Below are 57,671 nucleotides of genomic sequence, written 5' to 3' on the forward strand. Positions count from 1 at the left end.
GTGCTTTACGTCCTTATCAACCCGAAAATGCGAGGTTAACGATGGCGGAACTGACGACGCAAACCGTAGCCCCCGCGCTGCCGCGCGCGCAGAACCGGGTGCTGAAGAAATTCCTCGGCAATAAAAGCGCGGTGATTGGCGCGCTTGTGGTGGGTTTCTTTGTGCTGGTGGCGCTGCTGGCGCCGTGGATCGCCCCGTTTGATCCGGTTAAAGCCAACTTCCTTGCGGTGCGCAAAGCGCCGTCAGCGATGTACTGGTTCGGCACCGACGAGCTGGGGCGCGACATTTTGTCCCGCATTATCTGGGGAGCGCGAACCTCGCTGATGGCGGGCTGTATGTCGGTGGTTATCGCGGTGGTCATCGGCGTGCCGCTGGGGCTGGTGGCGGGCTACTTCCAGAAGATGTGGGACGGCGTCATCTCGCGCTTTATCGAGGCGCTGCTGGCCTGTCCGTTCCTGATCATGGCGATCGCGCTGGGGGCATTTTTAGGCCCGAGCCTGACCAATGCGATGATCGCCATCGGTCTTTCGGCGATGCCGATCTTCGCCCGCCTGACGCGCGGGCAGGTGATCGCCATTCGCAACGAAGAGTACATCGACGGCGCGCGGGCGATAGGCCTGCCGGATCGCTGGATCATCATTAAATACGTTCTGCCAAACGTGATGTCGCCGATCCTGGTTCAGGCCACGCTGGCCATTGCCTCGGCGATTATTGCCGAAGCCAGCCTGTCGTTTTTAGGGCTGGGGCAGCAGCCGCCCAATCCGTCCTGGGGGTCCATGCTCAATACCGCGAAAGGTTTCCTTGAGCAGGCACCGTGGATGTCCGTTTTCCCCGGCGTGGCGATTTTCCTTGCCGTGCAGGGCTTTAATTTACTTGGCGACGGGCTGCGCGATGCGCTCGATCCGCGCCACGACTAAGGAGTCATGATGACCAAAGCGCTTGATTTTACATCCGGTTACGCTTCACGCCGCCCGCCGATGATGGGCCACAACGCCGTTGCCACTTCGCAGCCGCTGGCGGCGCAGGCGGGAATGAAAATGCTGCAGCTGGGTGGTAATGCCGTCGATGCGGCCATTGCCACCGCCATGGCGCTGACCGTTGTTGAGCCGACCGGCAACGGCATCGGCAGCGACGCCTTTGCCATCGTCTGGGACGGTGAAAAACTTCACGGCCTGAACGCGTCCGGGCGCTCGCCGGCCAGCTGGCATGCGGATCTGTTTGCCGGTAAAAGCGCAGTGCCGGAAATCGGCTGGGACGCGGTGACGGTGCCGGGTGCGGTGTCGGGCTGGGTGGCCCTGGCGGAACGCTTCGGCACGCTGCCGCTGACCACGCTGGCGCAGCCTGCGATTGACTACGCGCGCAACGGCTTCCCGGTCTCGCCGCTGATTGGTCATCTCTGGCAGCGCGGCTATAACAAGCTGAAAGATCAGCCGGGCTTTAGCGCCTGCTTCGCGCCGGAAGGCCGCGCCCCGCGCGTGGGGGAGATCTTCCGTAATCCAGCGCAGGCTCATTCGCTGGAGCTGATTGCCAAAACCAACGGTGAAGCCTTTTACCGTGGTGAGCTGGCGCAGAAAATCGCCGCCTTCGCCCAGGAGCATGGCGCGCACCTGTCAGCGGAAGATCTGGCAAACCATCGCGTGGACTGGGTTGACCTGCTGTCGCGCGACTTCGCGGGCGGCTCGGTACAGGAGCTGCCGCCAAACGGGCAGGGGATCGCCACGCTGATTGCGCTCGGTATTCTGGAGCAGTGCGGCATTGAGAAACATCATCCGGACTCCGTGCAGTCTCTGCACTTATCCATTGAAGCCATGAAGCTGGCGCTGGCGGATCTCGACCGCTACGTGGCGGATGAAGAACATATGGAGTTCGCAGCAAAAGAGCTGCTGAGCGACCACTATCTGAAGTCGCGTGCGGCGCTTATCGATCGCGATAACGCCTCTGACTTTGTGTACGGATCACCGACGCAGAGCGGCACGGTCTACATCAGCACCGCGGACGCCAGCGGGATGATGGTTTCGTTTATCCAGTCCAACTTTATGGGCTTCGGTTCAGGCATTGTGGTGCCGGATACCGGAATCAGCCTGCAAAACCGCGGCTGCGGCTTTGTGCTCGATCCCAAACACCCGAACGCGCTGGCGGGCAGCAAGCGTCCTTTCCACACCATCATTCCGGGCTTTGCGATGGACGGCAGCGGCAAGCCGCTGATGTCCTTCGGCGTGATGGGCGGCCCGATGCAGGCGCAGGGGCATATGCAGATGGCGCTGCGCATCATGCTGCACGGGCAAAACCCGCAGGCGGCCATCGACGCGCCGCGCTGGCGCGTGGTGCAGGGCAGGGAGGTGATTGTTGAATCGACGTTCGATCGCAACACCATTGCCGCGCTGCGCGAGCGCGGGCATCAGATAGTGGTGGAAGATCCGCTCCAGGATTACAACTTCGGCGGTGCGCAGGTGATCTATCGTATGCCGGAAGGGCACTACGTGGCCGCGACGGAGAGCCGCAAGGACGGGCAGGCGTTAGTGAGTTAAAAGAAGCGAGCAACATTGGTAGGCCGGGTAAGGCGTAGCCGCCACCCGGCATTTTTTCACCCAATGCTAAACGGATCCGCATCCTGCCAGGCCGGAAACTTCTCCCGATACTCCTTCAGCGCCGTCAACGACAGCTCCGCATCAATGCGCGTCGCCTGATGCGGTTCGGCGGTGGCAATAATCTCGCCCTGCGGATTCACCACCCGGCTGTCGCCGCGATAGTGGTGGCCGTTGCCGTCCGTCCCCACGCGGTTACAGCCCACCACGTACGCCTGGTTTTCAATCGCGCGAGCCACCAGCAGCGCCTGCCAGTGCAGCGAGCGCGGCGCGGGCCAGTTGGCGACGTACAGCGCCAGGTCGTAATCGTTGCGGTTGCGCGACCATACCGGGAAGCGCAGGTCGTAGCAGACCAGCGGCAGGATGCGCCAGCCGCGCCACTCGAACACCACGCGTTCGTTACCGGCTTCATAATGATGATGTTCATCGGCCATGCGGAACAGGTGGCGTTTATCGTAAAAATGCACCTTTCCTTCCGGCTCAACCAGCAGGAAGCGGTTCACCGGGCCGCGTTCCGTCTGCAGTGCGGCGCTCCCGGCGATCAGCGCGTTGGTTTGCTGCGCTTTGGCATGCATCCAGGCGACCACCTCTTCCTGGGGCATCGACTGTTTCGCCGCTTCCATCGCAAAGCCGGTGGTAAACATCTCCGGCAGGACAATCACATCTCGCCCGGTAATCTCTTCCAGTTGACGATCAAAGTGGCGCAGGTTGGCAGGGCCATCCATCCACACTAAAGGCTGCTGCAAAATCGAAATCTTCAAACCAGGCACGATACAGACTCCTCAAACGACCCCTTTTTGACACTGTAGCACGTCATTACGAGAAAATGTGGCAATAAAAAACCCCGCACCGGGCGGGGTTTGTCAGAGCGAAGCGGGTTATGCCGCTTCAGGTTTGCGGTGCTTCTCCGGCAGCTTTACCGGCTGCGTCGCCAGCTCTTCCGGTTCGAAATCATCCACGTTAATACTGCGCAGACGGCTCTCTTCGGCTTTCACCAGCAGCGCAGCTTCGTCGTTATTGATAATGCCACCGGCCAGCGCCTGTTTCGCCAGTTCGTCCAGACGGGTAAACGGCAGGTTTTTACCCAGCTGTTTGCAGATTTTCTGGTGAATCGGGTCGGCGGCCATCACGTCCAGCAGCGCCTCTTCCAGCAGGCCCACCGGGTTATGCGGCGTTGGTGCCAGATACTGACCGCGGCCAATGCGGGAGCGGGTGGCGCTCGGAACCTGCAGGATCTTCGCCACTTTGTGGTCCAGCTTGTCGGACGGCGCCAGATGATGACGACCGGTCGGGAAGATCACCACGCGCAGAGCGCCAGCCACGAAGCGGTTCGGGAAGTTCGCCAGCAGGTCGTCAATCGCCTGTTCCGCCTGATACATCGCATCCTGCACGCCCCAGTGCACCAGCGGCAGATCCGCTTCCTGACGGCCTTCGTCGTCGTAGCGTTTCAGCACCGCAGAGGCCAGGAAGATCTGGCTCAGCACGTCGCCCAGACGGGCGGAGATACGCTCGCGACGCTTCAGGCTACCGCCCAGCACCGCCATGGAAACATCAGACAGCAGAGCCAGGTTGGCGCTCAGACGGTTCAGATGCTGGTAGTAACGTTTGGTCGCATCGCCGGTTGGCGTCGCGCTGGTCAGGCCGCGCGTCAGGCCCAGCCAGAAGCTCCGCACCTTGTTGCTGCCCACGTGACCGATATGTTTGAACAGCAGTTTGTCGAAGGCGTCCACGTCGTTATTCTGCGCAGCGGCCATCTCTTCCAGCACGTACGGATGGCAGCGAATCGCACCCTGGCCGAAGATCATCATGCTGCGGGTCAGGATGTTGGCCCCTTCCACGGTGATGGCAATCGGGGCGCCCTGATAGCCGCGCGCCAGGAAGTTGCCTTCGCCGAGCATAATACCTTTACCGCCCGCGATATCCATCGCGTCAATGATCGACTGCTGCGCGCGGTGGGTACAGTGGTACTTCACAATCGCGGACAGCACGGCCGGTTTTTCGCCCAGCATGATGCCATAGGTAATCAGGGATGCAGCGGCGTCCATCACGTAGGCGTTGCCCGCGATGCGCGCCAGCGGCTCTTCGATACCTTCCATCTTGCCAATGGAGATTTTGAACTGACGGCGAATGTGGGCATAAGCGCCAATTCCCATCGCGACGGACTTCAGGCCACCGGTTGAGTTCGACGGCAGGGTAATACCGCGACCCACCGACAGACATTCCACCAGCATGCGCCAGCCCTGACCGGCCATTTTCGGGCCGCCGATGATGTAGTCAATCGGCACGAAGATATCCTGGCCGCGGGTCGGGCCGTTCTGGAACGGCACGTTCAGCGGGAAGTGACGACGGCCAATTTCAACGCCCGGCGTCGAGGTTGGGATCAGCGCGCAGGTAATGCCCAGATCCTCTTCACCGCCCAGCAGTTTTTCCGGGTCGGAGAGCTTAAAGGCCAGGCCCAGCACGGTGGCGATAGGCGCCAGGGTGATATAGCGTTTGTTCCAGGTCAGGCGCATGCCCAGCACCTGCTGGCCCTGCCACTCGCCCATACAGACCACGCCGGTATCCGGGATTGCGCCTGCATCGGAGCCTGCTTCCGGGCTGGTCAGCGCGAAGCACGGGATTTCCTGACCGCGCGCCAGTCGCGGCAGATAGTGATCTTTCTGCTCTTCCGTACCATAGTGCTGCAGCAGTTCGCCCGGGCCTAAGGAGTTCGGTACGCCGACGGTAATCGCCAGGATCCCGGAAACACCCGCCAGCTTTTGCAGCACGCGAGCCTGCGCGTAAGCGGAGAACTCAAGACCGCCGTACTCTTTCTTAATGATCATCGCGAAGAAGCGATGCTCTTTCAGGTACGCCCACAGCTCCGGCGGCAGGTCGGCCATTTCGTGGGTGATAGCAAAGTCGTTCGCCATGCGGCACGCTTCTTCCACCGGGCCGTCAATAAAGGCCTGTTCTTCGGCGGTCAGGCGCGGCTGCGGATAGTTGTGCAGCTTTTTCCAGTCCGGGTTACCCTGGAACAGGTCGCCTTCCCACCAGGTGGTGCCCGCATCAATCGCTTCTTTCTCGGTGCGCGACATCGGCGGCATCACTTTGCGGAAGCCTTTAAATACTGGCGCGGAGATCATCGACTTACGCATCGGGGCCAGGTTAAACGGCAGCAGAATGATGGCAAGAGGGACCAAAATCCAGATATTCCAGAGACCTGCGACGCCAAGCGCAGCCGTCCAGGCCAGAAGAATCAGGCTGCTCAGGAATAAACTGACGCGGTGATAGAACAACACACCGAGCAGTACAACGGTTGCGAGAATGCTCAAAATCATCATAAAGAAAAGCTCCCTTGCTTGTAGGAGGTCTGACCACTTGTGATGATATGGTTGTAGTTGATGTGAATTCCTTTAGCAATGTGTTTACAAAATAATTACAACCTGGTTCACATTGTTCGCGTTTTCGCCGGCACAAAAAATCAAAACGCCGGACGATTCGCATGGCTTTAGCTTCTCGCTTTTCCCGCTATCCGGTACACTCCACTGTGTTATTTCATCAATACTGAAGGATTATCCTCATGTACCAGGATCTTATTCGTAACGAACTGAACGAAGCGGCGGAAACGCTGGCGAACTTTCTGAAAGATGATGCCAATATTCACGCTATTCAGCGCGCGGCGGTCCTGCTGGCCGACAGTTTTAAGGCCGGTGGCAAAGTGCTCTCCTGCGGTAACGGCGGTTCCCACTGTGACGCCATGCACTTCGCCGAAGAGCTGACCGGACGCTATCGCGAAAACCGTCCGGGCTACCCGGCGATTGCGATTTCCGACGTGAGCCACATCTCCTGCGTAGGCAACGACTTCGGTTACGACCACATCTTTTCCCGCTACGTTGAGGCAGTAGGCCGTGAAGGCGACGTGCTGCTGGGTATCTCTACCTCCGGTAACTCCGCGAACGTGATCAAAGCGATCGCCGCCGCGCGTGAAAAAGGGATGAAGGTCATCACCCTGACCGGGAAAGATGGCGGTAAGATGGACGGTACGGCGGATATCGAAATTCGCGTTCCGCACTTCGGCTATGCAGATCGCGTTCAGGAAATTCACATCAAAGTGATCCACATCCTGATCCAGCTGATCGAAAAAGAGATGGTTAAGTAAGACTTCGCTGGGGGGCGCCGGTGCCCCCCGCTGTTGTGGAGGTGATGTATGTGCGAACTGCTCGGGATGAGCGCCAATGTGCCAACCGATATCTGCTTTAGCTTCACCGGGCTGGTTCAGCGCGGTGGGGGAACCGGGCCGCATAAAGACGGCTGGGGCATCACCTTCTATGAAGGCAAAGGGTGTCGCACGTTCAAAGATCCACAGCCCAGCTTTAACTCACCGATTGCCAAACTGGTGCAGGACTATCCCATTAAATCTTGTTCGGTGATCGCGCATATTCGCCAGGCAAACCGCGGCGAAGTTGCGCTGGAAAATACCCATCCCTTTACCCGCGAGCTGTGGGGCCGTAACTGGACCTACGCGCACAACGGGCAGCTTACGGGCTATAAATCTCTGGAAACGGGCAACTTCCGTCCGGTGGGCGAAACGGACAGCGAGAAGGCCTTCTGCTGGCTGCTGCATAAGCTGACGGAACGTTATCCGCGCACGCCCGGCAATATGGCCGCCGTATTCAAATACATCGCGACGCTGGCAGCCGAATTGCGTGAAAAAGGCGTGTTTAACATGCTGTTGTCTGACGGGCGCTACGTGATGGCGTTCTGCTCGACGAATCTCTTCTGGATCACGCGCCGCGCGCCGTTTGGCGTCGCTACGCTGCTCGATCAGGATGTGGAGATAGATTTTCAGAAAGAGACCACACCGAACGATGTGGTCACCGTTATTGCAACGCAGCCGCTGACGGGCAACGAAACCTGGCAAAAGATTATGCCAGGCGAGTGGGTGCTATTTTGTCTCGGGGACCGTGTAATTTGAGGCCAGCTGCGGGTGGACGACTTCGTGGCTCAGCGGTTTGCTGACCACGTAACGGCCATCAACGATAGAGACTACCGGAGGCTTGTGGGTCTGCTCAAAGTAGTCATAACCCGGCTTGAGCTGTTTCCAGAAATCGGCGTAGTAAGAGTACTTATGGCGCGCCATATTGGCATCGGTCATGCGGAACGGATAGATGCTGACCTGAACGTTAGGCTGCCCAAAGACCAGTGCGCCGGTTACGAACTGGAAAATCTCATCAATGCCGGAGTCGGTCATCGCGTAGCAGCCGACAGACACGCAGGCACCGTGGATCATCAGGTATTTCCCTTCATAACCGTGAGCACGGTCATAGGCGTTCGGGAAACCGATGTTGATGGCTTTATAGAAGCGGCTATCCGGCTTTAACTGGTTACGCTGAACGTTGTAAAAACCTTCCGGGCTTTTGAAATCGCCCTGACGCTGTTTCGGGCCCAGCCCGCCGGAATAGTTACAAATTTTGTAGCTATCAAGCAGCTGATATGTTTCGCCCATTTTTACAAACAGATCGAGCGTGCGCTCTTCCTTGAAGATTTGAATATAAACCGGGGATCCCATTAACTGCTGTTTATATTCTTTGCTGATCGGCGTGGTGGAGCTGTTGCTGCTGAGCAGCCCGGCAAACGACATGCACGGAATCAGAAGCATCGCAATGAACAATGCGATTTTACGCATACTACAAATTCCTTGATAAAACCTGGACTAACTTGCCAGGACGGCAAAAGAGACCCGAAATCAGATTATTCTGTTAGGTGCGCTCACATTAGCACCGCTATAGATTTTCGCAAGAGCCGGGCGGTGAGTTTACAAATTAGTTTTACTTTATAAACCATCAAAAATGCGCTGGCTCCAGGAACTTTGCGTAATAGCTCGCATTTTGGCGCGCCCGACGGTGGATCCCCTGCCCGAGAGAAGGGGAAAATGTTACACTTTGCGCCCACTGGATTGTTGTTTATGGAAACCTGCTAACCACATGTTTAAAATAAAAAAAGGACTTAATTTGCCGATTGCAGGCGTGCCTGAGCAGCACGTCTCGTGTGGCGCAAGCGTCCGTCATGTCGCAATTTTAGGTGACGATTATCTGGGCATGCGTCCTTCAATGCTGGTGCAGGAGGGCGATCGCGTGATCAAAGGGCAAGCGCTCTTTGAAGACAAAAAAAATCCCGGCGTCATGTTCACGGCCCCCGCCAGCGGCACCGTGGTAGCGATCAACCGCGGCGAGCGTCGCGTGCTGCAGTCGGTGGTAATCCGCATTGAAGGCGATGAACAGCGTGAGTTTGCTCGTTATGATGCGGCAGACCTCGCGACGCTTAGCCGCGAAGATGTGCAGGCTCAGCTGCTCGCATCCGGCCTGTGGACGGCGCTGCGTACGCGTCCTTTCAGCAAATCCCCCGTTCCTGATACCGCCCCGGCTGCCATTTTCGTGACGGCCATCGACACCAACCCGCTCAGCGCAGACCCGCAGCCCATTATCCTGGCGCAGCGTAAAGCCTTTGATGCCGGGCTGACCGTTCTGACTCGCCTGACGCCCGGAAAAGTGCACGTTTGCCAGGCCAGCGGCGGCAAGCTTGGCGGCCATCCGCAGGGGCAGGTTACGTTTAATGAATTTTCCGGCCCGCATCCGGCGGGTCTGGTCGGGACCCATATCCACTTCCTTGAGCCGGTAAGCCTTAAAAAACAGGTCTGGCACCTTAATTATCAGGATGTCATTGCCATCGGTAAACTCTTTACTACGGGTGAACTCTGCGCTGAACGGATTATCGCTATCGGCGGGCCGCAGGCCGCAAACCCGCGTCTGGTTAAGACGCTTCTGGGAGCAGACATTAATGAACTGCTGGCAGGGGAACAGAAAGAGGGTGAAAACCGCCTCATTTCCGGTTCGGTACTCAGCGGCCGCCGCGCTGTCAATGCGCACGCGTACCTGGGACGTTTCCATCTTCAGGTGAGCGTCGTTCTTGAAGGGCGTGAGAAAGAGCTGTTCGGCTGGGTTCTGCCTGGCGCAGAAAAATACTCCGTCACCCGCACCACGCTTGGCCACTTTCTGCGTCATAAGCTCTTTAACTTCTCTACCAGCACAAACGGCGGCGAGCGCGCGATGGTTCCGATTGGCAACTACGAACGTGTAATGCCGCTGGATATTCTGCCTACCGTGCTGCTGCGCGATCTTCTGGCAGGCGATACCGACGGCGCGCAGGCGCTCGGTTGCCTGGAACTGGATGAAGAAGATCTGGCGCTCTGTACCTATGTGTGTCCGGGTAAATACGAATATGGACCCGTATTACGCGAGGTGTTAACCCGCATTGAGCAGGAAGGATAACCATGGGATTAAAGCACCTCTTTGAAAAAATTGAGCCGCACTTTACCGAAGGGAAGCTCAAAAAGTACTACCCGCTGTATGAAGCGACGACGACTATTTTCTACACTCCGGGTCTGGTGACGAAAGGGGCAGCGCACGTTCGCGATGCCATCGACCTGAAACGCATGATGATCCTGGTGTGGTTTGCGGTTTTCCCGGCCATGTTCTGGGGCATGTACAACGTTGGTCTGCAAACCATTCCGGCGCTGCATCATATGTACGACACCCAGCAGCTGGCGCAGGTGATCCAGTCTGACTGGCACTATCGTCTGGCGCAGTCGCTGGGCGTGAGCTTTGCGGCTGATGCAGGCTGGGTCAGCATGATGACGCTGGGGGCCGTCTTCTTCCTGCCGATCTACATGACCGTCTTTATCGTGGGCGGCTTCTGGGAAGTGCTGTTCGCCATCATCCGCAAACACGAGATCAACGAAGGCTTCTTCGTGACCTCCATTCTGTTTGCGCTGATTGTTCCGCCGACTCTGCCGCTCTGGCAGGCGGCGATGGGGATTAGCTTTGGCGTGGTGATTGCCAAAGAGATTTTCGGCGGCACCGGTCGTAACTTCCTCAACCCGGCGCTGGCGGGGCGTGCGTTCCTGTTCTTTGCTTACCCGGCGCAGATTTCGGGCGACCTGGTGTGGACGGCTGCGGACGGTTTCTCCGGCGCGACGCCGCTTTCTCAGTGGGCGGCAGGTGGCGGCGAAACGCTGGTCAACAATGCTACCGGCCAGCCTGTCACCTGGTTTGATGCGTTTCTTGGCAACATTCCGGGCTCCATTGGCGAAGTATCTACCCTGATGATTTTGATCGGCGGGGCCATCATCCTCTTTGGCCGCGTGGCCTCCTGGCGCATCGTCGCGGGCGTTATGCTCGGCATGGTGCTTACCGCCACGCTGTTCAACCTCATTGGTTCAGACACGAACCCGATGTTCTCCATGCCGTGGTACTGGCACCTGGTGCTGGGAGGTTTTGCGTTTGGCATGATGTTCATGGCCACCGATCCCGTCTCGGCTTCCTTTACCGACAGGGGGAAATGGTGTTACGGCGCGCTCATTGGCGTGATGTGTGTACTGATTCGCGTGGTCAACCCGGCCTATCCGGAAGGGATGATGTTGGCCATTCTGTTTGCCAACCTGTTTGCGCCGCTGTTCGACTACCTGGTCGTGCGCGCCAACATTAAGCGGAGGAAGGCGCGTGGCTGAGGTTAAAAATAACGACAGCATCAGCAAAACGCTGCTGGTGGTTTTGGTACTGTGTCTGGTCTGTTCCATCGTGGTTGCCGGTTCCGCCGTAGGGTTGAAACCGCTGCAGCAGGAACAGCGCGCGCTGGATAAACAGCGTAACATCCTGGCCGTTGCCGGGCTGATGCAGGAAGGCATGACGAAGGACGACGTCGCTGCCGTGTTTGCTGAACGCATTACCGCACGGCTGGTGGATTTAAAAACCGGCGAGCTGATGGATAAAGACCCGGCGAAATATAACCAGGCGCTGGCATTAAAGGATCCGCAGATGAGCACCGTGCTTGACGCCTCGCAGGATCCGGCTGGCATTAAGCGCCGCAGCAATGTGGCGGAGATTTACCTCGTTCGTGACGAGCAGAAGCGCATACAGGAAATCGTGTTGCCCATCTACGGCAACGGCTTATGGTCAATGATGTATGCGTTTGTGGCACTGGATACCGATGGCCGCACGGTCAAAGGTATTACTTATTACGATCAGGGCGAAACGCCGGGGCTGGGTGGCGAAGTGGAAAATCCTAACTGGCGTGCGCAGTTTATCGGTAAAAAAGTGCTCAATGATAACGGTCAACCTGCGCTGAAGGTGGTGAAAGGAGGCGCGCGTCCTGGGGATGAATTCGCCGTTGACGGTCTTTCCGGCGCCACACTCACCTCTAACGGGGTGCAGCACAGTTTTGATTTCTGGATGGGTGAACTGGGCTTTGGTCCCTTCCTGAAGAACGTACGTGAAGGAGCGCTGAACAATGGCTGATACGGGTGAACTGAAAGAAGTTAAAAAGGTGCTGATTGGCCCACTTTTAGCCAATAACCCGATAACCCTGCAGGTGCTGGGTGTGTGCTCGGCTCTGGCGGTAACGACCAAGCTGGAAACGGCGGTGGTGATGACGCTGGCGGTAACGCTGGTGACGGCGTTTTCCAGCATGTTTATCTCGATGATCCGCCACCACATCCCCAACAGCGTGAGGATCATCGTGCAGATGGCGATCATCGCCTCGCTGGTGATCGTGGTCGATCAGCTGCTGCGCGCTTTCGCCTACGAAACCTCGAAGCAGCTTTCGGTGTTTGTCGGCCTGATTATCACCAACTGCATCGTGATGGGGCGCGCTGAAGCCTACGCCATGAAAATGCCGCCGCTGGCGAGCTTTATGGACGGTATCGGCAACGGCCTGGGCTACGGCGTGATCCTCCTGACGGTCGGTTTCCTGCGCGAGCTGATTGGCAGCGGCAAGCTGTTTGGCGTTCAGGTGCTGGATACGGTACAGAACGGCGGCTGGTATCTGCCGAACGGCCTGTTCCTGCTGGCCCCAAGCGCATTTTTCATTATCGGTTTGCTGATCTGGCTGATTCGTACGCTGAAGCCTGAGCAGCAGGAAAAGGAGTAACCGACAATGGCTCATTACCTGAGTTTATTTGTGCGCGCGGTGTTTGTTGAAAACATGGCGCTCGCCTTCTTCCTGGGCATGTGTACGTTCCTTGCCGTCTCTAAAAAGGTCTCGACGGCATTTGGCCTGGGCGTGGCGGTCACCGTTGTGCTGGGGCTTTCGGTTCCGATTAACAACCTGGTGTTCAACTTCGTGCTGCGGGACGGCGCGCTGGTGGAAGGCGTCGATCTTAGCTTCCTGAACTTCATCACCTTCATCGGGGTGATTGCGGCGCTGGTACAAATCCTGGAGATGATCCTCGATAAGTATTTCCCGTCGCTGTACAACGCGCTGGGGATCTTCCTGCCGTTGATCGCGGTGAACTGCGCCATCTTCGGTGGCGTCTCGTTTATGGTTCAGCGCGATTACAACTTCAGTGAATCGGTGGTGTACGGCTTCGGTTCCGGTATCGGCTGGATGCTGGCGATTGTCACCATGGCGGGGATCCGTGAAAAAATGAAATATGCCAACGTGCCTGCGGGGCTGCGTGGCTTAGGGATCACCTTTATCACCACCGGCCTGATGGCGTTGGGCTTTATGTCCTTCTCCGGTGTGCAGCTATAAGGGCTAACAGATGGAAATTATTCTTGGCGTGGTGATGTTCACGCTGATAGTACTGGTGCTGTCAGGGCTGATTCTGGCGGCGCGCGCAAAGCTGGTTAATTCCGGGGATGTGATCATTGATATCAATGACGATCCGCAGAACCAGATCCGCACTCCGGCAGGGGACAAGCTGCTTAATACGCTCTCGGGCAACGGGATTTTTGTCTCGTCAGCCTGCGGTGGAGGCGGCTCATGCGGGCAGTGCCGTGTGACGGTGAAAGAGGGGGGCGGTGATATTCTGCCTACTGAACTGTCGCATATTACGAAGCGTGAAGCGAAAGAGGGGTGCCGCCTGGCGTGCCAGGTCGCGGTGCGTCAGAACATGAAGATTGAGCTGCCGGAAGAGATTTTCGGCGTGAAAAAATGGGAGTGCGAGGTTATCTCGAACGATAACAAAGCCACGTTTATTAAAGAGCTTAAGCTGCGTGTCCCTGAAGGGGAGAGCGTCCCGTTCCGTGCAGGCGGGTATATCCAGATTGAGTGTCCGGCGTACACCGTGGCGTATGCGGACTTCGACGTGCCCGATGAGTACCGGGCCGACTGGGATAAATTTAATCTCTTCCGCTTTGTTTCCGAGGTAAAAGAGCCCGCGCTGCGCGCCTATTCCATGGCTAACTACCCGGAAGAGAAGGGCATTATCATGCTCAACGTGCGTATCGCCACGCCGCCGCCAAACGTGCCTGACGCGCCGCCAGGCGTGATGTCGTCGTATATCTGGTCCCTTAAGCCAGGCGACAAGGTGACGATCTCCGGTCCGTTCGGCGAGTTTTTTGCTAAAGATACCGACGCGGAAATGGTCTTTATCGGCGGCGGTGCGGGTATGGCCCCTATGCGCTCGCACATCTTTGACCAGCTCAAGCGTCTCGGCAGCAAGCGTAAAATCAGCTTCTGGTACGGTGCGCGCTCGCTGCGCGAAATGTTCTACGACGATGAGTTTGAACAGCTGGCGCGTGAGAATCCGAACTTTACCTTCCACGTGGCGCTCTCCGATCCGCAGCCGGAAGATAACTGGACGGGCTATACGGGCTTCATTCACAACGTGCTGTATGAAAACTACCTCAAACAGCACCCGGCTCCGGAAGACTGCGAGTTCTATATGTGTGGTCCGCCAATGATGAACGCCGCCGTGATTAAGATGCTCAAAGATCTCGGCGTGGAAGATGAAAACATCCTCCTTGATGATTTCGGAGGCTGATTATGTTGACCTTTCTGGCAACCTTTGCGGTATTTTTGCTGGTGGTGTTCGGTATGTCTTTAGGCTGGATCATCAAGCGTAAAAGCATTCAGGGCAGCTGTGGAGGTATCTCTTCCATCGGAATGGAAAAGGTGTGCGACTGCCCGGAGCCCTGTGATGCCCGTAAAAAACGGATGGCCCGGGATCAGCAGAGGATCATCTAGGAAAAGGCCGCTTCGTGCGGCCTTTATCATTTATTTTGCCCAGCTTTTGGCTTTGGCTGGTGAGTCTACAAGAACCCCTTCGGCACCCAGTGTTTTCGCCTTCTGGTAATCCTCTTCAGAGTTCACGCCGATAAAAATCAGATGGGCATTGCCCTGAGAGCGGAAGCAGTCAACGGCCTCTTTGTCCCACGTTAATGTTGCAGGAGAGACACCTTCGCCTAAGGTGAATTTCTCGACCACTTCTACTTTTCGGTTTAACTCAAGCCCATACCAGTAATCGTCCATTTTTTGTGAAGGAGGCAGACATTCATGGCTCAACGAAATCGTGGCCAGACGCGTGCGGGTTTCGCTGCGCGTGACAAAGCGGGGGATTTCGACAGGCAATGCTTCCATATAGCGATCTTCGGTTGAATAAACGCGAACGCGATTCAGGCTGTTGGTCTCTTTCAGTACGTTAAGCAGCGCGTTGCCCATGGTCGCCGGATCGGCATCCGGAGATTTGATATCAATAAAAAACCGCGTGTCTGGCCAGGCCGCCAGTACCGACTTTAGCGTCGGTACTGGCGTATTCAGCATGTCTTTCGGCAGGCCCTTATCTTTCCACTTCACGCTGGCATCCGCTTTTGCCAGTTCTTCAGCGGTATACTGTGACACCTTTCCCTGCAGATTGGTTAACGCTTTCAGATCGGCAGGTCGATAGAGAACCGGTACGCCATCCCGACTGAGCTGCACGGTAATCCAGACGATATCTGCTTTGTTTTCGAGGGCGAGCTTAATGGCTGGCAGGGTATTTTCAGGTGCATCCGCAGTTCCGCCCCGGTGGGCAACGATCGCAGGGCTAGCAGATGCAGCACTCGCCAGAAACAGTAACGAAATCGAGAGAATTTTCTTCATGAATAATTACGCTCCATTGATTACCTAAGTGTATGTATATAAAGGTTTTATTACGAATGTTTGTAACACGTTTATATGACAACCGTGAGTAAGGAAAATAGCTGACGCATTTTTTGCCTTTTGTTATACTGTATATAAATACATGTGTGGTATGACCGATGCGCAAAATAATCCATGTCGATATGGACTGCTTTTTTGCCGCAGTGGAGATGCGTGACAACCCGGCGCTGCGGGATATTCCCATCGCCATTGGCGGCAGCCGCGTTCAGCGCGGTGTGATCAGCACCGCCAACTATCCTGCACGCAAATTTGGCGTGCGCAGCGCCATGCCGACGGCGATGGCGCTGAAACTGTGTCCGCACCTTACTCTTTTGCCCGGGCGCTTTGACGCCTATAAAGAAGCCTCAAACCATATACGCGAAATCTTCTCCCGCTACACCTCACTGATTGAACCGCTTTCGCTGGACGAAGCCTATCTGGACGTCACCGACAGCCTGCACTGTCACGGCTCCGCTACCCTGATGGCGCAGGAGATCCGCCAGACCATTTTCAACGAGTTGAATCTCACCGCGTCGGCAGGCGTCGCGCCGGTAAAATTTCTCGCCAAAATTGCTTCCGATTTAAATAAACCCAACGGTCAGTACGTCATCACCCCTGAAGAGGTCCCGGCGTTTTTAAAAACGCTGCCGCTTGGCAAAATCCCCGGCGTAGGCAAAGTCTCCGCCGCGAAGCTGGAAAGTATGGGGTTACGCACCTGCGAAGACGTGCAGCGAAGCGACCTGGCTATGCTGCTCAAGCGCTTTGGGAAGTTTGGCCGCGTGCTGTGGGAGCGCAGTCAGGGCATTGACGACCGCGATGTAAACAACGAACGGCTTCGTAAATCGGTCGGGGTTGAGCGCACGCTGAGCGAAGACATCCATGACTGGTCGGAATGCGAAACCATTATTACGGAACAGCTCTATCCGGAGCTGGAGCGACGCCTGATCAAAGTAAAGCCTGATTTACTTATTGCCCGACAGGGCATCAAGCTGAAATTTAACGACTTTCAGCAGACGACGCAGGAGCACGTCTGGCCGCGCCTGAACAAAGAAGATCTTATCGCAACAGCGAAAAAGGCGTGGGAAGAACGACGAGGCGGACGAGGGGTGAGGCTGGTGGGACTGCACGTCACGCTGCTGGATCCGCAGCTGGAGCGTCAGCTGGTTTTGGGATTGTAGATTGCACTCATCGTAGGCCCGGCAAGCGTAGCGCCGCCGGGCAACAGACGACAAATTACTTCGCAGGGATCGCCTTCAGCAGTTCCGTCAACAGCGTCCAGTAATGGCCGACGCTTTCAATATGAACCTGCTCATCCGGCGAGTGTGGACCGGTAATGGTTGGCCCGATGGAAACCATGTCCATGTCCGGATACGGCTTCTTAAACAGACCACATTCCAGACCCGCGTGGATCACCTGGATGTTCGGGGTGCTGTTGAACAGACGCTGATAAGTTTCACGCACCAGCGCCATCACCGGAGAGCTTGCATCCGGCTGCCAGCCAGGGTAGCTGCCTTTGGCGGAGGTTTTCGCGCCCGCCAGCGCACCCAGAGATTCCAGCATGCTTACTACATACTCTTTACCGCTGTCGATCAGGGAGCGGATCAGGCAGATAATTTCCGCGCTGTCGTCGCTCATGGTCACCACGCCCACGTTCAGAGAGGTTTCCACCACGCCTTTCGCCACGTCAGAATTGCGAATCACGCCGTTTGGCGTCGCGTTCAGCAGCTGAACGAAGCTGTCGCGAGATTGCGCGGTCAGGGCGGCTTTATCCGTAGACACGGATTCCAGCACTACGGTCAGGTTCTTCTCTTTCGCCGACAGTTCGTTTTTCAGGATATCCAGGTAGACGCTGGAGAGTTTTTTCAGCTCGTCCGCTTTCGCCGCTGGCACCGCCACGGTGGCAAAGGCTTCGCGTGGGATCGCGTTGCGCAGGGTGCCGCCGTTGAAGTCCACCAGACGCAGGTCCAGCTCGGCCGCGTGGCCCGCCAGGAAGCGTGCCAGCAGTTTGTTGGCGTTGCCGAGACCCAGATGAATGTCGCCGCCAGAGTGGCCGCCTTTCAGCCCTTTCAGCGTCAGCTTGAAGGTCTGGAAGCCAGCAGGGATCGCTTCGCGTGACAGCGGCAGGGTAGAGATGAAATCAATCCCGCCCGCGCAGCCCATGTAGATCTCACCTTCTTCTTCGGAGTCGGTGTTGATCAGGATATCTGCCTGCAGCCAGTTCGCCTGCAGACCGAACGCGCCGTCCATGCCCGCTTCTTCGGTCATGGTCAGCAGCACTTCCAGCGGACCGTGTTCAACGCTGTCGTCAGCCAGCACCGCCAGCGCAGAGGCCATACCGATGCCGTTGTCCGCGCCCAGGGTGGTGCCGCGCGCTTTTACCCAGTCGCCATCGATGTACGGCTGTATTGGGTCTTTAGTGAAGTCGTGAACGGTGTCGTTGTTTTTCTGTGGCACCATGTCCAGGTGCGCCTGCAGTACAACCGGTTTACGGTTTTCCATGCCTGCGGTAGCTGGTTTGCGGATCAGAATGTTGCCAACCTGGTCGCGCTCTGCGTGCAGACCTTTTTCCTTCGCCCAACCCATAATATGTTCGGCAAGCTGTTCTTCATGGTAGGAAGGGTGTGGAATGGAGCAAATTTTGGCAAAAATATCCCACAGCGGCTGCGGAGATAATTGAGACAGTTCAGACACGATAAGTCTCCTTGTCGAGGCGCTGCAAACAGGGTTGCAGGCCACAGGGTTAGCAGGTTAATAGTTACCACAAGACAGGCTTGCGAGATGCAACTGAGAATACCACTTTCTCTGCTGGCTGGTAGCATAAAGCATGTAAAAACTCAGGCAGGGAGCGCTAAACACTGGTTTTTAGTGCGCCAGATCTCTATAATCTCGCGCAACCTATTTCCCCCTCGAACACTTTTTAAGCCGTATAAAAACAGGCTGGGACACTTCACATGAGCGAAAAATACGTCGTCACCTGGGACATGTTGCAGATTCACGCACGCAAACTGGCTGCGCGTCTGATGCCTTCCGAACAGTGGAAAGGCATTATTGCCGTCAGCCGTGGCGGTCTGGTACCGGGGGCGCTGCTGGCACGTGAGCTGGGTATTCGTCATGTCGATACCGTCTGCATCTCCAGCTATGACCATGATAACCAGCGTGAGCTGAAAGTGCTGAAACGCGCTGAAGGCGACGGTGAAGGCTTCATCGTTATCGACGATCTGGTGGACACCGGCGGTACTGCGGTCGCTATTCGCGAAATGTACCCGAAAGCGCACTTCGTGACGATCTTCGCTAAGCCAGCGGGTCGCCCACTGGTTGACGATTACGTCATTGATATCCCACAGGATACCTGGATTGAACAGCCGTGGGATATGGGCGTGGTCTTCGTACCGCCTATTTCAGGCCGTTAATTTCAGTACGTAACTTTACACGCCCGGCTATGCCGGGCGTTGTTCTTTTTATCCCGCCACGCGTTACAATGGGCACTATATGACGTATCCATGGAGGCAACGCAATGACGCAGGCGAATCTCACCGAGACTCTCTTCAAACCCCGTTTCAAACACCCTGAAACGTCGACGCTGGTCCGTCGGTTTAATCCGGGAACCATGCCTGCCGTCCAGTCTGCGTTAGACGGTAAAAACGTGCCCCACTGGTATCGCATGATTAACCGCCTGATGTGGATCTGGCGCGGTATCGATCCCCGTGAAATCCTCGACGTGCAGGCGCGTATCGTAATGAGCGAGTCGGAGCGTACCGACAGCGAGCTCTACGACACGGTGGTGGGCTACCGGGGCGGGAACTGGATCTACGAATGGTCTAAACAGGCGATGCTCTGGCAGCAAAAAGCCAGCCAGGAAGAGGATGCCACGCGAAGCGGCAAGCACTGGCTGCATGCGGCCAACCTCTACGCCATCGCCGCCTATCCGCATTTGAAAGGGGATGAGCTGGCCGAGCAGGCTCAGGCGCTGGCGAATCGTGCCTATGAGGAAGCTGCTCAACGCCTGCCGGGTCAGATGCGCGAGCTTGAGTTCGCCGTTCCGGGCGGTGCGCCCGTCACCGGGTTCCTGCACATGCCTGAAGGCGACGGCCCGTTCCCGACCGTGCTAATGTGCGGCGGGCTGGATTCCCTGCAAATCGACTATTACAGCCTGTATGAGCGCTACTTCGCACCGAAAGGGATCGCGATGCTGACGCTCGATATGCCTTCTATTGGATTCTCATCGAAGTGGAAGTTAACGCAGGATTCGAGCCTGCTGCACCAGCATGCGCTTAAAGCGCTGGAAAATGTTCCGTGGGTTGACCACACCCGCGTCGCGGCGTTCGGCTTCCGTTTTGGTGCCAACGTTGCGGTGCGTCTGGCTTACCTTGAATCTTCACGTCTGAAGGCCGTCGCCTGCCTGGGCCCGGTGGTTCACGCCCTGCTCAGCGATCCTGCCCGTCAGGGCAGCGTGCCGGAGATGTATCTGGACGTCCTTGCCAGTCGCCTTGGCATGCATGATGCCTCAGACGAAGCGCTGCGCGTCGAACTCAATCGCTACTCGTTAAAAACGCAAGGGTTGCTGGGACGCCGCTGCCCGACGCCGATGCTGTCCGGTTTCTGGAAAAACGATCCGTTCAGCCCGGAGGAAGAGTCACGCTTAATCACTTCGTCATCTGCGGATGGCAAATTGCTTGAGGTGCCGTTCAGCCCGGTGTATCAGAATTTTGACAAAGCCTTGAAAGAGATCACGCGCTGGATCGCCCAGAGAGTGTGTTAATAGATTGCTAAATTTCGCTGGTTTGGTAAAACAGTGGCTTCACAAAAGGAGATCGCAATGACGTTACCGAGTGGACACCCGAAAAGTAGGCTGATTAAGAAATTTATGGCTCTCGGCCCGTATATTCGAGAAGAGCAGTGTGAAGAGAATCGCTTTTTTTTCGACTGCCTGGCTGTTTGCGTCAACGTGAAGCCTGCACCCGAAAAACGTGAATTCTGGGGCTGGTGGATGGAAATGGAAGCAGAGGAGAAACGTTTTACGTATAGCTACCAGTTTGGCCTGTTTAATAAAGACGGCAACTGGCAGGCGACCACCATTAAAGATCAGGAAGTGATCGATCGCCTGGAATATACCCTGAAAGAGTTCCACGACAAAGCGAGCGCACTGCTGGCCACCCTGGACCTTAAGTTCGAGCCAGCGGATGATTTTTCCAGCGAAGCGGTGAAGCTGACCGCGTAATGGTTTTCTCCCTCTCCCTGTGGGAGAGGGCCGGGGTGAGGGCATCAGACCGCATTTATCTCGGGCAAAAAAATCCCGGCTTATATGCCGGGATTTTCTTATCTGGATAATCTTAGAACTGATATGTCACACCCAGAGCAACGATATCATCGCTGCTCACGCCCAGCTTATTATCGTCGTCAATCTGGTTGATTTTATAATCAACAAACGCGGACATGTTTTTGTTAAAGTAATACGTGGCGCCCACGTCAATATATTTCACGATATCTTCGTCGCCAATGCCTTCGATATCCTTACCTTTGGACTGTACATAACCCACGGATGGGCGAAGACCAAAGTCAAACTGATATTGTGCAACCACTTCGAAGTTTTGCGCTTTATTTGCAAAACCACCGGAGATAGGGGCCATATTGCGGGTTTCAGAATAAATAGTGGCCAGGTAAATATCGTTCGCGTCGTATTTCAGACCGGTTGCCCAGCCCTCGGCTTTTTTACCTTCACCGCGCGCCTGCAGGTTCTGCGCGTTGGTGCGATCGGAGCTGGCATAAGCACCAATGACGGAGAAATCGCTGCCGCCGAAGTCATAGGCCAGAGACGTACCAAAGCCGTCACCGTTCTGCTTTTTCACGTCGCGGTTTTCGTTTTTGCCCTGGTACTGCAGGGTCATATCAAGACCGTCTACCATGCCAAAGAAGTCGGTATTGCGGTAGGTGGCCAGTCCGGAGGCACGTTTCGTCATGAAGTTGTCGGTCTGTGCCAGGCCGTCACCGCCGAACTCAGGGAACATATCGGTGTATGCCGCGACGTCATAAAGCGCGCCCAGGTTACGGCCGTAATCCAGTGAACCAAAGTCTTTCAGTTTAATACCGGCGAACGCCAGACGTGTTTTCTGCGAGGAGTCGCTTTCAGCTTTGTTTCCTGCGAATTCAGCTTCCCAACGGCCATAGCCCGTCAGCTGATCGTTAATCTGGGTTTCGCCTTTAAAACCGAAACGAACGTAAGTCTGGTCACCATCTTTGGTGTCATCATCACTGATATAGTGCATAGCTTTCACTTTGCCGTACACGTCCAGTTTATTACCGTTTTTATTATAAACTTCTGCTGCGTGAACAGATGCGGAAGCCACCACGCCCATAACCACTAATGCCAGAGTGCTCTTTTTCATTTTCGATCCTGTCTTATAAACGCGCTTTAAAAATTCGCTGGACGATAAGCTGATGCTTAAGTCCCGTGAAAAAACAGGAAGGGTTTTATCGTTCTGGAATGAAACTTTTATGACAAACTAAGAATAATTTTAAAAAACTGTGATTTATTATTACGGTAATAAATTTGTCAAATTCTGCCGCTACGCTTCCTGATCCCGCGCAACAAAGTGCCTGGTGATGCACTAAGGCAGTTGGCAACCGGGCTGACTCCTGTTAAAACGTTCGTTCGACATTACTTTCCCTTATCGTTGAACGGCAGAGAATCATGAGTGACAGCCAGACGCTGGTGGTAAAACTCGGTACCAGTGTGTTAACAGGCGGATCGCGCCGCCTAAATCGCGCCCACATTGTTGAGCTTGTACGTCAATGCGCTCAGCTGCATGCCGCAGGGCACCGTATTGTGATTGTGACCTCCGGGGCGATTGCCGCCGGGCGTGAACACCTGGGTTATCCCGAACTCCCCGCGACGATCGCCTCTAAACAGCTGCTGGCCGCCGTGGGACAAAGCCGACTCATTCAACTCTGGGAACAGCTGTTCTCTATCTACGGTATTCACGTCGGGCAGATGCTGCTGACGCGTGCGGATATGGAAGACCGGGAGCGCTTCCTGAACGCCCGCGATACCCTGCGCGCGCTGCTGGACAACAATATTGTTCCCGTTATCAACGAAAACGATGCCGTTGCCACCGCTGAAATAAAAGTGGGCGATAACGATAACCTCTCTGCGCTGGCCGCCATCCTGGCCGGTGCCGATAAACTCCTGCTTCTGACCGATCAGCAGGGGCTGTTCACCGCCGACCCGCGCTCCAACCCGGAAGCCGAGCTGATTACCGATGTTCATGGTATCGACGATGCGCTGCGCGCCATCGCCGGTGACAGCGTGTCCGGCCTCGGAACGGGCGGGATGGGGACCAAGCTGCAGGCCGCCGACGTGGCGTGCCGCGCCGGTATCGACACCATCATTGCCGCGGGCAGCCGCCCTGGCGTGATTGGCGACGTGATGGAAGGCATTTCCGTTGGCACCCGCTTCCACGCCCAGGAATCCCCGCTGGAAAACCGCAAGCGCTGGATCTTTGGCGCGCCGCCTGCCGGTGAACTCACCGTTGATGAAGGGGCAACCGCGGCGATTCTGGAACGAGGGAGTTCATTGCTTCCTAAAGGAATTAAAAGCGTGACAGGCAACTTCTCCCGTGGTGAAGTGATCCGCATCCGTAACCTTGAAGGTCGCGACATCGCGCATGGCGTAAGCCGCTATAACAGCGATGCCCTGCGCCGCATTGCGGGCCACCACTCGCAGCAGATCGACGCTATTCTGGGCTATGAATATGGCCCGGTTGCCGTGCATCGCGATGACATGATTATTCGTTAAGGAGCCAGAACATGCTGGAACAAATGGGCGCAGCCGCGAAGGCCGCCTCTTACAAACTGGCGCTCCTTTCCAGCCGCGAGAAAAACCGCGTGCTGGAAAAAATCGCTGATTATCTGGAAGCACAGTCTCAGGACATTTTGCTTGCCAACGAGCAGGATCTGCTGGAAGCGCGTCGAAACGGCCTGAGCGAAGCGATGCTCGACCGCCTGGCGCTGAACCCGGCGCGTCTTAAAAGTATCGCCGACGATGTTCGTCAGGTTTGTAACCTGGCCGACCCGGTAGGACAGGTGATTGACGGTGGGCTGCTCGACAGCGGTTTGCGTCTGGAGCGTCGCCGCGTGCCGCTCGGCGTCATCGGCGTGATTTATGAAGCCCGTCCAAACGTGACGGTTGACGTCGCTTCCCTGTGCCTGAAAACCGGTAATGCCGCCATTCTGCGCGGTGGGAAAGAGACCTGGCGCACCAACGCCGCGACGGTGAAAGTCATCCAGCAGGCGCTGGAAGAGTGCGGTTTGCCGACGGGGGCCGTGCAGGCGATTGAGAGCCCTGACCGCGCGCTGGTCAACGAGATGCTGCGCATGGACAAATACATCGACATGCTGATCCCACGCGGTGGCGCGGGCCTGCACAAGCTGTGCCGTGAGCAGTCGACCATTCCGGTCATCACGGGCGGCATCGGCGTATGCCATATCGTGGTAGACGACAGCGCCGAAATTGACCCAGCGCTGAAGATTATCGTCAACGCCAAAACCCAGCGTCCAAGCACCTGTAACACCGTGGAAACGCTGCTGGTGCACCAGGGGATTGCGAGTACTTTCCTGCCAGCCCTGAGCAAACAGATGGCGGAGAGCGGGGTGACGCTGCACGCTGATACCAATGCCCTCGCGCTGCTCCAGGGTGGCCCGGCTAGTGTGGTTCCCGTAAAAGCGGAGCAGTACGACGACGAGTTCCTGTCGCTGGATCTGAACGTGAAGGTGGTTGCGGATCTCGACGACGCTATTGCGCACATTCGTGAACACGGCACGCAGCATTCTGACGCGATCCTGACGCGTACGCTGCGCAATGCCGATCGCTTTGTGAATGAAGTGGATTCCTCTGCGGTATATGTGAACGCCTCCACCCGTTTCACGGACGGCGGCCAGTTCGGACTTGGCGCAGAAGTGGCGGTCAGCACGCAGAAACTGCACGCGCGCGGTCCGATGGGCCTTGAAGCGCTGACCACCTATAAGTGGATCGGCTTCGGTGACGATACGATTCGTGCGTAAATAGTTACGGGTGATGCAAAAATAGCCGTTTGATTCAAAAGGGCATTGACGCATCACCCGGTTAGATCTAACCTTTTGCCCCGTGGTTACACTCGTAACCGGCCTCTCAGGGCCGATATAGCTCAGTTGGTAGAGCAGCGCATTCGTAATGCGAAGGTCGTAGGTTCGACTCCTATTATCGGCACTCACACAACAAAATCCTTTAAAAAGCAATGAATTAAGACGATTGTCGCTCTCAAGGTACAGTCTTTTTTTAAGGGATTCTATGACCAACAGTTGCCGCTATGGTTAACAGTGGCTATTCAGGGAAGTTAGCACGTAGCGGCCTGTAGTTGTAAAGCTCGAACAGGTACAAAGCGTGAACAGTCCCCACGAACCGCTATCAACTCGAAGCTGATGACGCTGCTAACGTCTCTAAAACCTCCCGAAACAGATTGATCACACGCATTTAAGCCCGATGTGTGGCCGTATGAGCCACGTAAACAGGTGAATAGTGGTAAACGTACCTGCACACGACATGCAGGCTCTGCCAGCGCTTCGCTCACGCTCCGAAAGGTACACGAGCACCCTGATAAGGTGTGATCCCTCTGACAATCTGATTTGGTCACTGGTGACTTTCGCAAAGCGAAACCAACCAGGTTGGCCTGATGAAGTCGCTACGCTCCGCTTGTTGCTTGTACCACTAACGGGGCTTTATGGATGCTATTGTCTGAAATCTGACACATTGCACAAACATCATGTGGATTGCTGTAAAGTTCATCAGTATGATTGCTTGCACAATCAGCGATTGGGAAAACACTTCTGGAAGATAAGGGACGAGACGGTATGAAAGTGACTGATGAGGCTTTGTTACGTTCAGGGTTTACACCATCGGATTTGCAGAAGATAAAAAACAACGTTGAAAGCTACGGCGGAACCTTGGGGGAAGCGATTCAGGATCTGGCTAATCGATTCAGGGTTGTTTTATGGATAACATCGGCATGTCTGATGGTTTTTATCATTTTAGTGTTGTTTTCTGCGAAAGAAACCGTCGTGGGTGGTGGTATATCAATTCTGATCGCAATAGTCATCGTTGCATTTATTCAGCCGCCAGTCCTTTCTTACAAATCCTGGCGGTTCTGGAGAAAATTCAGAGGTTAATGGTTCGATGTGTCAGTAGAAAGCAGGTCAAATATTACTTTGGCCTTAAGTCCATAACCTACTATTTTCATTGTTAATTTTGGGCGGCTCATCGTATCGACCTTGCGATAGAAATCACGGGGCATCCATTTAAATAGCCTCCATGCTTCGGGTCTTCTGGCTAATCCAAAGATGCTATATACATTTGCAGTTAACGTAATAGCGTTATAAATCGCAAGTCCTGTTTCAGGCTTGAAACCCATAAACTGGGCCGCTTCCATAGTGCCATCAGCCACAAATCCCTCTGTTTTATATTGTTTTCCATATATACCGGGAATGATTTCTTTTGACAGACCGTTAATGCCATCTGTTACAAGGATAGCCCCTGCCAGCATACCTAAAGGTGTCATCGTTGCGACCATCAACGCACCGCCAGCAATTGCCATTCCAGAAACCACAATGTGAATAGCTGAAATCACGTATCCGACGATTTTATTATTTTCCTTAACAAACTCAACCTTCGCGTAAAGCTGTGCGGACTTGGTTTTTAACAGACGCTCTTGTTCAAGCAGATTATCTGTTTCAGCACGAAGATTTTTGATGCATGCAATGCATTCTTCATCGGTTTTAGCTCGTCGTGCTGTTTCAAATTCTTTATCTACAACCTGTTTTATCTCTTCGACAAACTTGATACGTGTTATCCCATCTTGCAAATAGAATGCTGATAGCCGATTTGCAGTTTCGACGAGTTTCCGGGCTTCCAGATTTACCATGGTATCTGACCATGTTCTGTTCCAGCCCCTGTTGAGCAGCGCAATATCCATTAAAGACTCCTTCCCAAAATGTGTCTGGTCATTTTACGTGCAATAAGGTCGAAGATAACAGGAAATACTTTCACAACACGCCCCCGTGGGTGTCCCGTTGCTTTATCCTTCCAGTTTACATTCTCCTGTTCAAATATCCCCGGCTCTGTTGGTGATCTGCTAGACCGTCAGCCCAGGCCCTCGGTGAAAAGCGTTTTTCTTCGCCAAAAATCGCTACGTGATGCCTTCAGCGACACGCCTCACTGCAACAAGCAGTGCAGTTACACAATGCTGCTTTGGGCTGACGCAAGGGAGATAACTTGATGTTTTGAAGTGCATCTGTTTAATAATTGTACAGTCATTTAACATATTGTATCTTATAAGTACTTGGCTTTTTTGGTCAGGTATTGCTTTTCGGCGCGTTGGCGTGAAGCGGGGTATACAACAGCGATTTGATCAACAGAAGGATAGCATTCGGGAGGATTTGAGGTGAGTTTACTTGTTCAAGGATTTTGGATGAGTTTGTCTGGTCACCCCACAACTTCAGGTTTCAGGCCTTTGATTCTGCCAGAGCATTAAACGCCATAAAAGCATACTTTTCTATTCACCAGCAGATACAAAGCCACTACGGCGACGTTACCACAACGGGTAGAAGGTCTACCCTCACCTGGCGAAATTCTCCCGTCCTGGCGGTCATAGATGCGTATCTTTTTCCACACCAGCGCATGCAGTCCCATCAATCCCTTCTACGCTTCACCAGAAGCCCTCAGCGGCGATTTCTAGCACCAGATATACTGGCGTACCGATAATCCATGACTTCCCACAGCGCGATACAGGATTCACCAGAGGGCATCTGTCTTGATGACAGTACGTCGTCTTGCCCTTGAATAGCATTAAGTGTCGCCGCATAAGCAACTTAATCCTCGTCATCATTCTGTAATACCCTACGCAGGATTCGGCTCGATTCCAGTATCGGCAGATCTTCCATTAATAACGCCGATCGCGATGGCAATTTATTAAACAAGCGCTCTGTTTGCGAGGCGAGATAGGCCACCAGAGGATGTGCGTCATGGTCGCCTGAAATCAACTCCACGTTGTATTGCGTGACCGTGCCTTCACCAAAGACCCCCGAGCAGTAGTTGGTCCCTCCCAAGTATCTGAAGTCTTCAATAAAAAAGCTGAACATGCGCATTATTTTGTGAGCATCGCGTTGGTCAGTACGGTTGTCTGCTATCCGAAAAAGTATGGTATTACCTTCAATGTCATATTGATAACGAAGGCGGTGTTGCTTAAATAGCAAGATAAGCAGTAAACGATTTATCCTGCTGAACTGTTCCGTCACCCTGACAACGTTGTTAATCATAGTATCTGACCGCTTTTTCATTTTCGCGTGGCGATGCGCCGCGCTTTTGCCGGGCCGAAGCTGCGGCTTTTCGATTCCCTGAAGGAGCTGAGCATCAATGACCCCATGCTCAATGACGTAATGAATATGCTTAATGGCGGGCTCCAGCGCCTCAATGGAAAACAGCTCGGTATAGCCGTCGCCGGCATCAATGCCCGTTTGATATTTGGCCAAAAGAAAATGCAGCATTTTTTCCAGCTTAAAGACCTCGGACTGCGGTAACGCAATGCGGTAAGAATGGGCATAATCCACATCGCCCCAGACCCGTTTTAGCGACTGAATGCGGTTATAGATATTATTGGCTTTACCCACTTTCATCATCTTTTTGGCCGGGAAAAGCAATAAATAGAGAAAAGAAGGGGTGTCCATAAAGCGCCTGTGAATGCGGTAACGGAAAAAGCAATGATAGAAGTTTTTTCATGCCAGGCGTAGCGCAGCGTTCACAATGCTGAGCGCTTCATGCTTAAGGCCGGTATAGCCCCAAAAGGCTATACCGCCACTCCCTCCTATCGTGCAATTAACGCAAACACGCCCCAGCCAATATATTCCCTTGTGTAAGCCACATGGCGCTTAGGCGCTGCCGTCAGCTCCGCGCGCACCTCCTGTGCAAAATCATCGTCGGGGTTTTGATCCAGCCAGCGGCGCAGGGTCATCCATTTCGCAGCTTCGTATCTGTCCCAGCCTTCCTGATCTGCCAGCACCATTTCGACCAGGTCATAGCCCTGGCGATCGAAAGACGCGACAAGGTCGGGCAGGGTGAGAAAGTCTGCGGTGGAGGAGACGCCGCAAGCCCGAGCCGTCTCCTCCGTTGCGGGAACCTGTCGCCAGTAAGGTTCACCGATGAGCATGATTCCCCCGGGCTTAAGGCTTTGTGCCAGCAGGTCCATTGTCCCGGCGACGCCGCCCGCAATCCATGTGGCGCCAACACAGGCCGCCACGTCGCATTGTTCATCAGCCACGTAGCCTGCCGCGTCGTTATGCACAAAATGGACGCGTTCGCTGACGCCGAGCACCTCTGCGCGCCGCGTTGCCTGCGCGGTAAAGAGCGGGCTCATGTCGATGCCGGTACCGGTAATTCCGTGATCGCGTGCCCAGGTGCAAAGCATCTCTCCCGAACCGCTGCCGAGATCGAGCAGGCGCGCGCCTGGCTTCATGCGTAACACGCGCCCGAGCGTGGCGTACTTTTCTGGCGTGAAGGGGTTATGAATGCGGTGTTCGCTTTCGCTAACAGTAAATATGCGTGGGATATCCATCATCCTCTCCTTAACGATTATCAGGCTGGGCACGGACGTTGTTCAGCCCGGTAGTATTGATGCGGTAGGGCTGACCGTTAACGGATTTGATCAGCTTTTTGGTTTTGAGCTTTTTGAAGACGGCGAGGGTGCAGTCGCTGAGCAATAGCCCTTCGCGGCTGTAGCATTCAACGGCGGTGACGCGGCCGGACGTATCGCGGACGTGCACAATACGGCCACCTTTGGCGAGAACGTGTAAGGTACGCTGTTCCTGACGGGATAAATTCATACTGGAAAACCTGTTTAATCATCATGTGCAAAACGTGCAAACACACAGCGGTGTCCGCATTCGATTTAGGCGCATTGATAATCAGTCCGGCCTGAAAAGGTCGGGGAGCTGATTATCGGATGATTACATTCTCCAGCATCAAAGCCTCGGATTGAGTTGAAAGGTATTTACGGGGTGAATGATAACACCCGGTCATTGTATGTATATACCCAGGGGTGAAAAGTGTGATCCCGGTAAGATCACACTGTACCGTTTTTTATATTTTTATCGATTTCAGCCTGTGGCTTTCCGAACAGATAGCCCTGCACGAGATCGCAGCCCAGCGCCTGAAGCCGTTCAAGCTGCGCTTCGGTTTCCACACCTTCTGCAATGACCCGCATATTGAGGCTCTTCGCCATGCCGGTTATCAGTTTAACGATATTAAGCGCATCGTCTTGGGTGGATATCGGATTCACAAAGGATTTATCAATTTTAATTTTATCAAAATTGAGTTCACTCAGCCTCGAGAGCGAAGAATAACCCGTTCCGAAATCATCAATGGAGATTTTTACCCCCAGCGATCTGAGTTTTTTGAGAATAGTAAGTGGCGTGTTGCTGTCACTGAAGAGCGAAGACTCCGTAACTTCCAGCTCAAGGCGGCTGGCCGGCAAGCCTGTCTCTTTCAGGATGGACTGAACCATTGCAGTAAATGATTTAGTCCCCAGCTGAACAGGTGAGACGTTTACCGAGATTCTGGCCGGAACCGCCCAGGAAGCGGCCTCCCGGCAGGCAAGTTCAAGCACATTTTTGCCAATCTCATTGATCATTCCTGTTTTTTCAGCAACAGAAATAAAGTAATCAGGCGACAAAATCCCCTTTACCGGGTGTATCCAGCGAATAAGCGCTTCATAGCCGTAAATTTCATTGCTGAATGAATCGACAATAGGCTGGTAATAAACAACGAATTCATGGTTGCTGATCGCGAGAGCCATATCATGCTCAAGGGTTCTGCTTTCCTGCAGCTTCTGCAGCATCCACTGACGGAAGACTTTTATCTGCTGTGAGCCCTCTTTTTTGGCTTCGTAGAGGGCCAGATCGGCAAATTTATAGAGATAATCAGAGCGCCGCTCATTATCAGATAAAACGATACCTACACAGGTGGCAATTTTTATCAGCTGGTTATTGATCGTATAGGGCAGACTGATGTGAGCGCTGATCTCTTTGGCGCGCAAAACCGCCGCGTTCTCGGTCAGGCCGCTGGAGAGAAGTGCAAATTCGTCACCGCCCAGGCGGTAAAACGTATCCGTCGCGTTACTCATTGAGGTAAGCCGTCGGGATACCTGATTCAACAGTAAATCGCCGGCGTCATGGCCATAGGTATCGTTGACCTCTTTGAACCGGTCTAGATCAAATAACATCACCGTGACAGGGGTATGGTTTTTATCTGCCTGAAGGGTAATTTTATTGAGATCGTCCCAGAAGAATAGACGGTTTTTCATGCCGGTAAGGGAGTCATGATACACATCATATTCCAGCTTCGAATTCTGTATTTGCAGCGTTTCTTTTGACCGCTGAAGTTCGTCAGCGAGGGTTTTAACCTGCATGTGGGCTTTAAGAATATTTTTATTCTGATAGATCATTAAGAACCCCAGAATAAAGCTTAATATCACCAGAAGTAACGAAAGTACAGAGTAAATATAATATAGGATCTGTATTTTATGGTTGGATTCATTAATTGTGTTAATATCTTTGGTTAATGCGCTTGAAGACAGTTGACTGAGCGGCGCGTCGAGCAGGTGCATATTTGCCAGGTACTTTTTTAATTCTTCATGGCTCATTTTTTCCAGGTTACTGTCCAGATACGCCAGTATTTCTTTCAGGCGTGCAGCGATCTCTTGATGCGTTTTATCGCTCTCAATATAGCGGCCTAAGTCTCCCCCGTTCAGTAACTCGCCCTGGCTGAGCATAATTTCGAGACGCATGCGGGCCTGGTCTATCGTAACGTCATCGGTATCGGTTGCGTATAGACCAAGCCATGATTCAAATCGGTAGTACTCTGATACCAGTTGAGCCACGGACCAGGACTCAGTGTAGTGAGTCAGTTTTTGCAGCTCTTGCTGACGATCGTAAACAAGAAATGCAATATATCCCGTCGTGATAAAAAGAGAAAAAATGATACCAACCAGTATCCTGTTCATTATGTTCTCCTGAACTGCTATTCAATCTTCATTTTGCTAACCTGCCATGCTGAACGCGAGTAATAAATTTGATTATTCAACTCAGGAAGACTGTCATAAGGGTATACAATGAATGATGGACCTTTATCGCGGATACGCATATATTCGCCATTAATCTTTAAGGCAAGAATAGCGTTATACTTCTTAAAATCGCTGAGAGGAATAGCGGTAGCGTAATCGTTAAGGGCAATAACATTAACGACAGAACCCTTTGCTCCAACATAATCCATGAGTTTGTTCATTGGAACCCCCTCAAACTTCGTCCTGCCCGTATACCAGGGAGATGTCGTCTCGAAACTCACCATCCCGAGTTTTTCAAGGCTTGCGAGATCAAACACTGCTTTTCCATCTTCGTTAGTATTTTCTATATTCCCGTAAATCGTCAAAATGGGTTTTCCGGCGGGTTTCGGCAGTTCACCCGCCCAGGCTAAACTCTGAACCAGACAGCACACCAGCATTAGGATTAATCGCATTATGGCCTCCACTTTTGCACAGAAGTATATGAATTATAATTTAGTTATCCTACTAGTTTATGTATTTTGTTGAGACGCTACCGTTTTTGGATATGCGTTGCAGGAAACTGCTTTAAAATCATCGAGTTGAAGTGGTTTGGTGTGAGCGGGTTTGACAGCACTGGGAGTGCTTCTTTTTTTAAGTACGCGACCATTATGTGAATAAAGTCGCTTTCGGCTAAAAAACGATCGTTTTTTATTGACGCGCACGAGGCATCGCACGGGCAGCGTTGCTAACCATAACGTCGGATGCCCCAGACTGCAGGTTACCGGGACAACGACGCCTGGTTATTTTTCGCCAATTTATATGTCGCGCTAATTGTGCCGTTTAATTATCACACTCCGGCGATTTTTTATTCGAGAACGGATAAAAAGGCCATTTTTTTATTTAATTTTTCTGGTTGCCGCTTTTCGTCATGCTGGCAAAAACGCTATCCCGGTAGATCCAGGCATGTACTAATGCAGCAGAAATATGTAATAGCACCACGGCAAAAAGGAGTTTTGCCAGAAGGCTATGCGCATCGTGGCACCAGGCGAAAAGGGTTGGGCTTACTGGCAAAATCGGTGGGAGATTAAATCCCTCGAACATGACGACGGGCAAGCCTGCTGCCGACAGCTGCGCCCAGCCCAAAAATGGCATTGCCAGCATGAGCGCATACAGCAGCCAGTGCGACGCTTTAGCCGCAAGCACTTGCCAGAAGGGTAAATCAGCAGGCAGCCGGGGCGTCTTGCTACGAAGTCGGTTCACCAGACGGAGCAGCGCCAGCAGTAATATGGCAATCCCCAGAGGGCGATGCAGGTCGATAAGCGCAATCCGGTGATGAAGCGTCGTCATCATTGCGGTACCAATAAACAGCATGGCAAGAATCATCGCCGCTATTAGCCAGTGTAGTCCTCTTGCCAGGGCGTTGAAATGCTGCGGCGCTTTTCCATGTTCTTGATTCGGGTTCATTTTACCTCCTGCTTTTCAACAGCTTCGGTGGCTTTGCCGTAACCAATTTCCCGTTCCCGGCGACTAAAGGAGTGTGAATACGCGGCAGAACGCGCGTTTAACACCGGATCGTCAGACACGTTCACACCCGAAGGAACCGTCGAGGGGTCGAAGTTAACGTCGCGGCACGGACCGTCAGCCTGGGCTTCGACGCGCGCCACTTCCAGCGTACCGGCCACGATCTGCCTGCGATCGTTAGGCCACGGCCGGGAAGGGTCATCCACCGGATCGCCCGGCTGGGCGAGTTGCAGAACAAAATCCCAGTAGAGAGGCTTCTGAGCAAGCCTCTGGCTGACGCCCTCGAACATGATGTTGCGATCGGCCTTCTGGCGCTGCTCCTCGCTCAGCGACACAAAAGGATCGTGCGGGCGCATCATCCAGCGTACCGCCTGGCGATTTCCGAGACCGTCCACGAGGTAAAAGGCGTTAATGCTGTAGAACGTTGCGCCGGCAAAGCTCCCGGGGGCGGGCTTTTGTGCCGCCCATTTGAGGTATTTCTCTGCTTCCGGATAGGCTTTTAAGAATGCCGCGAGGCGCTGTGGATCCGGCTTGCCGGTGGCCGGGTCTGGCGCGGTTGCCTGGTGCAGCGCCAGAAATCCTTCAGGGTCCCGGGTCGCAAAGAAGGGTTCGTTGTTCATTGCCATACGCCACTGCTGGTTATCGTCTGTTCTGAACATCAGGGCCATGCTCAGGGTTTTCGTTGAGCTATCCGCCGCGTGGGGGTCGCCAGTGCCGATGGAAAACCGTCCGACAACAGGGGTATGCTGCTGGGAAAAAAGGCGCGCGGTTGACAAAGACGTTGCTGAACCGGTTGGAATGAAGTTTCCCGTAAAACACATTCCTTTGCCGTGTGCCCGGCGAAATCCGGGAGGAAACGGCGTTGGTGTTTCCGAGACTAATGCCTGACTGGTGGTGCGAGAACCGATCCAACCCGCCGTCCACGCAAATGCGGATGCTATCGCGCCCACGATCGCGGCGATGATGGCCAGCGCTCCCCAGGATTTTTTGGATCGTAAATCCACATTAGACATAGACGTTTTTCCAGTGTGAAAGAATAATACCTGTCACGCGCACGAACATCGGCGAGCCACGCATCAATACAGGGATAAAGTTGAGGCGATTATTTTTTTATAATCGCGGTAATATGCCAGAGGATATTTTTATGATGAGGCGATTATAGACGCGCTAAAGAATAATAGACTGAAAAGCCACTATTTTTATAACGTGCGTTTTACGCTCTGAAAAGAGTATATAAGGTAAACTTTATTAAAAAAGAATATCACGAAAAGTTTATAATTTTTGATGCCAGATATTTTCGCGTTCGCCACCCGGCGGGCGGTCTAGCCCGCCTCCAGCATCCCAAAACTCACAATTCGCGAGCGTCCCAGCTCTTTCGCCCGGTACAGTGCCACGTCCGCGGCACGCAGCAGGTTGTCACTTTGAGCATGCTCTGGATAGCTGGCGATACCAATTGACACATCCACCGGCCCAATCTCGGTCAGCCCGTAGCGAAGCGATAGCGCATGCACGCCGTTGTAAATCTTCTGCGCGCAGGCGTGCGCTTCTGCTTCACCGGCCCCGGGAAGCAGAACCAGAAACTCCTCGCCCCCGTAGCGGAATGCCAGCCCGCCGTCGTGCGCGGCCCGCTGAACAATCGTCGCCACGTTTTTGATTACCTGATCGCCAGCCTCGTGACCAAAGCGGTCGTTAATGCTTTTAAAGTGATCGATGTCGATCATCATGCAGCTTAACGGCTCGCCGTTGCGCATGGCCTGCGTCATTTGCGTGTGCAGGGTGTCTTCCAGATGATGACGATTACGCAGGCCAGTAAGCGGGTCAAACAAGGCTTTTTCCAGCAGCGCGTCGCGCAGGCGCTGATTCGCCAGCGCCAGTCCGAGCGCCTCGGCCATCAGTTCCAGATACGCGCGTGCGGGAGCATTTTCCGGGGTGATGTTCTGGAACGAGAGCAACCCAATGGCCTCGCCCTGGGCGATAAGCGGTACGCACAGCGCGCTTTCCGCCTGTGATTCCGGGAGATGATAGCAGGCGACATCCGGTTCACCGTTAACCGGCGGGTGGCTCTGACCGCGACGCACGGCCCAGCACGCATCGGGGTGGAACGTGGCCTCATCATCTGCCGGTGAAAGCCACTGGGCGACGCAGCGCATTTGCCACGGATCGCGGTCAAAAACGTAGAGCCGGCCCGCTATCCCCGGCGCGATATTGGGCGCAAACAGCTCCGCCACGTTGATCACATCGTCAAAGTTTTCACACCCCTGCAGCCGCTGGGTCATGCGCGCCAGCAGCTCGCGGATGGCCCAGTCGGCGTCGCGCTCTTTTTCCAGACGCTGGCGCGCAAGGCCGTTTTCACGAAAGATGCGGATGGCCTGGGCCATATCGCCAATCTCATCAATCTGGTTAAAGTTGGGCGTTTCAACCGCGAAGTCCTGAGAGGCCAGACGGTGAACCACGTCGCTCAGGCGTACCACCGGGCGCAGCACGCGGCGTTTTAATATAAAGCCGAGCACAAACAAGAACAGCAGGGCGGTCAGGCCAACCATCACTTCAGAAGCCGTACGCAGCGCTTTCGATTTTTTCGTCGCCTCCCGCACGGAGGCAATGACACGTTTGTCGAGTATCTGGCGAAAGCGATCGATTTGGGTTTGTGCGCGCTCAAGCTCCTGCTCGTAGGGCATGCCATAGAGCAGGGCAACGGCCTGCGCATCTTCACCCCGGGCCACGCTCGTCAGTGCCGCCTGCTGCTCATCCTGCAGTGCATCAATGATTTTTAAACCATCATGCAGCAGGGCCAGCTCGTCATCTGAAGCGCCGGTGTCCTGCAGTTTGTCCAGCTTCAGCTCGATGCTCTTCAGTTTTTTCTCTGACGCATTGTACTCATCCAGGATTTGCGGATTTTTTTTGATGACATACAGGCGCGCTAAATCGGACTGTATCCAGGCGTCGGTTTCAATATTTTCTGTAAGCTCATCAAAACGCTGGCGTTGTTCAATGGCCTGACGTTCGGCGTTGTCAGCACCGGAGGCCATCAGCATGATAATGCCGGAGGCGATAGTCAGGCAGACCGTGGCACCGTAGGCCCAGTTGGTTATTGTCGCGATTCGCACCTGGAGATCCTTTTACCGCATAAAGAGGATGGCGTTCTTCAAATTATAGAAAACGTATGATTTAAGGCGAAAAAAAAGGCGGCACAGCGCCGCCTGATGTGGTCGTTATCGTCACGTCCCTACAAATCTGGAGAGTTTTTTCCCTCTTCGATGAACTCGGCGTCCAGCTCTTCGGCATTGCCCGCGTGATCGCGGCCGGAGAAGAGGTTCCAGCAGGCGATAAACAGCGCGGCGATGAGCGGCCCAATCACAAAGCCGTTAATGCCGTACAGCTCCATGCCGCCGAGGGTGGAGATCAGAATCAGGTAGTCCGGCATTTTGGTGTCTTTCCCCACCAGCAGCGGGCGCAGGATATTGTCCACCAGCCCGACAATAATCACGAAGAAGCCAACAATAAACAGCCCCTGCCAGAGCTGGTGCGTGGCGAACAGGTAAATGGCGGCTGGCACCCAGACAATCGCCGAGCCGACGGCGGGGACCAGCGAGAGGAACGCCATCAGCGCGCCCCAGAGCACGCTGCCGTCGATGCCCACGATGGCAAACGCGATCCCGCCGAGCGTGCCCTGAACGACGGCCACCACTGCCGTCCCTTTCACCGTCGCCCGGGAGACGCCGACGAACTTGGCGAACAGGTGCTGTTTAACAAAATCAGACAGCGGCAGTGAGTCGAGGATCTGGCGTACCAGATACGGTCCATCCTTCAGCAGGAAGAACAACAGATAAAGCATGATGCCGAAGCTAATCGCAAAGCCAAACGTGCCTTTGCCGATCAGGAACGCGCTGCCTGCCAGATACTGCCCGCCCTGCAGCGCAACGTCGGAGAGTTTTTTCTGGATCTGCGCCGCGTTGGTCAGGTTGTGATCCGCCAGGAAGCCGCTGGCCCAGTCCGGCAAGTGGTTGAAGATGCTCGCCACTACCTCCGGGAATTGGGTGTTGTTCTCCTGAAGCTTCGTGTAAACCACGTTCAACTCAATGGCGAGCGAGGAGAGGATCACCATCAGCGGGATAAAGACGATCAGGCAGATAATGCCAATCGTCAGCAGCGAGGCCAGCCCGTTGCGATCCCCCAGCGCGGCGCGCAATTTGTTTTTTACCGGGTTGAAAATGACGGTCAGAATAGCGGCCCACAGTATCGCGGAGAAGTAGGGCGACAGCACGTCGAAGAAGGCCCAGGTCACAAGGGCGAGAATGAAAATAAAGAAACCTTTGGTCAGTCCGTTAAAGCGCATCAGTCAGTCCTGGTTACTAAGAAACTGTGACGACTATAGAACCGATTGCGAGAATTACCAACCCGGCGGTCAGTTCAGCAATATCGCAGTATGAATTTGCGCTTCACGGATAGCACTTTCGACTGACCGAAGATCGCACGCTCCCGCACCATGCTGTTAGTATCTGCTTGCGGAGGTGCTTATGGCCTGGCGTCCCATTCTTTATGTGATCCTCACAACCCACCCCAGACTCAGCGCGCGGCGTGCCCGTTTACGTCTGGTCATCTAGCTTTTTATTAACAATCGCGGTATAACACCTTCTTTGGATGTTTAGATGTCCATACGTATAGAAGGTAATATGCAAACACAACAAGAAAATGGACAGCTTAAGCGCACCATGAAAACACGCCACCTGATTATGCTCTCGCTGGGCGGCGTGATTGGGACAGGGTTATTCTTCAATACCGGATACATCATTTCCACCACCGGTGCGGCGGGCACGCTGCTGGCGTACCTGATCGGCGCGCTGGTGGTCTGGCTGGTGATGCAGTGTCTGGGCGAGCTCTCCGTGGCGATGCCGGAAACCGGCGCGTTCCACGTCTATGCCGCCCGCTATCTCGGCCCGGCGACGGGCTATACCGTGGCGTGGCTCTACTGGCTCACCTGGACGGTGGCGCTCGGTTCGAGCTTTACCGCCGCCGGGTTCTGCATGCAGTACTGGTTCCCGCAGGTGCCCGTCTGGGCGTGGTGCGTGGTCTTTTGCGTAGTGATTTTCGGCCTTAACGTCATCTCCACGCGCTTCTTTGCCGAAGGGGAATTTTGGTTCTCGCTGGTGAAGGTCATCACCATCATCGCCTTTATCATCCTCGGCGGGGCGGCGGTCTTTGGTTTCATCCCGATGCAGGACGGTTCACCCGCGCCTGGCTTAAGCAACCTCACCGCCGAGGGCTGGTTCCCGCACGGCGGCCTGCCGATCCTGATGACCATGGTGGCGGTGAATTTTGCCTTCTCCGGGACCGAGCTTATCGGCATCGCGGCGGGTGAAACGGAAAATCCGCACAAGGTCATTCCGGTTGCGATCCGCACCACCATCGCGCGGCTGATCATCTTCTTTATCGGCACCGTGTTTGTGCTGGCGGCGCTGATCCCGATGCAGCAGGCGGGCGTGGAAAAAAGCCCGTTCGTGCTGGTGTTTGAAAAGGTCGGTATTCCCTACGCGGCGGATATTTTTAACTTCGTGATCCTGACGGCGATCCTCTCGGCGGCGAACTCCGGGCTGTACGCCTCCGGGCGCATGCTGTGGTCGCTCTCGAATGAGAAAACGCTCCCGCGCTGCTTTGCCCGCGTGAACAAAAACGGCGTGCCGCTGACGGCGCTCTCGGTTTCCATGCTCGGCGGCGTGCTGGCGCTGTTCTCAAGCGTGGTGGCCCCGGACACGGTGTTTGTTGCACTCTCGGCCATTTCTGGCTTTGCGGTGGTGGCGGTGTGGATCAGCATCTGCGCGTCGCACTTCGTTTTCCGTCGCCGTCATCTGCAGTCCGGCCAACCGCTCTCTGCGCTGCAGTACCGTGCGCCGTGGTATCCGCTGGTGCCGGTGCTCGGTTTTATCCTCTGCGTGGTGGCCTGCGTCGGCCTGTGGTTTGACCCCAGCCAGCGCATTGCCCTTTATTGCGGGCTTCCGTTCGTCGCCCTGTGTTATGGTGCCTACTACCTGACCCGAAATATGACATCGCAGGAGCCTGAACATGTCGCAGAATAATCCGCTTACCGCCATCCTTGAAAAACAGCCGTTTGTAGTGCTGGATGGCGCAATGGCAACGGAGCTGGAAGCGCGCGGCTGTAACCTTGCTGACAGCCTCTGGTCGGCCAAAGTGCTGGTGGAAAACCCGGATCTTATCCGTGAAGTGCATCTTGATTACTACCGCGCGGGCGCGCAGGTGGCGATCACCGCCAGCTACCAGGCCACGCCTGCGGGCTTTGCGGCACGCGGTCTGGATGAGGCGCAGTCCCGCGTGCTGATTGGCAAAAGCGTGGAGCTGGCGCGTAAGGCGCGCGAAGCGTACCTGGCCGAAAACCCGCACGCGGGTACGCTGCTGGTAGCGGGCTCCGTTGGGCCGTACGGCGCGTATCTGGCGGATGGCTCAGAGTATCGCGGCGACTACGTGCGCAGTGCAGAAGAATTCACAGAATTCCATCGCCCACGCGTGGAAGCGCTGCTGGACGCGGGTGCAGACCTGCTGGCCTGCGAAACGCTGCCGTCGTTCACGGAAATAAAGGCGCTGGCCGCGTTGCTGACGGCGTATCCCCGCGCGCGGGCGTGGTTCTCCTTCACCCTGCGCGACAGCGAGCACCTGAGCGACGGTACGCCGCTGCGGGAGGTGGTTTCTTCTCTGGAGGACTATCCGCAGGTCGTCGCGCTGGGCATCAACTGTATCGCGCTGGAAAACACCACGGCGGCGCTGAAGCAGTTGCAAAGCCTGACGCCGCTGCCGCTGGTGGTCTACCCGAACTCAGGCGAGCATTATGATGCGGTAACCAAAACCTGGCACCACCACGGCGAAGCGTGCGAGACGCTGGCGGGGTATCTGCCGCAGTGGCTGGCTGCGGGAGCGAAGTTAATCGGCGGATGCTGTCGCACCACGCCGAAGGATATTGCAGAGCTGAACGCGCAGCGCTGAGTTTGTGCCGGGTAAGGCGCAAGCGCCACCCGGCACAAACCAACCGCACAAAATCAACTATCCTTTCCCGCTTTTTTTCTAAAAACGAATCGTCATTAGCGATTCTTTTTTATTCCTTTATCAAAATTCCCGCGCCGGAAATACTGCCCTCATAACAACAGGGGAGCAGGCACTATGGCAATTTCATCGCGAATCACACTTCTCGGCGCGCTGGCGCTGTGGGCATTTCAGGCGCAGGCGGTGGACGTTACCGTCGCGTATCAAACCTCGGCTGAGCCGGCGAAGGTTGCGCAGGCGGACAATACCTTTGCGAAGGAGAGCGGCGCGAAAGTCGACTGGCGCAAGTTCGACAGCGGTGCGTCCGTCGTGCGTGCGTTAGCTTCCGGCGACGTGCAGATTGGCAATATCGGCTCCAGCCCGCTGGCGGTCGCGGCCAGCCAGCAGGTACCGATTGAGGTGTTCCTCCTCGCCTCGCAGCTTGGTAATTCCGAAGCGCTGGTGGTGAAGAAAAACATCACCAAACCGGAAGACCTGATCGGCAAACGCATCGCCGTGCCGTTTATCTCCACCACCCACTACAGCCTGCTGGCGGCGCTCAAACACTGGGGCATCAAGCCGGGGCAGGTGCAAATCATCAATCTTCAGCCGCCGGCGATTATCGCCGCCTGGCAGCGCGGGGATATTGACGGGGCCTACGTGTGGGCACCGGCAGTAAACGAGCTGGAAAAAGACGGCACCGTGCTGACCGACTCCGAAAAAGTGGGCCAGTGGGGCGCGCCAACCCTCGACGTGTGGGTGGTGCGTAAAGACTTCGCCGAGAAACATCCTGAGGTAGTCAAAGCCTTCGCGAAAAGCGCGATTGACGCCCAGCAGCCGTACATCAGCAACCCGGATGAGTGGCTGAAGCAGCCCGCCAATCTGAAAAAACTCTCCCGCCTGAGCGGCGTGCCGGAAGCGGACGTGCCGGGGCTGGTGAAGGGCAATACCTATCTGACCCCCGCGCAGCAGGTGCAGCAGCTAAACGGGCCGGTGAGCAAAGCGATTGTAGATACCGCAACCTTCCTGAAAGAGCAGGGCAAAGTGCCTGCGGTCGCGGCGGATTACAGTCAGTACGTCACCGACCGCTTTGTGAAATAAGGAGTCCGCCATGCTGAACATTACGAACCTGTATGCCGATTACGGTGGTAAACCCGCGCTGGAGGACATCAACCTGACGCTGGGCAGCGGTGAACTACTGGTGGTGCTCGGCCCGTCCGGCTGCGGAAAAACCACGCTGCTGAATCTGATCGCCGGGTTTGTACCGTATCAGCACGGCACCATTCAGCTGGAAGGCAAAAAGGTGGATGGCCCTGGCGCCGAGCGCGGCGTGGTCTTTCAGAACGAAGGATTGCTTCCGTGGCGCAACGTGCAGGAGAACGTAGCGTTTGGGCTACAGCTTGCGGGTGTGAACCGTGAACAGCGGCTGGCAACCGCGCGGGCGATGCTGAAAAAAGTGGGGCTGGAAGGGGCGGAAAAACGCTTTATCTGGCAGCTTTCCGGCGGCCAGCGACAGCGTGTCGGGATTGCCCGCGCGCTGGCAGCGAATCCGCAGCTGTTGCTGCTGGACGAGCCGTTCGGGGCGCTGGACGCCTTTACCCGCGAGCAGATGCAAACCCTGCTGCTGCGCCTGTGGCATGAGACGGGCAAGCAGGTGCTGTTAATTACTCACGATATCGAAGAGGCGGTGTTTATGGCGACCGAGCTGGTGCTGCTCTCGCCGGGGCCGGGGCGCGTGCTGGAGCGGCTGCCGCTGGATTTCGCACGCCGCTACGTCGCGGGAGAACCCGTGCGCAGCATCAAATCCGATCCGCGGTTTATTGAGCAGCGTGAATACGTCTTAAGCCGCGTGTTCGAACAGCGGGAGGCCTTCTCATGAGCATCGTCTTTAGTGAAAAAACGCGCCGCACGCGTCCGGCGCTGCGCTGGCCTTTCTCACGTCAAATTACGCTGAGCGTCGGTACGCTGCTGGTGCTGCTGGCTGCGTGGTGGGCGGTTGCGGCCCAGCAGTGGGTCAGCCCGCTGTTTCTGCCGCCGCCGGGACAGGTGCTGGCGAAACTCATCTCCATCGCCGGGCCGCAGGGCTTTATGGACGCTACGCTCTGGCAGCATCTCGGCGCAAGCCTGACGCGCATTCTGGTGGCGCTGCTGGCGGCGGTGGTTATCGGTATCCCGGTCGGGATCGCGATGGGCCTAAGCCCGACGGTGCGCGGCATCCTTGACCCGCTGATTGAGCTTTACCGCCCGGTGCCTCCGCTGGCCTATTTGCCGCTGATGGTGATCTGGTTCGGTATCGGCGAAACGTCGAAAATTCTGCTGATTTATCTGGCGATTTTCGCGCCGGTTGCCATGTCGGCGCTGGCGGGCGTGAAGAGTGCCCAGCAGGTGCGCATTCGTGCGGCGCAGTCGCTGGGGGCCAGCCGTACGCAAGTGCTGCTGTTCGTCATTCTACCCGGCGCGCTGCCGGAGATTTTAACCGGGCTGCGCATCGGCCTCGGCGTGGGCTGGTCCACGCTGGTGGCGGCAGAGCTGATCGCCGCCACGCGAGGATTAGGGTTTATGGTTCAGTCGGCGGGAGAGTTCCTGGCGACTGACGTGGTGCTGGCAGGGATCGCGGTGATTGCCGCGATCGCCTTCGGATTAGAACTGGGGCTGCGCGCGCTACAGCGCCGCCTGACGCCCTGGCATGGAGAAATACAATGAGTGAACGACTGACCATCACCCCGCTGGGGCCGTATATTGGCGCGCAGGTGTCGGGCCTGGATGTGTCCCGCCCGCTGAGCGATAACCAGTTTGAGCAGCTGTACCACGCGGTGCTGCGCCATCAGGTGGTGTTCCTGCGCGAGCAGGCGATCACCCCGCAGCAGCAGCGCGCGCTGGCGTTGCGTTTTGGCGACCTGCATATTCACCCGGTCTATCCGCATGCGGAAGGGGTGGAGGAGATTATCGTTCTGGATACCCACAACGATAACCCGCCTGACAACGACAACTGGCACACGGACGTCACCTTTATCGAGACGCCGCCCGCCGGGGCGATTCTGGCAGCAAAATTACTGCCAGAGACCGGCGGCGATACGCTGTGGGTGAGCGGGATTGCGGCGTTTGAGGCGCTCTCTGCGCCGTTCCGGACGCTGCTGAGCGGCCTGCGGGCGGAGCACGACTTCAAAAAATCGTTCCCGGAATATAAGTACCGTAAAAGCGAAGAGGAGCATCAGCGCTGGCTGGAAGCGGTGGCGAAGCATCCGCCGCTGCTGCACCCGGTGGTGCGCACCCATCCGGTCACGGGCAAGCAGGCGCTGTTCGTGAACGAAGGATTCACGACGCGCATTGTGGACGTGACGGAAAAAGAGAGCGACGCGCTGTTAGGTTTCCTGTTCGCACATATCACTAAACCGGAGTTTCAGGTGCGCTGGCGCTGGCAGGAGAACGACCTGGCGATCTGGGATAACCGCGTGACGCAGCACTACGCCAACGCGGACTATCTGCCGCAGCGCCGGATTATGCAGCGGGCGACGATTTTGGGCGATAAGCCGTTTTACCGCCCCTGATCCTGTAGTACCCGTAGGCCGGGTAAGCGCAGCGCTACCCGGCGAAAACGGTGCACAATTGCCGGCCAATTAAAGGTGCGCCTCAATATACCGCTGATAGCGGTTCGCCTTCAGGTAGCACAAATCCACCAGCACCAGACCGTCTACGCAATTGTTGAACGCCGGGTCGCTGCCAAAATCAATAAACTGCACGCCGCCGGGCTCGCATAGCTCGGAATACTGTTTATACAGCGGCGGTATGCCGCAGCCCAGATTGCCGAGCAGGGATTTCAGCTTCGTCAAATCGTCCCCGTAATCCACGCCGCCAAACTGTGCCAGCACGTCCGGTAACGACGCCGGATACGGCTGACGTGACGCGGCTAGCGGATGCGTCGCCGGGAACCACAGGCGGTAAAAGGCGACCAGCAGATCCCGTGCCGCAGGCGGTAAGCCGCCGGAGATGGAGACGGGGCCAAACAGGTAGCGATAATGTGGGTAACGCGCCAGGTAAGCCCCGATGCCGGACCATAAATAGTCCAGACCGCGACGCCCCCAGTAGCGCGGCTGAATAAAGCTGCGCCCGAGCTCAATGCCGTGCTCAAGCACGTCCTGCATTTTGTCGTCGTAGTGGAACAGGCTGTAGCTGTACAGACCTTCAACGCCGCGCTTTTCGATCTGCATGGCCGTCGGCATAAAGCGATACGCGCCGACGATCTCCAGATCCTCTTCATCCCAGAGGATCAGGTGCAGATAATCGTCATCGTAGCTGTCGGTGTCCCGGCGTTTACCGCTCCCTTCCTCCACCGCGCGAAACGCAATCTCGCGCAGGCGGCCCAGTTCGCGCAGAAGAGGCGCCTCTTCCTGCCCGTTGCGCTGCCACAGGTAGATGGTTTTACCGTCGCTGGTTTTACCCAGACACTCCGCCTGCGCCAGCTCGCGTTTCAGGGTGGCCCGGTCTTCCGGCCGAGCAATGGCGCACTGGGTTTTGAAGACGCCAGGCAATCCCTTGCCAAGACGCATCACGTGCTGACGGCACTGCTCGGCCATCTCACGTGACGAAAGAGTGGCGCTATGCCAGTGATGCCAGGCGATTTGCTGGCCGATTTTAATCGGCAGCTGGCTGTGGCGGCGGCGGAACATCTGTTGCATTAGCAGCAGCATCGACAAGGTCGGCGACACCAGCGTGCTGGCATAAAAGAGCAGGCTGTTATGCGCCTGAATATGCACCGGCAGCAGCGGGGCGCGCAGCTTGCTGGCGAGTTTGATAAAGCCGGAGTGCCATTTTTTATCGCGAATGCCTTTGCGCGTGGGGCGTGAAACTTCACCCGCCGGGAAGAAGATCAGCACGCCCGCGTTTTGCAGATGCTGCTCCATCTGAACCAGAGACGATTTCGCCGTCCTGCCGCCCATATTGTCCACCGGAATAAACAGCGAACTGAGAGGCTCAAGGTGGGTCAGCATCCGGTTGGTCACGACTTTAACGTCGCGCCGCACGCGGGAGACGGCGTACATCAGCGCCAACCCGTCCAGCGTGCCTGTCGGGTGGTTGGCAATAATAACCAGTGGGCCATGTTCGGGGATTTGTTCGAGATCGCGGGCGGAAACGGTGCAGAGAATATCAAGGTGCTCCAGAACTTGCTCCACCATATCCAGTCCTTTCAGGTGGCGGTGAGCGGCGGCAAACTGCTGGAATTCTTCTTCGTAAAACAGCCTTTTTAACAGACTTTTTTGCCAGGGTGCAGGCCTCGCCTGAGGCCAAAGATCGTCGAGAACGCTATCGAGGCTAAACATGATTACTCCTCCTGCCGTCTTGCGAAGACAGTAGAAGGAGCAGATGTCGGTTGTATTGCAGTTTGGTGAAGATTAGCGGAGGATTTTTTTCTCGGCCAGATCCAGCGCGAAGTAGCTGAAGATCAGATCCGCGCCCGCGCGTTTGATCGCGCCCAGGCTTTCGAGGATCACTTTCTCTTCGTCGATGGCACCGGCCAGCGCGGCGAATTTGATCATCGCGTATTCACCGCTCACCTGGTATGCCCCCAGCGGCAGTTCGGTGCGCTCGCGGATGTCGCGCAGAATATCGAGATAGGCGCCAGCAGGTTTCACCATCAGGCAGTCTGCGCCCTGGGCTTCATCAAGCAGGGATTCACGAATCGCTTCCCGGCGGTTCAGCGGGTTCATCTGGTAGGTCTTACGATCGCCCTTCAGCGCCGTACCCGCTGCTTCACGGAACGGACCGTAGAAGGAGGAGGCAAACTTGGTGGAGTAGGACATGATGGCGGTGTCGGTAAAGCCTGCCGCATCCAGCGCCTGACGGATAGCCTGAACCTGTCCGTCCATCGCCGCAGACGGCGCGATGAAGTCCGCACCCGCAGCGGCAGCCACGACCGCCTGCTTGCCGAGGTTCAGCAGGGTGGCATCGTTGTCCACGCCGTGATCGCACAGCACGCCGCAGTGCCCGTGGGAGGTGTATTCGCAAAAGCAGGTGTCGGACATGACCACCATTTCTGGCACGGTATCTTTGCAGATGCGGGACATGCGGGCCACGAGGCCATCTTCTTTCCACGCATCGCTGCCGGTGGCGTCGGTATGGTGGGAGATGCCGAAGGTCATCACCGAGCGGATCCCCGCGTTGGCAATGCGTTCGATCTCACGCGCCAGGTATTTTTCAGGAATGCGCATCACGCCCGGCATGGCTTCGATGGCTTTGTAGTCATCAATCTCTTCTTCAACAAAAATCGGCAACACCAGATCGTTTAAGCTCAGTGTTGTCTCTTCAAACATGGCGCGCAGTGCGGGTGACTTACGCAGGCGGCGGGGACGTGCAATTAAATCGGTCATGGTATGCCTGATGTTTGTGGAACAAAGAGGGCTAGTGTACCTCAAAGTGGCGACGGGTGTTTTACTAAAGTGGGCATTTTGCTTTTGCGAAATGCAGCAGATGAGTTTGCCAGTTAACAATAATATATAATGCAGGTCAGTATAACGCTGAGAGAAGAATGAGATATTTGTGTTATTTCTATATAGAAATGAATGTATCATTAAAAATGATTTATTATTTTTTATGATATTTCCCTGATTGCTTTGCCCGTGCATTAACATTTTGTTTTTATAATATTTATTTTATGACGCCCTATGCTTTGTGGTATGAGTCTGTTTTTTGTCTGAATGCGGACTTACTGGAAACATTCATTGAACCTTTTCGAAATGAAACTGCATAATTCCCTCCGCAATTAAACATTGCTAATTGATTTACGGACAAACATGCTTACGTCCCTGAGGAGGGATGACCCAATGCAAACATGGAAAAAGAAACTGGTTGTATCTCAACTTGCATTAGCTTGTACGCTGGCTATCGCTTCTCAGGCTAATGCGAAAGATATTTCCGGTACGACATATAATACTTTTGGATATGATAATACCGCATCTACGCCGTGGTATTATGGCTACGCAGATTGGGATTACTCGGATGCCACCCATGATGGTGACATTTATCCGGTCATCAATAAATCAACCGTAAACGGTGTTATTTCGACTTACTATCTGGATGATGGGGTCAATGGTCGTGCAAACGCGTTGAGTATTTCTAACAGCACCATTAACGGCATGATCACGTCAGAGTGTATGACCACGACGTGTGCAGATGGCGTGGATACTGACGGCACCAGTCATACCCAGTACGATCGATTTAGCCTGACCGTTGATAACTCCACCATCAACGATGCCTACGAGCATTACGCGTATGATGTCGTCAATGGCGAGAATACTGAAACGCATTATCTGGACACCTATGGTCTGGGTAACGCAATTACCCTGGACGTTGAATCTGATATCGTTATTCAGAACAACTCCCACGTCGCGGGTATCACGCTGACGCAGGGTTATCAGGAACTGGATAACACACCATACGACGGCGTTGAAGGCGTTGCTAACAGCAGCAATGTCTTTACCGATACGCTGGTGGTGAAAGACTCCGTGCTGACCTCTGGTGCGTACAGCGATCTGGGCACCAACGGGTTCTACGGTCAAACGGCGAAGCCGAGCGACTACGGTGAAACCAACGCCTCGGCTGCGGATGATGCGGCGCTGATCGTTGCGGCCGGCGCGTCTGATAACGCCATGCAGACCACCGCTACCTTCGATCACTCTACCGTAACGGGTGACATTCTTTTCTCCAGCACCTTTGATAACAACTTCTACGAGAATGGCGATCCGGCAACGGATACCACTGAAGATGGTGTCTATAACCCAACCACCAACGGCTGGGACGGTACCGATACACTGGATGTTACGCTGACCAACGGCAGCAAGTGGGTCGGTGCAGCGCAGTCCAGCGTTGAAGCTATCGGCACTGCGCAGATGTATGGCCAGGGCTACAGCAACGTTGACTGGCACGCTCTGTCCCCGAACAGCATCTGGCCTGATTCTACCTTCGACAGCAACGGTCACGTTGCCGGTGAAGAGGTGTACCAAAGCGGCCTGTTCAATGTGGCGCTGGATAACGGTTCCGAGTGGGATACCCGCAAGGTCTCCAACATTGATGCGCTGACGGTGAACAACCAGTCTCAGGTCAATGTTGAAAACTCCGGCCTGCTGGCGGATTCAATCACCCTGACCAATGCTTCAACCATGAATATTGGCGACAGCGGAGCCGTGGCAACCGACAGCCTGTATCTGGACAGCTATAGCCGTGCGGCACTGACTGAAGAGACAGCAGAGCTGTATGCTAACACCATTACCGTAGACAACGGTGCCGAGCTGGCGCTGGGTCTGGGTCAGGTTGATACGCACAATATGGTACTGACCGATGGCGGCGTGCTCAACGTTGCCAGCCGCGATTATGTGCTGAACAGTGATCTGAACAACGCACGCTATATCACTAACGATCGCTACAACGCGGAGTATGACTACGGTGTTGTCGCGCTGAACTCCGACGGCCATCTGGCGGTGAACGGTGACGTTGCCGGTAACTACAAGGTGCGCATCGACGATGCAACCGGCGCTGGTTCAGTTGCCGACTACAAAAACAAAGAGATCATTCGCGTCTACGACAATAACGCAGATACCGCAGCCAGCTTTACTGCTGCAAACAAAGCTGATTTAGGTGCTTACACCTATCAGGCGCAGCAGGAGGGTGACACCGTTGTTCTCCAGCAGAAAGAGCTGACTGACTACGCCAACATGGCGCTGAGCATTCCTTCTGCCAACACCAATATCTGGAATCTCCAGCAGGATACCGTGGGTACGCGTCTGACCAACAGCCGTCATGGCCTGGCAGACAACGGCGGAGCGTGGGTGAGCTATTTCGGCGGCAATTTTGACGCGGATAACGGCACCGTCAGCTACGATCAGGACGTAAGCGGCATTATGGTCGGTCTGGACACGCAGATTGACGGTAATAATGCGAAGTGGATCGTCGGTGGTGCAGCTGGTTTTGCGAAAGGCGATATCAGCGATCGTACGGGTCAGGTCGATCAGGACAGCCAGACTGCGATGATCTACGCGTCTGCGACGTTTGCGAACAACGTCTTCCTCGACAGCTCACTGAACTACACCCGCTTTAACAATGACCTCTCTGCAACCATGAGCAACGGTCAGTATGTTGACGGTGACACCACCTCTGACGCTGTTGGCTTCGGGATGAAGCTGGGCTATGACTGGAAACCAAACCTGTCAGGCTACATCACTCCTTACGCGTCGGTATCTGGCCTGTTCCAGTCAGGCGACGACTACCAGCTGAGCAACGACATGCGTATCGACGGTCAGTCTTACGACAGCATGCGTTATGAACTTGGCCTGGATGCGGGTTATACCTTCAACTACGGCGGCGAACAGGCGCTGACCCCGTACTTCAAGCTGGCTTACGTCTATGACGATGCTGACAATAATGCTGATATCAACTCTGACAGCATTGATAACGGCGTCGAAGGCTCTGCGGTTCGCGTTGGGCTGGGCACCCAGTTCAGCTTCACCAAAAACTTCAGTGCTTACACCGATGCGACTTATCTGGGCGGCGGCGACGTTGACCAGAACTGGGGAGCAAACCTGGGTGTGAAATATACCTGGTAAATAGAAAGCGCGGGGGATATTTTCCCCCGCTTTTTTATATGGTTTAAAAATAATAAAGAACCGACAGATACAGATGCTTTGAGGTATGCATGAACGTTAATGCGAAACCACTTTCTGAATTAAGCCGGCTCGCAAAATGTCTGGAAGTCGCCGGTACCCCCTTTAAGATCGAACCACAGCAATTAATAACAACCGGCAATAATGATGATGAGCCATTTACTTTTGTAATACAGTCTGGTCTTACTGCTATCCATCGTAAATCTGATGAACTTCTGATGGGCATTGCGCAGGCACCTTTTATCTATGGTTTGAATGCATGGATAAATGATAGTTATCTGGAATATTCCATGATGACACACACAACCTGTTCTGGATTTTATTTACCGGTCTCTGCCACGCGTCAACTTATTCAGCAAAATCATCTCTGGCAGGATGCTTTCTGCTGGGTGTCATGGATTAACCATATTCTGGGCAAGCGTGACCTGCAGCTGGTGGGAAATAACTCTTATAGTCAGATCCGGGCGATGTTGATCAATATGGCCGAGTGGGATGACTCGCTGCGCTCAAAAATTGGCGTTATGAATCATATTCAGCGTAGCACACGTATTTCACGTTCGGTCGTTGCAGAAGTCCTGGCTGCGCTGCGTCAGGGGAACTACATCAATATGAGCCGGGGCAAGCTGGTCAGCATCAACCGCTTGCCCACGGAATATTAAGATCAGTTAGACGCAGTAAGCACCTGGGCTTTATTGGCGCTCAGTTCGGCCACCAGGTTATTGATGCCGTCACTCATATTAACGAAGCGCGTGTTCGGAGAACGGGTGACTACCACAAACGCGCCCACGTTGGACTGCGGAATCATTGCCATGTAGGTAATGAATCCACCACCGCCGCCGGTTTTCTGAATGATGCCCGGACGGCCATTTTTCGGCGCCATATAGACCCAGCCCAGGCCGAGCGCATCGGCTTTACCCGGCACGTCCATCCCGATGACGCGATGCAGCTGAGTACGCTGATAGATAAGGGTCTGCATACGATCGGCCTGGCTGCTGCGGGAGTAAAAATCCGAAGAAAGGAACTGCTGCATCCAGCGCATCATGTCGCCAGGGGTGGAATAGACCCCGCCGCTGCCCACGGCCGCCAGCGTGTTGTTACAGGGGCTTGCGCCTTTCTCTGCCACCATCAGGCGTTTGCACTGGTCCGGGGAAGGGGTAAAGGTGGTGTCTTTCATGCCCAGTGGACGCGTGATCTGCTCTTCAAACAGCTGCGGGTAAGGTTTGCCCGCCGCCGTTGAAAGCGCATCCGCCAGCAGATCGAACGCCAGGTTCGAGTAAGAGGCCTGCGAGCCCGGGGCGGATTTCAGCGTGGCGGTGCTCAGGTAGTTCCAGCGCTGTTGGCGCGTTGGCCAGACAAAAACGTCGCGGTGCGCCGCGCCGCCCGGCTGCTCGCGCGGCAGAGCGCTGGTGTGCGTCGCGAGGTTCACCAGGCGAATTGGCGTGCCCTGATACGTCGGCACGCGGGCACCCGGCGGGGCGTATTTGCTGAGCGGATCGTCGAGCTTTACCACGCCCTGGTCGAGCAGCTTCACCAGCATTTCGCTGGTCATCAGCTTGGTTAAGGACGCGACGCGCACAACGGAATCCAGCTGCGGGCGAACGTTATTACCTGGACGCGTTTCACCAAAGCTGCGGAAAACGCGCTGGTTGCCGTCGATGACCACCATTGCCATCCCGGTCGCGCCGCTGCCGTAATAGATAAGGTTCGCGTAGCGATCGGCAATATCGGAAGCCAAAACGGGCGCCGTCAGCGGCTGGGCTGCCTGGGCGGTGGAGAAGCTCACCGCACACAGCGCGGCAAAAGAGAGCAGACAACGTTTCAACGAAAAGCATCCATGAAGTGAATGAGGAAAGTAATGGGTATTTATACTACTAATCGGCACCGTGCAATGCCCCGAATAGCATAACCATAGCGAGAAAAACGTAACCATGGGTAAATATGAAGAATTTCCCTGCGAGCGCTCTCCCATTTTGTGACATCGGGCTTATGATAGGCACCAGTGTTACTCAATCTTGCGGAGAACGGTATGTCTGAAAAGCGTGTGGTAATGGTGGTTGATATGCAGAACGGGGTGTTTGAAACCCCGCGTCATCAGCGCGAGACGTGTGTCTCTCTGATCAACCAGCTTACGCAGGCTGCCGACACGGTGGTTTTTATTCAGCATGCCGAGGCCGGGGGGCTGGAAGAGGGAAGTGACGGGTTTGCGTTGCTGCCTGAACTCCATCAACCTGCTGGCGCGCTGTACGTGACCAAAACTGCCTGCGATGCCTTCTATAACACCGGGCTTGAGGCGCTGTTACGCGAGCAGGGCATTCGCGAGTTTGTCATCTGCGGCTGCGCCACCGATTACTGCGTTGACGCCACGGTCAAGAATGGTGTCAGCCGGGGTTACCACATTACCGTGGCGGAAGATGCCCACACCACCGCCAACCGCCCGGCTGCCGAAGCACAGATCCTGATTCACCACCACAACGACGTCTGGCGAAACTTCATTGCGCCAGCGAACCCTGTCGCGGTGAAACGCACCGAAACAATTCTCGAAAACTGGAAAGCGAACTAATAATCAACCCACGGGTCTGACCTTTTTGCCCGAGCCGGGGTCCGGCTCGGGCAAGGTATTCGTGTGGTAATGTGTTGAGCACAGCAACAACCATAACAACAAGAAGGAAGTATCATGTTTAAATCTTTTTTCCCAAAGCCGGGGCCTTTTTTCCTGTCGGCATTTATTTGGGCACTGATCGCAGTCGTGTTCTGGCTGGCGGGCGGCGGTGCATGGCTGACGCGCATCGTGGGGGCGACAGGCGAGGTGCCGATTAGCGCGGCGCGCTTCTGGTCGTTCAGCTATCTGCTGTTTTATGCCTATTACGCGCTGTGCGTCGGGCTGTTTGCGCTGTTCTGGTTTAATTATTCCCCTCATCGCTGGCAGACGTGGTCCATTCTCGGAACGTCGCTGATTATTTTTGTCACCTGGTTTCTGGTCGAAGTGAGCGTAGCCATTAACGCGTGGTATGCCCCGTTCTACGATCTCATCCAGAAAGCGCTGAGCGCCCCTAACAGGGTGCCAATTGGCGAGCTTTATAATCAGTTAAAAATTTTTATGGGCATTGCGATGATCGCTGTCACCGTGGCGGTGCTGAATAATTTCTTCGTCAGCCATTACGTCTTCCGCTGGCGTACGGCGATGAACGAATTCTACATGACCCACTGGGAGCGTCTGCGCCATATTGAAGGTGCTGCTCAGCGTGTTCAGGAAGACACCATGCGTTTTGCGTCAACGCTTGAGGATATGGGCGTCAGCCTGCTTAATGCCATCCTGAAACTGTTTGCGTTCTTACCGATTCTGGTCGCGCTTTCTCCGCATATTTCAGCATTGCCGATTGTCGGACATTTACCGTACGGCCTGCTCATCCCGGCGCTGATTTGGTCGCTTATGGGCACTGGCCTGCTTGCCGTCGTCGGGATTAAGCTGCCGGGCTTAGAGTTTAAGAATCAGCGTGTTGAAGCGGCCTATCGTAAGGAGCTGGTCTACGGAGAGGACGACCCAACGCGCGCTGCGCCCCCGACGATAAAAGAGCTGTTCCGCAACGTCCGTTTCAACTATTTCCGGCTCTATTTCCACTACATGTATTTCAATATTGCCCGTATTTTCTATCTGCAGGTCGATACTGTTTTTGGACTATTCCTGTTGTTCCCGTCTATTGTTGCGGGAACAATCACGCTGGGCTTACTGACCCAGATTACCAACGTGTTCGATCAGGTCAGAAACTCGTTCCAGTATCTGATCAACTCCTGGACCACGCTGGTGGAGCTGATGTCCATCTACAAACGTCTGCGCAGCTTTGAACATGAGCTGGACGATCGGGATCTGCAGGAAGTCACCAACACATTTAGCTAATACAGGGAGTTGCTATGTCTTTTGCCGTACCGCGTGCGTTACCGCTGTCCTTGCTGGCTGCCCTCGTTCTGGCGGGCTGTGCCGAAAAAGGGGCTGCTCCGCTTAAAAAGGGCGAGAAGCCCGTGGATGTCGCAAGCGTTGTGCGGCAAAAAATGCCCGCCAGCGTGAAGGATCGCAATGCGTGGGCGGATGCGCTGGCAAAAACCTTTGAAAGCCAGAAGATTGCCCCAACCGAGGAGAATATCTGCTCGGTGCTGGCGGTGGCGCAGCAGGAGTCGATGTACCAGTCAGACCCGGTGGTGCCGGGTCTCAACAAAATTGCCTGGAAAGAGATCGACCGCCGCGCGGAATCGATGCATATCCCGGTATTCCTCGTGCATACCGCGCTGAAAATCACTTCGCCAAACGGCAAAAGCTACAGCGAGCGGCTGGACACGGTGAAAACCGAAAAACAGCTCAGCGCCATCTTTGATGATTTCATTAACATGGTGCCGATGGGGCAGAAACTGTTTGGCTCACTGAACCCGGTTCACACCGGCGGCCCGATGCAGGTGAGCATTGCGTTTGCCGAGAAGCATACCGACGGCTATCCGTGGGAAATTGACGGTACGGTGCGTCAGGAGGTCTTCTCCCTGCGCGGCGGGCTATGGTTCGGCACGTATCATCTGCTGAACTATCCGGCGAACTACAGCGAGCCCTTGTACCGCTTTGCAGACTTTAACGCGGGCTGGTATGCCAGCCGTAACGCGGCGTTTCAGAGCGCGGTTAGCCGCGCAAGCGGCGTTAAGCTGGCGCTGGACGGCGATCTTATCGCCTACGGCAGCAGCGAGGCGGGAAGCACCGAGCGGGCGATCCGGAAATTATCGACAACGCTTGATATGAGCAACAGCGATATTCGCCGTCAGCTTGAGAAAGGCGACAGCCTGGCATTTGAGAAAACGGATCTCTACAAGAAAGTGTTTGCGCTTGCCGATAAGAAGAGTGGGAAAACGTTGCCGAGGGCAATTCTGCCGGGGATTCAGCTGGAAAGCCCGAAGATCACGCGTAACCTGACCACCGCATGGTTCGCAAAACGCGTGGACGATCGCCGGGCTCGCTGTATGGGGCTTTAATGGCGACGACGAAAGCGCAGGACGAGCGCGACAACGCCTAAAATCATACACCCCGCGAGGAAGGGAACGAGGCCAAACAGCGTGCTCACGCCAAACCCGATTTCAACCCGCGGGCGTCCATTATCCTGCACCTGCATCAGGTGTTCATAAACGCCCGGCGCGTGCACCAGCATATTAAGCAGCTGGGAGCCAGCCCAGAAGCAGAACAGGACAAACAGGGCATACGCGATATTACCCGCCGTGGAGGTTTTTGGTTTGCCGCCAAAAATCGGTTTCGACAATGTAAAGTCAGCCATGTTGACCTCCCGAAATATCACTCTGTTTTAATACGCGTCTTACGGGGTGAGTTTGACAGGTCATCGCATTTGTCAATATCAGAATCGTGGTAATTTTCGCTCAGGATTTCTCCTGGATTGTTGATTTCTGCAGCATGTCACAATTTGTTAACTTAAATGAAACTGCACCGCATTTCAGAATTTCCGCATCTGCCACAGACCTGGCGGTGAAACTGTGAGAGGATGTCTTTTTTTCCTGCCGGAGTTGTTATGAAGCTCACGTCCAAACTTCGCCGTGACTGGCACTACTACGCCTTTGCTATCGGGCTGATCTTTATTCTTAACGGCGTCGTGGGGCTGTTGGGATTTGAAGCGAAAGGCTGGCAAACCTATGCCGTGGGCCTGGTGACCTGGGTAATCAGTTTCTGGCTGGCAGGGCTGATAATCCGCCGCCGTCCGGAAGAGACGACAGCGGAGGAGACGGCTAAGGGTGCCGATTAGCCGTTAACGGAACTTTTCAGGGCGCTGTCGGCGGCATGACGCTCCAGCGCAAGCTCGATCAGGCGGGTGATCAGCTCAGAGTAGCCAAGCCCGCTGGCCTGCCACAGTTTAGGATACATGCTGATATTGGTGAAACCCGGCAGCGTGTTGATTTCATTGATCACCACCTCGTTCTCCGGCGTCAGGAACACATCCACGCGCGCCATGCCGCTGCAGCCGAGCGTCTGATAGGCCTGAATGGCGATCGCCCGGATCTTATCGTTAATGGCCGGATCGATATCCGCAGGAACAACAACCTGGGCGCCTTTATCATCAATGTATTTGGTGTCGTACGAGTAGAAGTCGCTGTTTAATACCACTTCACCGCAGGTGCTGGCCTGTGGGAAATCGTTGCCCAGCACCGCGCACTCAATTTCGCGGCCTTTGATCCCCTGCTCAACCACCACTTTATGGTCGAACTCGAATGCCAGACGGACGGCTTGCGTGAACTCTGTTTCGGTGGTGACTTTGCTGACGCCCACGGAGGAGCCCTGGTTGGCTGGCTTCACAAACAGCGGCAGACCCAGTTCAGCGCTAATTTGCGCGAAGCTGTGCTTGTCGCGGTTGGCGCGGGTGAGCGTCACGAACGGCGCGATATTCAGCCCGGCATCGCGCAGCAGGCGTTTGGTGACGTCTTTGTCCATGCAGGCGGCGGAGCCCAGCACATCCGAGCCCACGAACGGCAGGTTGGCCATGCGTAACATTCCCTGCAGGGAACCGTCTTCGCCGAGGGTGCCGTGCACGATGGGGAAGACCACGTCGATCTGGGCGAGAGCCTGCGCGTTGCCTGCGTCGATGAGCTGACCCTTCACGACGCCGGGTACGGTGGCGACGCTAATTTCCGAAGGATTAAGGGCGATGTGGGCCGGATCGTGGGCATTCAGCAGATACTGGCTGGCATCGTTAATATGCCACTGGCCCTGTTTATCAATGCCCAACAGCACCACGTCGAAACGGCTTTTATCGATCGCATCGACGATATTTTTAGCCGATTGCAATGAAACCTCGTGCTCCGCTGATTTTCCCCCAAAGACAATACCTACGCGCTGCTTTGCCATCTCACTCTCTTCCAGTCTGACGAAAAGCCAATAACATACCACGATGCCCTGCGGGTTTCGCGGCCTTCTGCCATAATGTTTTGGGGAACAGTGAGGGGGGAGAGTGAAAGGAAAAACGCTGCTGACCATTTTCATCCTTGGGGCAATCGCAACGGCGGGCTATCGCTGGCTGCCGTCTTACTACAACCCTTTCACGCCGCTGAACCTGGACGACCCGCCTGGCCGCATTACCCAGTATAAGCTGCGGCACTTAACGCCCGAAGCCTGCGCGAGCCTGTTAGCGCAGGCTAATCAAAAAAAACTGATCCGCACCCAGGCGGTCGCTGACAGCGGCGGGGAATGCCCGCTGAACAACGTCGTGCGCGTGCGTGACTTTGGCCCGGTGAGCCTGAACGGCAGTTTTCTTGCCAGCTGTCCGCTGGCGCTCAGCTCAGCCCTGTTTGTCAGCCAGCAGGCCCGGCCCCTGACTAAACGCTTTACCGGCAGTGAACTGAGGCGCATTGAGCACCTCGGCAGCTTTGCCTGCCGCAATATCTACCACCGGCCCGATGCGCGGCGCAGCGAGCACGCCACGGCAGAGGCGCTGGATATCGCCGCTTTTCGGCTGGCGAACGGAGAGCGCGTTACGGTACTTAACGGCTGGAAATCGGCAAAAACGCAGCCCTGGCTGAAGGCCCTGCTGGCGGCAAGCTGCGGTTACTACGGAAACGGTCTTGGGCCGGAATATAACGCGGCGCACGCCAGCCATTTTCATATGGGAATGCGCGGCTTTGGTCTCTGCCGCTGAAGCATAATCTTCCGCCAGAAAATGGATGAATTGTGACTTATTTCACAAATATGATGACTGGGAAGATAAAACACCAAAGTCAGCGAGGCCGCATCTCTGGTGCGACGTTAAGGCGCGTAACTTGCTAATCTGACGTCGAATTCGCCTAAAAATGAAGACTAT

At 55.2% G+C, this 57,671-nt stretch carries 53 protein-coding genes and 1 tRNA gene (1 of these 54 only partly in view); 33 read left to right on the forward strand and 21 right to left on the reverse strand.

Features of this window, described 5'->3' with window-relative positions:
* The 3 genes in view from APT89_RS05615 to APT89_RS05625 are tightly spaced (at most 9 nt apart) and all read left to right on the forward strand, a layout consistent with a single transcriptional unit that may run on beyond the window.
* Positions 1-39: the 3' end of an ABC transporter permease gene (locus tag APT89_RS05615; RefSeq protein ID WP_028012068.1), read on the forward strand. It extends 903 nt beyond the left edge of the window; 39 of the gene's 942 nt are visible here — the last part of the coding sequence; the start codon falls outside the window, past its left edge; its stop codon occupies positions 37-39.
* Between the two features lie 2 nt (positions 40-41).
* Entirely contained in the window at positions 42-917 is an 876-nt protein-coding gene (locus APT89_RS05620; RefSeq protein ID WP_041911143.1) for an ABC transporter permease, read from the forward strand.
* Between the two features lie 9 nt (positions 918-926).
* On the forward strand, positions 927-2,528 hold the full coding sequence (locus APT89_RS05625) for a gamma-glutamyltransferase family protein (protein WP_041911142.1): 1,602 nt from the start codon (positions 927-929) through the stop codon (positions 2,526-2,528).
* A 56-nt stretch (positions 2,529-2,584) separates the two neighbouring features.
* Here the strand turns inward: APT89_RS05625 and APT89_RS05630 are convergent, their stop codons facing one another.
* Positions 2,585-3,355, reverse strand: a complete 771-nt coding sequence (locus APT89_RS05630; RefSeq protein ID WP_041911141.1) for an amidohydrolase — start codon at positions 3,353-3,355, stop codon at positions 2,585-2,587.
* Positions 3,356-3,463: 108 nt separating this feature from the next.
* Positions 3,464-5,908: an acyl-CoA dehydrogenase FadE gene (gene fadE / locus APT89_RS05635; RefSeq protein ID WP_028012072.1), complete on the reverse strand. Its 2,445-nt coding sequence runs from the start codon at positions 5,906-5,908 to the stop codon at positions 3,464-3,466.
* Positions 5,909-6,147: 239 nt separating this feature from the next.
* Here fadE and lpcA point away from each other — a divergent pair, with 239 nt between their 5' ends.
* On the forward strand, positions 6,148-6,726 hold the full coding sequence (gene lpcA, locus APT89_RS05640; protein ID WP_003863232.1) for a D-sedoheptulose 7-phosphate isomerase: 579 nt from the start codon (positions 6,148-6,150) through the stop codon (positions 6,724-6,726).
* 48 nt (positions 6,727-6,774) lie between these two features.
* Positions 6,775-7,542, forward strand: a complete 768-nt coding sequence (locus APT89_RS05645) for a class II glutamine amidotransferase (RefSeq protein ID WP_028012073.1) — start codon at positions 6,775-6,777, stop codon at positions 7,540-7,542.
* Here APT89_RS05645 and dpaA read toward each other — a convergent pair.
* The gene (gene dpaA, locus APT89_RS05650; protein WP_041911140.1) at positions 7,513-8,253 is read right to left on the reverse strand and encodes a peptidoglycan meso-diaminopimelic acid protein amidase; all 741 of its coding nucleotides are present in this window, start codon (positions 8,251-8,253) and stop codon (positions 7,513-7,515) included. The two genes, APT89_RS05645 and dpaA, sit on opposite strands and share 30 nt — an antisense overlap.
* Positions 8,254-8,551: 298 nt before the next feature.
* Between dpaA and APT89_RS05655 the strand changes: the two genes are divergently transcribed.
* The 7 genes from APT89_RS05655 to nqrM are packed head-to-tail and all read left to right on the forward strand — an operon-like array spanning position 8,552 to position 14,591.
* Positions 8,552-9,895: a Na(+)-translocating NADH-quinone reductase subunit A gene (locus APT89_RS05655; RefSeq protein ID WP_045630676.1), complete on the forward strand. Its 1,344-nt coding sequence runs from the start codon at positions 8,552-8,554 to the stop codon at positions 9,893-9,895.
* 2 nt (positions 9,896-9,897) lie between these two features.
* A complete protein-coding gene (locus APT89_RS05660; protein ID WP_060571904.1) occupies positions 9,898-11,133 on the forward strand; it encodes an NADH:ubiquinone reductase (Na(+)-transporting) subunit B in 1,236 nt (411 codons plus the stop codon).
* Positions 11,126-11,920, forward strand: a complete 795-nt coding sequence (locus APT89_RS05665; RefSeq protein ID WP_041911137.1) for a Na(+)-translocating NADH-quinone reductase subunit C — start codon at positions 11,126-11,128, stop codon at positions 11,918-11,920. Before APT89_RS05660 ends, APT89_RS05665 begins: the two co-directional genes overlap by 8 nt.
* Positions 11,913-12,551: an NADH:ubiquinone reductase (Na(+)-transporting) subunit D gene (locus APT89_RS05670; protein ID WP_028012078.1), complete on the forward strand. Its 639-nt coding sequence runs from the start codon at positions 11,913-11,915 to the stop codon at positions 12,549-12,551. Before APT89_RS05665 ends, APT89_RS05670 begins: the two co-directional genes overlap by 8 nt.
* Positions 12,552-12,557: 6 nt before the next feature.
* Positions 12,558-13,154, forward strand: coding sequence for an NADH:ubiquinone reductase (Na(+)-transporting) subunit E (gene nqrE / locus APT89_RS05675; RefSeq protein WP_003863217.1), 597 nt, complete (start codon positions 12,558-12,560; stop codon positions 13,152-13,154).
* Between the two features lie 10 nt (positions 13,155-13,164).
* Complete coding sequence (nqrF, locus tag APT89_RS05680; RefSeq protein WP_041911136.1) at positions 13,165-14,388, forward strand: NADH:ubiquinone reductase (Na(+)-transporting) subunit F; 1,224 nt, start codon at positions 13,165-13,167, stop codon at positions 14,386-14,388.
* Positions 14,389-14,390: 2 nt separating this feature from the next.
* Positions 14,391-14,591 carry a (Na+)-NQR maturation NqrM gene (nqrM, locus tag APT89_RS05685; protein ID WP_041911135.1) on the forward strand — a complete coding sequence of 67 codons (201 nt, stop codon included), beginning with the start codon at positions 14,391-14,393 and terminating at the stop codon, positions 14,589-14,591.
* A 30-nt stretch (positions 14,592-14,621) separates the two neighbouring features.
* Here nqrM and APT89_RS05690 read toward each other — a convergent pair whose 3' ends face one another.
* The gene (locus tag APT89_RS05690; RefSeq protein ID WP_060571905.1) at positions 14,622-15,485 is read right to left on the reverse strand and encodes a glycerophosphodiester phosphodiesterase family protein; all 864 of its coding nucleotides are present in this window, start codon (positions 15,483-15,485) and stop codon (positions 14,622-14,624) included.
* A 158-nt stretch (positions 15,486-15,643) separates the two neighbouring features.
* Here APT89_RS05690 and dinB point away from each other — a divergent pair, with 158 nt between their 5' ends.
* Entirely contained in the window at positions 15,644-16,702 is a 1,059-nt protein-coding gene (gene dinB / locus APT89_RS05695) for a DNA polymerase IV (RefSeq protein ID WP_041911133.1), read from the forward strand.
* Positions 16,703-16,757: 55 nt separating this feature from the next.
* Here the strand turns inward: dinB and pepD are convergent, their stop codons facing one another.
* Positions 16,758-18,215, reverse strand: a complete 1,458-nt coding sequence (pepD, locus tag APT89_RS05700; RefSeq protein WP_045630671.1) for a cytosol nonspecific dipeptidase — start codon at positions 18,213-18,215, stop codon at positions 16,758-16,760.
* 260 nt (positions 18,216-18,475) lie between these two features.
* Between pepD and gpt the strand changes: the two genes are divergently transcribed.
* From gpt to crl, 3 genes are all read left to right on the forward strand, one after another.
* On the forward strand, positions 18,476-18,934 hold the full coding sequence (gene gpt / locus APT89_RS05705) for a xanthine phosphoribosyltransferase (RefSeq protein WP_003863205.1): 459 nt from the start codon (positions 18,476-18,478) through the stop codon (positions 18,932-18,934).
* A gap of 104 nt (positions 18,935-19,038) precedes the next feature.
* A complete protein-coding gene (frsA, locus tag APT89_RS05710) occupies positions 19,039-20,283 on the forward strand; it encodes an esterase FrsA (protein ID WP_028012084.1) in 1,245 nt (414 codons plus the stop codon).
* Between the two features lie 57 nt (positions 20,284-20,340).
* Positions 20,341-20,742 carry a sigma factor-binding protein Crl gene (gene crl, locus APT89_RS05715; protein ID WP_008500249.1) on the forward strand — a complete coding sequence of 134 codons (402 nt, stop codon included), beginning with the start codon at positions 20,341-20,343 and terminating at the stop codon, positions 20,740-20,742.
* Positions 20,743-20,854: 112 nt separating this feature from the next.
* Here crl and phoE read toward each other — a convergent pair whose 3' ends face one another.
* Positions 20,855-21,907 (reverse strand): phosphoporin PhoE, encoded by a 1,053-nt coding sequence (gene phoE / locus APT89_RS05720; RefSeq protein WP_028012086.1) that lies wholly within the window; start codon positions 21,905-21,907, stop codon positions 20,855-20,857.
* Positions 21,908-22,212: 305 nt separating this feature from the next.
* Here phoE and proB point away from each other — a divergent pair, with 305 nt between their 5' ends.
* The 4 genes from proB (at position 22,213) to APT89_RS05740 (ending at position 25,721) form a co-directional block, all read left to right on the forward strand.
* Positions 22,213-23,316, forward strand: coding sequence for a glutamate 5-kinase (proB, locus tag APT89_RS05725; protein ID WP_014882684.1), 1,104 nt, complete (start codon positions 22,213-22,215; stop codon positions 23,314-23,316).
* A gap of 11 nt (positions 23,317-23,327) precedes the next feature.
* Positions 23,328-24,581: a glutamate-5-semialdehyde dehydrogenase gene (proA, locus tag APT89_RS05730; RefSeq protein WP_060571906.1), complete on the forward strand. Its 1,254-nt coding sequence runs from the start codon at positions 23,328-23,330 to the stop codon at positions 24,579-24,581.
* 111 nt (positions 24,582-24,692) lie between these two features.
* Positions 24,693-24,765, forward strand: a tRNA-Thr gene (locus APT89_RS05735).
* A 641-nt stretch (positions 24,766-25,406) separates the two neighbouring features.
* On the forward strand, positions 25,407-25,721 hold the full coding sequence (locus APT89_RS05740; protein ID WP_041911130.1) for a hypothetical protein: 315 nt from the start codon (positions 25,407-25,409) through the stop codon (positions 25,719-25,721).
* On the opposite strand, the gene APT89_RS05745 is transcribed toward APT89_RS05740, so the two are convergent.
* The 10 genes from APT89_RS05745 to APT89_RS05790 all read right to left on the reverse strand — a co-directional run bounded on the left by APT89_RS05745 (position 25,718) and on the right by APT89_RS05790 (position 37,499).
* Positions 25,718-26,524 (reverse strand): DUF4225 domain-containing protein, encoded by an 807-nt coding sequence (locus APT89_RS05745; RefSeq protein ID WP_060571907.1) that lies wholly within the window; start codon positions 26,522-26,524, stop codon positions 25,718-25,720. The genes APT89_RS05740 and APT89_RS05745 overlap by 4 nt on opposite strands.
* Before the next feature lie 895 nt (positions 26,525-27,419).
* Positions 27,420-28,274, reverse strand: a complete 855-nt coding sequence (locus APT89_RS05750; protein ID WP_047363906.1) for a GIY-YIG nuclease family protein — start codon at positions 28,272-28,274, stop codon at positions 27,420-27,422.
* Between the two features lie 137 nt (positions 28,275-28,411).
* Entirely contained in the window at positions 28,412-29,158 is a 747-nt protein-coding gene (locus APT89_RS05755) for an SAM-dependent methyltransferase (RefSeq protein ID WP_060571908.1), read from the reverse strand.
* A gap of 10 nt (positions 29,159-29,168) precedes the next feature.
* Positions 29,169-29,426, reverse strand: a complete 258-nt coding sequence (locus APT89_RS05760; protein ID WP_028012097.1) for a YjhX family toxin — start codon at positions 29,424-29,426, stop codon at positions 29,169-29,171.
* A 239-nt stretch (positions 29,427-29,665) separates the two neighbouring features.
* Positions 29,666-31,603: a putative bifunctional diguanylate cyclase/phosphodiesterase gene (locus APT89_RS05765; RefSeq protein ID WP_048957578.1), complete on the reverse strand. Its 1,938-nt coding sequence runs from the start codon at positions 31,601-31,603 to the stop codon at positions 29,666-29,668.
* A gap of 17 nt (positions 31,604-31,620) precedes the next feature.
* Entirely contained in the window at positions 31,621-32,115 is a 495-nt protein-coding gene (locus tag APT89_RS05770) for a molybdopterin-dependent oxidoreductase (RefSeq protein WP_028012099.1), read from the reverse strand.
* Between the two features lie 427 nt (positions 32,116-32,542).
* Complete coding sequence (locus tag APT89_RS05775) at positions 32,543-33,106, reverse strand: cytochrome b (RefSeq protein WP_060571909.1); 564 nt, start codon at positions 33,104-33,106, stop codon at positions 32,543-32,545.
* Complete coding sequence (locus tag APT89_RS05780; protein WP_041911124.1) at positions 33,103-34,176, reverse strand: catalase family peroxidase; 1,074 nt, start codon at positions 34,174-34,176, stop codon at positions 33,103-33,105. Before APT89_RS05780 ends, APT89_RS05775 begins: the two co-directional genes overlap by 4 nt.
* A 309-nt stretch (positions 34,177-34,485) precedes the next feature.
* Entirely contained in the window at positions 34,486-36,270 is a 1,785-nt protein-coding gene (locus APT89_RS05785; RefSeq protein WP_060571910.1) for a diguanylate cyclase, read from the reverse strand.
* A 119-nt stretch (positions 36,271-36,389) separates the two neighbouring features.
* A complete protein-coding gene (locus APT89_RS05790) occupies positions 36,390-37,499 on the reverse strand; it encodes an AI-2E family transporter (RefSeq protein WP_028012104.1) in 1,110 nt (369 codons plus the stop codon).
* A 337-nt stretch (positions 37,500-37,836) separates the two neighbouring features.
* Between APT89_RS05790 and mmuP the strand changes: the two genes are divergently transcribed.
* From mmuP to tauD, 6 genes are all read left to right on the forward strand, one after another.
* Positions 37,837-39,237, forward strand: a complete 1,401-nt coding sequence (gene mmuP, locus APT89_RS05795; protein ID WP_041911121.1) for an S-methylmethionine permease — start codon at positions 37,837-37,839, stop codon at positions 39,235-39,237.
* The gene (gene mmuM, locus APT89_RS05800; RefSeq protein WP_060571911.1) at positions 39,224-40,156 is read left to right on the forward strand and encodes a homocysteine S-methyltransferase; all 933 of its coding nucleotides are present in this window, start codon (positions 39,224-39,226) and stop codon (positions 40,154-40,156) included. The genes mmuP and mmuM overlap by 14 nt, the downstream gene beginning before the upstream one ends.
* Before the next feature lie 174 nt (positions 40,157-40,330).
* Positions 40,331-41,293 carry a taurine ABC transporter substrate-binding protein gene (gene tauA, locus APT89_RS05805; protein WP_060571912.1) on the forward strand — a complete coding sequence of 321 codons (963 nt, stop codon included), beginning with the start codon at positions 40,331-40,333 and terminating at the stop codon, positions 41,291-41,293.
* Between the two features lie 10 nt (positions 41,294-41,303).
* Positions 41,304-42,071 carry a taurine ABC transporter ATP-binding subunit gene (gene tauB / locus APT89_RS05810; RefSeq protein WP_048957570.1) on the forward strand — a complete coding sequence of 256 codons (768 nt, stop codon included), beginning with the start codon at positions 41,304-41,306 and terminating at the stop codon, positions 42,069-42,071.
* Entirely contained in the window at positions 42,068-42,895 is an 828-nt protein-coding gene (gene tauC / locus APT89_RS05815; protein WP_048957569.1) for a taurine ABC transporter permease TauC, read from the forward strand. Before tauB ends, tauC begins: the two co-directional genes overlap by 4 nt.
* Positions 42,892-43,740, forward strand: a complete 849-nt coding sequence (gene tauD / locus APT89_RS05820) for a taurine dioxygenase (RefSeq protein ID WP_028012110.1) — start codon at positions 42,892-42,894, stop codon at positions 43,738-43,740. The genes tauC and tauD overlap by 4 nt, the downstream gene beginning before the upstream one ends.
* A 69-nt stretch (positions 43,741-43,809) precedes the next feature.
* On the opposite strand, the gene APT89_RS05825 is transcribed toward tauD, so the two are convergent.
* Both APT89_RS05825 and hemB read right to left on the reverse strand, forming a co-directional pair.
* Positions 43,810-45,510, reverse strand: a complete 1,701-nt coding sequence (locus tag APT89_RS05825; protein ID WP_060571913.1) for a lysophospholipid acyltransferase family protein — start codon at positions 45,508-45,510, stop codon at positions 43,810-43,812.
* 72 nt (positions 45,511-45,582) lie between these two features.
* Positions 45,583-46,557: a porphobilinogen synthase gene (hemB, locus tag APT89_RS05830; RefSeq protein ID WP_045259875.1), complete on the reverse strand. Its 975-nt coding sequence runs from the start codon at positions 46,555-46,557 to the stop codon at positions 45,583-45,585.
* Between the two features lie 453 nt (positions 46,558-47,010).
* Between hemB and APT89_RS05835 the strand changes: the two genes are divergently transcribed.
* Both APT89_RS05835 and APT89_RS05840 read left to right on the forward strand, forming a co-directional pair.
* The gene (locus tag APT89_RS05835; RefSeq protein WP_060571914.1) at positions 47,011-49,785 is read left to right on the forward strand and encodes an autotransporter outer membrane beta-barrel domain-containing protein; all 2,775 of its coding nucleotides are present in this window, start codon (positions 47,011-47,013) and stop codon (positions 49,783-49,785) included.
* Positions 49,786-49,874: 89 nt separating this feature from the next.
* A complete protein-coding gene (locus APT89_RS05840; RefSeq protein ID WP_028012114.1) occupies positions 49,875-50,501 on the forward strand; it encodes a helix-turn-helix domain-containing protein in 627 nt (208 codons plus the stop codon).
* Between the two features lie 2 nt (positions 50,502-50,503).
* Here APT89_RS05840 and ampH read toward each other — a convergent pair whose 3' ends face one another.
* Complete coding sequence (gene ampH / locus APT89_RS05845) at positions 50,504-51,664, reverse strand: D-alanyl-D-alanine-carboxypeptidase/endopeptidase AmpH (RefSeq protein WP_041911111.1); 1,161 nt, start codon at positions 51,662-51,664, stop codon at positions 50,504-50,506.
* A gap of 204 nt (positions 51,665-51,868) precedes the next feature.
* Here ampH and APT89_RS05850 point away from each other — a divergent pair, with 204 nt between their 5' ends.
* The 3 genes from APT89_RS05850 (at position 51,869) to APT89_RS05860 (ending at position 54,849) form a co-directional block, all read left to right on the forward strand.
* Positions 51,869-52,402, forward strand: coding sequence for an isochorismatase family protein (locus APT89_RS05850; RefSeq protein WP_045630657.1), 534 nt, complete (start codon positions 51,869-51,871; stop codon positions 52,400-52,402).
* 114 nt (positions 52,403-52,516) lie between these two features.
* Positions 52,517-53,737: a peptide antibiotic transporter SbmA gene (gene sbmA / locus APT89_RS05855; protein WP_028012117.1), complete on the forward strand. Its 1,221-nt coding sequence runs from the start codon at positions 52,517-52,519 to the stop codon at positions 53,735-53,737.
* A 14-nt stretch (positions 53,738-53,751) separates the two neighbouring features.
* The gene (locus tag APT89_RS05860) at positions 53,752-54,849 is read left to right on the forward strand and encodes a DUF1615 domain-containing protein (RefSeq protein WP_045259878.1); all 1,098 of its coding nucleotides are present in this window, start codon (positions 53,752-53,754) and stop codon (positions 54,847-54,849) included.
* On the opposite strand, the gene APT89_RS05865 is transcribed toward APT89_RS05860, so the two are convergent.
* Complete coding sequence (locus APT89_RS05865; RefSeq protein WP_014882725.1) at positions 54,846-55,145, reverse strand: DUF2755 family protein; 300 nt, start codon at positions 55,143-55,145, stop codon at positions 54,846-54,848. The two genes, APT89_RS05860 and APT89_RS05865, sit on opposite strands and share 4 nt — an antisense overlap.
* Before the next feature lie 249 nt (positions 55,146-55,394).
* Here APT89_RS05865 and APT89_RS05870 point away from each other — a divergent pair, with 249 nt between their 5' ends.
* Positions 55,395-55,625, forward strand: a complete 231-nt coding sequence (locus APT89_RS05870) for a DUF2754 domain-containing protein (protein ID WP_028012119.1) — start codon at positions 55,395-55,397, stop codon at positions 55,623-55,625.
* Here APT89_RS05870 and ddlA read toward each other — a convergent pair.
* Entirely contained in the window at positions 55,622-56,722 is a 1,101-nt protein-coding gene (gene ddlA, locus APT89_RS05875; protein ID WP_060571915.1) for a D-alanine--D-alanine ligase, read from the reverse strand. The genes APT89_RS05870 and ddlA overlap by 4 nt on opposite strands.
* Before the next feature lie 103 nt (positions 56,723-56,825).
* On the opposite strand from ddlA, the gene APT89_RS05880 reads away from it, so the two are divergent.
* Positions 56,826-57,509 carry an extensin-like domain-containing protein gene (locus APT89_RS05880; protein WP_060571916.1) on the forward strand — a complete coding sequence of 228 codons (684 nt, stop codon included), beginning with the start codon at positions 56,826-56,828 and terminating at the stop codon, positions 57,507-57,509.
* The last annotated feature ends 162 nt before the right edge of the window (positions 57,510-57,671 follow it).

The sequence above is a fragment of the Enterobacter sp. 50588862 genome (assembly GCF_001462935.1).
Lineage (GTDB): Bacteria > Pseudomonadota > Gammaproteobacteria > Enterobacterales > Enterobacteriaceae > Enterobacter > Enterobacter bugandensis.

Excerpts from the sequence above, each read along its gene's own strand:
- APT89_RS05620 (WP_041911143.1), top strand. The coding sequence starts at position 42 with ATGGCGGAACTGACGACGCAAACCGTAGCCCCCGCGCTGCCGCGCGCG.
- APT89_RS05625 (WP_041911142.1), top strand. The coding sequence starts at position 927 with ATGACCAAAGCGCTTGATTTTACATCCGGTTACGCTTCACGCCGCCCG.
- fadE (WP_028012072.1), bottom strand. The coding sequence starts at position 5,908 with ATGATGATTTTGAGCATTCTCGCAACCGTTGTACTGCTCGGTGTGTTG.
- lpcA (WP_003863232.1), top strand. The coding sequence starts at position 6,148 with ATGTACCAGGATCTTATTCGTAACGAACTGAACGAAGCGGCGGAAACG.
- APT89_RS05645 (WP_028012073.1), top strand. The coding sequence starts at position 6,775 with ATGTGCGAACTGCTCGGGATGAGCGCCAATGTGCCAACCGATATCTGC.
- dpaA (WP_041911140.1), bottom strand. The coding sequence starts at position 8,253 with ATGCGTAAAATCGCATTGTTCATTGCGATGCTTCTGATTCCGTGCATG.
- APT89_RS05655 (WP_045630676.1), top strand. The coding sequence starts at position 8,552 with ATGTTTAAAATAAAAAAAGGACTTAATTTGCCGATTGCAGGCGTGCCT.
- APT89_RS05660 (WP_060571904.1), top strand. The coding sequence starts at position 9,898 with ATGGGATTAAAGCACCTCTTTGAAAAAATTGAGCCGCACTTTACCGAA.
- APT89_RS05670 (WP_028012078.1), top strand. The coding sequence starts at position 11,913 with ATGGCTGATACGGGTGAACTGAAAGAAGTTAAAAAGGTGCTGATTGGC.
- nqrE (WP_003863217.1), top strand. The coding sequence starts at position 12,558 with ATGGCTCATTACCTGAGTTTATTTGTGCGCGCGGTGTTTGTTGAAAAC.
- nqrF (WP_041911136.1), top strand. The coding sequence starts at position 13,165 with ATGGAAATTATTCTTGGCGTGGTGATGTTCACGCTGATAGTACTGGTG.
- nqrM (WP_041911135.1), top strand. The coding sequence starts at position 14,391 with ATGTTGACCTTTCTGGCAACCTTTGCGGTATTTTTGCTGGTGGTGTTC.
- APT89_RS05690 (WP_060571905.1), bottom strand. The coding sequence starts at position 15,485 with ATGAAGAAAATTCTCTCGATTTCGTTACTGTTTCTGGCGAGTGCTGCA.
- dinB (WP_041911133.1), top strand. The coding sequence starts at position 15,644 with ATGCGCAAAATAATCCATGTCGATATGGACTGCTTTTTTGCCGCAGTG.
- gpt (WP_003863205.1), top strand. The coding sequence starts at position 18,476 with ATGAGCGAAAAATACGTCGTCACCTGGGACATGTTGCAGATTCACGCA.
- frsA (WP_028012084.1), top strand. The coding sequence starts at position 19,039 with ATGACGCAGGCGAATCTCACCGAGACTCTCTTCAAACCCCGTTTCAAA.
- crl (WP_008500249.1), top strand. The coding sequence starts at position 20,341 with ATGACGTTACCGAGTGGACACCCGAAAAGTAGGCTGATTAAGAAATTT.
- phoE (WP_028012086.1), bottom strand. The coding sequence starts at position 21,907 with ATGAAAAAGAGCACTCTGGCATTAGTGGTTATGGGCGTGGTGGCTTCC.
- proB (WP_014882684.1), top strand. The coding sequence starts at position 22,213 with ATGAGTGACAGCCAGACGCTGGTGGTAAAACTCGGTACCAGTGTGTTA.
- proA (WP_060571906.1), top strand. The coding sequence starts at position 23,328 with ATGCTGGAACAAATGGGCGCAGCCGCGAAGGCCGCCTCTTACAAACTG.
- APT89_RS05740 (WP_041911130.1), top strand. The coding sequence starts at position 25,407 with ATGAAAGTGACTGATGAGGCTTTGTTACGTTCAGGGTTTACACCATCG.
- APT89_RS05745 (WP_060571907.1), bottom strand. The coding sequence starts at position 26,524 with ATGGATATTGCGCTGCTCAACAGGGGCTGGAACAGAACATGGTCAGAT.
- APT89_RS05750 (WP_047363906.1), bottom strand. The coding sequence starts at position 28,274 with ATGGACACCCCTTCTTTTCTCTATTTATTGCTTTTCCCGGCCAAAAAG.
- APT89_RS05755 (WP_060571908.1), bottom strand. The coding sequence starts at position 29,158 with ATGGATATCCCACGCATATTTACTGTTAGCGAAAGCGAACACCGCATT.
- APT89_RS05760 (WP_028012097.1), bottom strand. The coding sequence starts at position 29,426 with ATGAATTTATCCCGTCAGGAACAGCGTACCTTACACGTTCTCGCCAAA.
- APT89_RS05765 (WP_048957578.1), bottom strand. The coding sequence starts at position 31,603 with ATGAACAGGATACTGGTTGGTATCATTTTTTCTCTTTTTATCACGACG.
- APT89_RS05770 (WP_028012099.1), bottom strand. The coding sequence starts at position 32,115 with ATGCGATTAATCCTAATGCTGGTGTGCTGTCTGGTTCAGAGTTTAGCC.
- APT89_RS05775 (WP_060571909.1), bottom strand. The coding sequence starts at position 33,106 with ATGAACCCGAATCAAGAACATGGAAAAGCGCCGCAGCATTTCAACGCC.
- APT89_RS05780 (WP_041911124.1), bottom strand. The coding sequence starts at position 34,176 with ATGTCTAATGTGGATTTACGATCCAAAAAATCCTGGGGAGCGCTGGCC.
- APT89_RS05790 (WP_028012104.1), bottom strand. The coding sequence starts at position 37,499 with ATGCGCTTTAACGGACTGACCAAAGGTTTCTTTATTTTCATTCTCGCC.
- mmuP (WP_041911121.1), top strand. The coding sequence starts at position 37,837 with ATGCAAACACAACAAGAAAATGGACAGCTTAAGCGCACCATGAAAACA.
- mmuM (WP_060571911.1), top strand. The coding sequence starts at position 39,224 with ATGTCGCAGAATAATCCGCTTACCGCCATCCTTGAAAAACAGCCGTTT.
- tauA (WP_060571912.1), top strand. The coding sequence starts at position 40,331 with ATGGCAATTTCATCGCGAATCACACTTCTCGGCGCGCTGGCGCTGTGG.
- tauB (WP_048957570.1), top strand. The coding sequence starts at position 41,304 with ATGCTGAACATTACGAACCTGTATGCCGATTACGGTGGTAAACCCGCG.
- tauC (WP_048957569.1), top strand. The coding sequence starts at position 42,068 with ATGAGCATCGTCTTTAGTGAAAAAACGCGCCGCACGCGTCCGGCGCTG.
- tauD (WP_028012110.1), top strand. The coding sequence starts at position 42,892 with ATGAGTGAACGACTGACCATCACCCCGCTGGGGCCGTATATTGGCGCG.
- APT89_RS05825 (WP_060571913.1), bottom strand. The coding sequence starts at position 45,510 with ATGTTTAGCCTCGATAGCGTTCTCGACGATCTTTGGCCTCAGGCGAGG.
- hemB (WP_045259875.1), bottom strand. The coding sequence starts at position 46,557 with ATGACCGATTTAATTGCACGTCCCCGCCGCCTGCGTAAGTCACCCGCA.
- APT89_RS05835 (WP_060571914.1), top strand. The coding sequence starts at position 47,011 with ATGCAAACATGGAAAAAGAAACTGGTTGTATCTCAACTTGCATTAGCT.
- APT89_RS05840 (WP_028012114.1), top strand. The coding sequence starts at position 49,875 with ATGAACGTTAATGCGAAACCACTTTCTGAATTAAGCCGGCTCGCAAAA.
- APT89_RS05850 (WP_045630657.1), top strand. The coding sequence starts at position 51,869 with ATGTCTGAAAAGCGTGTGGTAATGGTGGTTGATATGCAGAACGGGGTG.
- sbmA (WP_028012117.1), top strand. The coding sequence starts at position 52,517 with ATGTTTAAATCTTTTTTCCCAAAGCCGGGGCCTTTTTTCCTGTCGGCA.
- APT89_RS05860 (WP_045259878.1), top strand. The coding sequence starts at position 53,752 with ATGTCTTTTGCCGTACCGCGTGCGTTACCGCTGTCCTTGCTGGCTGCC.
- APT89_RS05865 (WP_014882725.1), bottom strand. The coding sequence starts at position 55,145 with ATGGCTGACTTTACATTGTCGAAACCGATTTTTGGCGGCAAACCAAAA.
- APT89_RS05870 (WP_028012119.1), top strand. The coding sequence starts at position 55,395 with ATGAAGCTCACGTCCAAACTTCGCCGTGACTGGCACTACTACGCCTTT.
- ddlA (WP_060571915.1), bottom strand. The coding sequence starts at position 56,722 with ATGGCAAAGCAGCGCGTAGGTATTGTCTTTGGGGGAAAATCAGCGGAG.